This window comes from Novosphingopyxis baekryungensis DSM 16222, assembly GCF_000420305.1.
Taxonomy (GTDB): Bacteria; Pseudomonadota; Alphaproteobacteria; order Sphingomonadales; family Sphingomonadaceae; genus Novosphingopyxis; species Novosphingopyxis baekryungensis.
Window position 1 is genome coordinate 228,650 of record NZ_ATUR01000006.1, and the last position, 41,938, is coordinate 270,587.

Annotated in this window: 32 protein-coding genes (1 of these 32 only partly in view); 7 read left to right on the forward strand and 25 right to left on the reverse strand. The window is 59.8% G+C overall.

What is annotated here, in order from left to right; all coding sequences use genetic code 11:
- The 8 genes from G410_RS0111700 to G410_RS16560 form a co-directional block, all read right to left on the reverse strand.
- Positions 1-1,284 carry the 5' portion of an aldehyde dehydrogenase family protein gene (locus G410_RS0111700; protein WP_022673845.1) on the reverse strand. Its footprint begins 135 nt before the window's first position, so 1,284 of the gene's 1,419 nt are visible here — the first part of the coding sequence; it begins with the start codon at positions 1,282-1,284; its stop codon lies beyond the left edge, outside the window.
- 29 nt (positions 1,285-1,313) lie between these two features.
- Positions 1,314-3,101 (reverse strand): thiamine pyrophosphate-binding protein, encoded by a 1,788-nt coding sequence (locus tag G410_RS0111705; RefSeq protein ID WP_022673846.1) that lies wholly within the window; start codon positions 3,099-3,101, stop codon positions 1,314-1,316.
- Between the two features lie 117 nt (positions 3,102-3,218).
- Positions 3,219-4,631, reverse strand: coding sequence for an aromatic ring-hydroxylating oxygenase subunit alpha (locus G410_RS0111710; RefSeq protein WP_022673847.1), 1,413 nt, complete (start codon positions 4,629-4,631; stop codon positions 3,219-3,221).
- A 21-nt stretch (positions 4,632-4,652) separates the two neighbouring features.
- Positions 4,653-6,497, reverse strand: a complete 1,845-nt coding sequence (locus G410_RS0111715; protein ID WP_022673848.1) for a flavin-containing monooxygenase — start codon at positions 6,495-6,497, stop codon at positions 4,653-4,655.
- Between the two features lie 126 nt (positions 6,498-6,623).
- Positions 6,624-7,079, reverse strand: a complete 456-nt coding sequence (locus G410_RS0111720; protein WP_028971385.1) for a nuclear transport factor 2 family protein — start codon at positions 7,077-7,079, stop codon at positions 6,624-6,626.
- Between the two features lie 16 nt (positions 7,080-7,095).
- Positions 7,096-8,784 carry an FAD-dependent oxidoreductase gene (locus G410_RS0111725; RefSeq protein WP_022673850.1) on the reverse strand — a complete coding sequence of 563 codons (1,689 nt, stop codon included), beginning with the start codon at positions 8,782-8,784 and terminating at the stop codon, positions 7,096-7,098.
- Between the two features lie 12 nt (positions 8,785-8,796).
- Complete coding sequence (locus G410_RS0111730; protein WP_022673851.1) at positions 8,797-9,966, reverse strand: FAS1-like dehydratase domain-containing protein; 1,170 nt, start codon at positions 9,964-9,966, stop codon at positions 8,797-8,799.
- Between the two features lie 71 nt (positions 9,967-10,037).
- Positions 10,038-11,531 carry a class I adenylate-forming enzyme family protein gene (locus G410_RS16560; protein ID WP_156851942.1) on the reverse strand — a complete coding sequence of 498 codons (1,494 nt, stop codon included), beginning with the start codon at positions 11,529-11,531 and terminating at the stop codon, positions 10,038-10,040.
- Positions 11,532-11,719: 188 nt separating this feature from the next.
- Here G410_RS16560 and G410_RS0111740 point away from each other — a divergent pair, with 188 nt between their 5' ends.
- Positions 11,720-12,763 carry an NAD(P)H-dependent amine dehydrogenase family protein gene (locus tag G410_RS0111740; RefSeq protein ID WP_022673853.1) on the forward strand — a complete coding sequence of 348 codons (1,044 nt, stop codon included), beginning with the start codon at positions 11,720-11,722 and terminating at the stop codon, positions 12,761-12,763.
- Positions 12,764-12,768: 5 nt separating this feature from the next.
- On the opposite strand, the gene G410_RS16565 is transcribed toward G410_RS0111740, so the two are convergent.
- The 5 genes from G410_RS16565 to G410_RS17460 all read right to left on the reverse strand — a co-directional run bounded on the left by G410_RS16565 (position 12,769) and on the right by G410_RS17460 (position 22,732).
- The gene (locus G410_RS16565) at positions 12,769-14,925 is read right to left on the reverse strand and encodes a hypothetical protein (RefSeq protein ID WP_022673854.1); all 2,157 of its coding nucleotides are present in this window, start codon (positions 14,923-14,925) and stop codon (positions 12,769-12,771) included.
- 86 nt (positions 14,926-15,011) lie between these two features.
- The gene (locus G410_RS0111750) at positions 15,012-17,870 is read right to left on the reverse strand and encodes a TonB-dependent receptor plug domain-containing protein (RefSeq protein WP_162604093.1); all 2,859 of its coding nucleotides are present in this window, start codon (positions 17,868-17,870) and stop codon (positions 15,012-15,014) included.
- A gap of 569 nt (positions 17,871-18,439) precedes the next feature.
- Positions 18,440-20,047, reverse strand: a complete 1,608-nt coding sequence (locus G410_RS16570) for a glycosyl hydrolase family 79 N-terminal domain-containing protein (RefSeq protein ID WP_022673856.1) — start codon at positions 20,045-20,047, stop codon at positions 18,440-18,442.
- Complete coding sequence (locus tag G410_RS0111760; protein WP_022673857.1) at positions 20,037-21,476, reverse strand: GH39 family glycosyl hydrolase; 1,440 nt, start codon at positions 21,474-21,476, stop codon at positions 20,037-20,039. Before G410_RS0111760 ends, G410_RS16570 begins: the two co-directional genes overlap by 11 nt.
- A gap of 377 nt (positions 21,477-21,853) precedes the next feature.
- Complete coding sequence (locus tag G410_RS17460; protein ID WP_022673858.1) at positions 21,854-22,732, reverse strand: SMP-30/gluconolactonase/LRE family protein; 879 nt, start codon at positions 22,730-22,732, stop codon at positions 21,854-21,856.
- Between the two features lie 211 nt (positions 22,733-22,943).
- Between G410_RS17460 and G410_RS0111775 the strand changes: the two genes are divergently transcribed.
- The 3 genes from G410_RS0111775 (at position 22,944) to G410_RS0111785 (ending at position 27,323) form a co-directional block, all read left to right on the forward strand.
- Complete coding sequence (locus tag G410_RS0111775) at positions 22,944-24,500, forward strand: GH39 family glycosyl hydrolase (protein ID WP_022673860.1); 1,557 nt, start codon at positions 22,944-22,946, stop codon at positions 24,498-24,500.
- A 94-nt stretch (positions 24,501-24,594) separates the two neighbouring features.
- A complete protein-coding gene (locus G410_RS0111780) occupies positions 24,595-26,745 on the forward strand; it encodes a hypothetical protein (protein ID WP_022673861.1) in 2,151 nt (716 codons plus the stop codon).
- Between the two features lie 68 nt (positions 26,746-26,813).
- Positions 26,814-27,323, forward strand: a complete 510-nt coding sequence (locus G410_RS0111785; protein WP_022673862.1) for a MarR family winged helix-turn-helix transcriptional regulator — start codon at positions 26,814-26,816, stop codon at positions 27,321-27,323.
- A gap of 37 nt (positions 27,324-27,360) precedes the next feature.
- On the opposite strand, the gene G410_RS0111790 is transcribed toward G410_RS0111785, so the two are convergent.
- On the reverse strand, positions 27,361-27,657 hold the full coding sequence (locus G410_RS0111790; RefSeq protein WP_022673863.1) for a DUF1330 domain-containing protein: 297 nt from the start codon (positions 27,655-27,657) through the stop codon (positions 27,361-27,363).
- Between the two features lie 147 nt (positions 27,658-27,804).
- Between G410_RS0111790 and G410_RS0111795 the strand changes: the two genes are divergently transcribed.
- Both G410_RS0111795 and G410_RS0111800 read left to right on the forward strand, forming a co-directional pair.
- On the forward strand, positions 27,805-28,920 hold the full coding sequence (locus tag G410_RS0111795; protein WP_022673864.1) for an NADH:flavin oxidoreductase: 1,116 nt from the start codon (positions 27,805-27,807) through the stop codon (positions 28,918-28,920).
- 62 nt (positions 28,921-28,982) lie between these two features.
- Complete coding sequence (locus G410_RS0111800) at positions 28,983-30,149, forward strand: acyl-CoA dehydrogenase family protein (protein WP_022673865.1); 1,167 nt, start codon at positions 28,983-28,985, stop codon at positions 30,147-30,149.
- 116 nt (positions 30,150-30,265) lie between these two features.
- Here G410_RS0111800 and G410_RS16580 read toward each other — a convergent pair whose 3' ends face one another.
- The 6 genes from G410_RS16580 to G410_RS0111830 all read right to left on the reverse strand — a co-directional run bounded on the left by G410_RS16580 (position 30,266) and on the right by G410_RS0111830 (position 35,961).
- Complete coding sequence (locus G410_RS16580; protein ID WP_022673866.1) at positions 30,266-31,066, reverse strand: DUF1206 domain-containing protein; 801 nt, start codon at positions 31,064-31,066, stop codon at positions 30,266-30,268.
- Positions 31,067-31,129: 63 nt separating this feature from the next.
- Positions 31,130-31,864: a sulfotransferase-like domain-containing protein gene (locus tag G410_RS0111810; protein ID WP_022673867.1), complete on the reverse strand. Its 735-nt coding sequence runs from the start codon at positions 31,862-31,864 to the stop codon at positions 31,130-31,132.
- Positions 31,861-32,781, reverse strand: coding sequence for an aminotransferase class IV (locus tag G410_RS0111815; protein WP_022673868.1), 921 nt, complete (start codon positions 32,779-32,781; stop codon positions 31,861-31,863). The genes G410_RS0111810 and G410_RS0111815 overlap by 4 nt, the downstream gene beginning before the upstream one ends.
- A gap of 3 nt (positions 32,782-32,784) precedes the next feature.
- Positions 32,785-34,182, reverse strand: coding sequence for a dihydrolipoyl dehydrogenase (gene lpdA, locus G410_RS0111820; protein ID WP_022673869.1), 1,398 nt, complete (start codon positions 34,180-34,182; stop codon positions 32,785-32,787).
- Positions 34,179-34,526 carry an acyl-CoA thioesterase gene (locus G410_RS0111825; RefSeq protein WP_084489167.1) on the reverse strand — a complete coding sequence of 116 codons (348 nt, stop codon included), beginning with the start codon at positions 34,524-34,526 and terminating at the stop codon, positions 34,179-34,181. Before G410_RS0111825 ends, lpdA begins: the two co-directional genes overlap by 4 nt.
- Positions 34,527-34,572: 46 nt before the next feature.
- A complete protein-coding gene (locus tag G410_RS0111830) occupies positions 34,573-35,961 on the reverse strand; it encodes a pyruvate dehydrogenase complex dihydrolipoamide acetyltransferase (protein ID WP_022673871.1) in 1,389 nt (462 codons plus the stop codon).
- 140 nt (positions 35,962-36,101) lie between these two features.
- Here G410_RS0111830 and G410_RS0111835 point away from each other — a divergent pair, with 140 nt between their 5' ends.
- Positions 36,102-36,557: a universal stress protein gene (locus G410_RS0111835; protein WP_022673872.1), complete on the forward strand. Its 456-nt coding sequence runs from the start codon at positions 36,102-36,104 to the stop codon at positions 36,555-36,557.
- Here G410_RS0111835 and G410_RS0111840 read toward each other — a convergent pair.
- From G410_RS0111840 to G410_RS0111860, 5 genes are all read right to left on the reverse strand, one after another.
- Positions 36,554-37,075, reverse strand: a complete 522-nt coding sequence (locus tag G410_RS0111840) for a peroxiredoxin-like family protein (protein ID WP_022673873.1) — start codon at positions 37,073-37,075, stop codon at positions 36,554-36,556. The two genes, G410_RS0111835 and G410_RS0111840, sit on opposite strands and share 4 nt — an antisense overlap.
- Positions 37,076-37,130: 55 nt before the next feature.
- Entirely contained in the window at positions 37,131-39,470 is a 2,340-nt protein-coding gene (locus G410_RS0111845; RefSeq protein ID WP_022673874.1) for a VacB/RNase II family 3'-5' exoribonuclease, read from the reverse strand.
- A 10-nt stretch (positions 39,471-39,480) separates the two neighbouring features.
- Positions 39,481-40,044: a polyhydroxyalkanoate synthesis repressor PhaR gene (gene phaR, locus G410_RS0111850; protein WP_084489175.1), complete on the reverse strand. Its 564-nt coding sequence runs from the start codon at positions 40,042-40,044 to the stop codon at positions 39,481-39,483.
- Positions 40,045-40,311: 267 nt separating this feature from the next.
- A complete protein-coding gene (locus G410_RS16585) occupies positions 40,312-41,553 on the reverse strand; it encodes a TonB-dependent receptor domain-containing protein (protein WP_245559353.1) in 1,242 nt (413 codons plus the stop codon).
- Positions 41,554-41,690: 137 nt separating this feature from the next.
- Positions 41,691-41,938: integrase core domain-containing protein (locus G410_RS0111860; RefSeq protein ID WP_022673877.1), on the reverse strand; the 248-nt coding region annotated here is incomplete at its 5' end.

Below are 41,938 nucleotides of genomic sequence, written 5' to 3' on the forward strand. Positions count from 1 at the left end.
ACCGGCGCGGATGCGGCGAGCGACCTTGCGCGCCTCCTCCATATCGGAACCGGAGACATAGCCGGCCAAGCCATATTCGGTGTCGTTCGCAATCGCGATCGCATCCTCGAGATCGGCATAGCCATGGATCGTCAGCACCGGCCCGAAGATTTCCTCCCGCGCGATGGTCATGTCACTGGCCACATCGGCAAAAACCGTGGGTTTGACATAGTAGCCTTTGTCCAACCCGTCCGGGCGACCGGGCCCGCCCGCAACGAGCGTCGCACCTTCTGCCATGCCTTTTTCGATCAGGCCCTGGATTTTGGCGAACTGCGCGCCGTTCACCACCGGCCCCATAGCGGCATTGCCGTTGGGATCTCCCACGGTCGTCTCGTCTGCCGCGCTCTTGGCGATCTGCTTGGCTTCTTCCATGCGCGCCTGCGGCACCAGCATACGGCTCGGCGCGCTGCAGGTCTGGCCGGAATTGCCCATCATGGATTGCACGCCGCCGTGAATATTCGCGGCGAACGCATCATCGTCCAGGATGATGTTCGGGCTTTTGCCGCCCAGCTCCTGTGTCACGCGCTTCACCGTGGCGGCAGCATTTTTCGCGATTTCCACGCCGGCACGGGTCGAGCCGGTGAAGCTTATCATGTCGATATCGGGATGCCCCGACATCGCCGTGCCCACACCAGGGCCGTCTCCCTGGATCATGTTGAACACGCCGGCAGGCACCCCCGCCGCATCCAGAATCTCGGCAAAGATCTGCGCCGAAAATGGCGCCACTTCGCTGGGTTTGAGCAGCATGGTGCAGCCGCTGGCGAGCGCCGGAAACACCTTCACGGCAATCTGGTTCATCGGCCAGTTCCACGGCGTAATAAGGCCGCATACGCCGATCGGTTCTTTCACGAACAGCGTATCGCCCTTCTGCGTTTCGAAAGAATAGTCGCGCAGTACCTCGATCGCGGTCGCCAGATGCCCGGCACCAAGACCGACCTGAAACCCGTTGGCGAGCGACGCGGGCGCTCCCATTTCCTCCGTAATGGCGGCAGCCAGGTCTTCCTGACGCTTCTGATACTGGGCCTGGATCGCCTCTAGCAGATCCAGCCGCTCCTGCCGCGACGATTGGCCCCAACTGGCAAATGCCGTACGTGCGGCGGAAACGGCCTTGTCCACATCCGCTGCACTGCCAAGCGAAATGCGCCCCACGGTCGTCTCGGTCGCCGGGTTCTCGACATCCACGGTCTTCGCCGACACAGGATCGACCCACTGGCCGCCGATATAGAATTTCAGATAGTCGCGCATGGCTCTCTCCTTCGACGGGTGGATCCGGCTTATTGCGTGCCTTCCGCATACCAGGTGCGGAATTTCTCATATTTGGGCATTTCTTCGGAATTGGCCTTGGGGTCGATCGGCACGTGGATCACCGTGGTACCGCCGCGCGCATAGGCCCGCTCGATGGCCGGGCCGATCTCGTCCGCAGTGGCCACGAACTCGCCATGCGCGCCCAGGCCTTCGGCGATCTTGTCGAAGCGAACGCTCTCGCTCCAGTGCGTCCCTGTCTCCGAGGTGCCATGGCCGAAGGTGCGCTTGTAAACGCCCACTTCCAGCCCCCACTGGAAATCGACACCCACCACACACACCAATGGCAGGTTGCAGCGCACCGCCACTTCCAGTTCGGCGATGTGGAACAGGAACGATGAGTCCGACGTGACGAGCATGCCGGGACGCTTTTTCCCTGTTTCCGCCTGATCGGCCAGCATGGCGCCAGTGGCATAGGGAAGCCCTGTACCAATATGCCCGTAATTCTGGTTCCAGATCACATCATGCGGCTTGCACTGATTATAGGTCCAACCGAACACCACGGTCGCGCCGCCATCGCGGATCATGATGCCGTCCTTGGGGAACGCCTTGGTCGCCTCGACAATGAACCGCGATGTGTGGATCGGAACGTCGCCTGTCCCATCGCTCTTGGTCATTACCTCCTCGGCAAGTTCGTCGAGTTCGGCCTGGCCGTCATGCATGAACTTTTTCAGATCGTCGGTCGGCTTCAGACCATCGCCAAGCGCGCGGGTAAGCTGCGGCACCACGGCGCGCAAATCACCAACCAGCGGCACGTCGATCGGGCGGTTGACGCCGATCGCGGTCGGGTCCTGCTGCACATAAATCCACTTTCGCTCGGACTCCAGCGCATGCCAGTGTCGCCACCGGCCGAAATGCACCGGCTCGCCCAATTCGGTGCCGAGCGCGAGGACCACATCGCACCGTTCCACCGCTTCGATCGAAGCATCTGAAAAAACATATTGGAACGTGCGATCCTCGATGCCCTCAATATAGCTGGTGCCACCAGAGGTCTGGATGACCGGACAGTTCATCGCCAGCGCCAGATCGCGGACCGCCGCGCCCGATTGGCTGGTATGGACGGCATGGCCGACCAGCAGGATTGGATGCTTGGCGTTCCTGATCAGTTCGGCCGCCTCGGCGATACGATCTCCGTCGGCGCCCTGGTTGGTCAGGCGATAGCGATGCGGCGGGAGGATATCCGGAACGTCCAGCTCTTCCAGAATGACATTGCTGGGATATTCTACATAGGCCGGACCCGGCGTTCCGGACATGGCCACGCGGATGGCTTCGCGGATCACCTCGTCTGTCTGATCGGCATATTCGATGGCACCGGAATATTTTACCGAATCCTCGATCATCGGCTCCTGCCGCACAAACTGGATGCGGCCCCGCCGTACGCGCCGCTCGGTGACCCGCGCGCGCTGGCCGCCAAGGAAAATGACCGGCGAATTTTCCACCTTACAGCATTGAATGGCCGGCATCATATTGGCCAGGCCCGGCCCCAGCGTGCCGAAGGCCACGGCGGGTTTTCCGGTAATACGGCTGGCCGCCTCCGCCATGAATCCTGCCGATGCCTCATGATGCGGCGAGACCACGGTCCAGCCGCGTCGTTCGGCTTCGAGACACAGATGGACGAAGTTGGGATCGGGAATACCGAAGAGCGTCTTGATGCCTTCCGCCTCGAACAGGTCCAGCATGCGTTTGTAGACGGGCGTTCCGCCCTGCTTGGCCTTCAAGTCGGATGTCGCGGTCATCGGCTTGGGGTCGTCGTAGCTCATCCTGGCTCCTTCGTCGCAGCGCGTTGCGGCGCATGCGTTTGCATGATTATCGTAGATGTCTGTGACACAGAGCGGGGGCATGCCAGCCCGCCCGCCGCGAAACCGCTTCGGCGATGCTCAGTCGGTGTCGATAAGCCTGGGGCCGCCGCTGCCCATGAAATCGGCAAGATTGCGGTGCAGGTTGATGACCTTCTGCTCCTGATGCGGATTGGGTAGCGGACCGCGGAAGCCGGAGCTTTTCATGCCTTTGTGGACATATTGCATATTGTCGAAGTCCTGCTGCAGCACGAGGCCCCAGTTCTCACCCGTCGGATCGGCATGAACCCATTCGGTTTCCGGGGCTTCACCCTCGGGAAACCGTTCGAGCGCATAGCTTTCGAAAATGCACTTGTTCGGATCGTCACCATAAGGGCGCACGCGATAGCACAGCGCAAAAGTCGCGCCGTGAAGGATGTTCTGATTGGGGAACAGTCCCCAGGCCAGGCCGGACTCCTTCTGGATATCCGCCGGGATATCCGGCCAGATCACGCCACGCTTGGCATCGTCTGCCTTGGCTGACTTGATCCAGTGCGCGATGACATCGGCAGACGAAGTGCCCTCGGGCAGCTCTTCCTCCAGGCGGCTCGCCGCGGCGACCAGCGTCTCTGTGGAGGCCGAATAATTCACCGTCTCGTAATTGGTCTTGATCAGCTGATAGGTGGAAATACGCGGATCGAGGCCGCTTTTGCCGGACCGCGTGGTGCCACCGCTGGTCTCTCCGGCATCCTGGTCTCGCACATCGTAACCGGATACCGAATGAAGGCCGAATTGCTTGGAATAGGCATAATAATCGCCGAATTCGAGCAACTGCGTGTGCGTGCCGGCAACATGATAGGGCTCCAGAAACGCTTCGATGGCGACCTTCCAGTTGCAATCGTAGATCGCCCATTGGCGCCATTTGTAACGCATCTTGGACAGCTCGTGCGCTTCCAGCACATCGCCGGCAAAGCCCATCCAGTCCTTCAGGGGAACGGCATCCTTATCCATATTGATATAGATGAAGCCGCCCCAGCTATCGACCTGCACCTCGGACAAACAGGTCATCTCCGGTGTCAGCTTGTCGTGCCAGTCCTGCTGGTCGAGAATATAGGTGTTGTTGCCGTCGCTATCGAAGCTCCAGCCGTGGAAGCCGCAGATGAAACTCTTGCGGTTATTCCCGCGCACATCATGGATCTTGCCGGGCATCATGTCCGGAACCGACACCAACTGGCGGCCGCGGTGCGGGCAGACATTGTGGAACGCCTTGAGCGACCCGTCATCCTTGCGCAGGATGATGACGGACTCGTCGGCCACATTATAGGTCATCCAATCACCCGGATCGGGCAAATCCTCTTCCCGTTCGACCATCTGCCAGATGCGGGGCCACAGGCGCTTCTTCTCGTTTTCCAGATAATCACGGCTGAAAAATGGCTCGGTCGGATAGGTAACCAGCTTCTCGTCATCCATGTCGGACGCGCTGATCACGCGCTCGATTTTTTCCGGTTTATTCATCTCAGGTCTCCGATCGCACCTTCAGTTTGCATCTTCCGGAACACGGACATCCATGCCGGGCATGTCACCAGAATCGCGCCACTCTTTCAGCATGTTCAGAAAGTCATGCCAGCCCGCACCCCATGGCCGGAAAAGCCCCCATTTATGGTCTTTGGCGCCTTCATTATTGAAATAGCTTGGCGGGCAGGCATTCAGGAAAGCCGATTGATCGATCGTCGTCTCTTCGAAATGACGGACATAATCATCCATCGCCTGCTTGCTGGGCTCCACCTGTTCGGCACCGCGCTTGAGCGCCTCGGCGATGATCCAGGCGATATGCTCGCCCTGCCGACCGAACTGCTCGGTCACCGAGGCGTTGAGGCCGCCTTGAATATAGCCGATGAAAAACTGGTTCGGAAATCCATGGGTCATCGTGCCGTGCAGGGTGAGCGGCCCGTCGGACCAATGGTCATATAGCGAGAGGCCGCCGCGCCCCTCGACGCGGTCGATCCCCCAGCGCCGGTCGAGATCGCTCGTCACCTCGAAACCGCTGGCGAAGATGATGCTGTCGCAGGCATATTCCTGCCCGTTGGCGACGAAGCCCCGTTCCGTCAGCCGCTCGATCCCGCGCGTTTCGGACACGTCGATCAGATCGACATTATCCCGATTGAAGGCGGGATAAAAGGCGTCGCTGGAAAGCGGGCGCTTGCACATGAAATAATAATAGGGGCGCAGCGCCTCGGCCGTCGCGCCGTCTTCCACCATTTCGTCCACGCGCCGACGCAGCCGCTCCATGACACGGTGATCCATGATGCTGCGGCGTTTGAGAAACTCTTCCTGATCGATCTGCGGCCAGCCCTCTTCGCCAAGCTCGGCCGCCATGTTGCGGCTGATCTCGGTCCAGAAATCCTGCACCATGTCCTCGTCGTCCGGGCCATAGGTTTCCATGGCACCCTTGTGGAAATTGTCCCGCCGCTGGGCCTGCCAGCCGCTCGGCTGGGATCGAAACCAATCCTCGTCCGTCTCCGGGTTCGGGCGTGCGTCCACCGTGGCCGGGGTGCGTTGGATGACGTAGAGATGTTCCGCATGTTCGGCGAGGCGCGGCACCGCCTGAATGGCCGTGGCCCCGGTGCCGACGATCGCCACCTTCTGATCGCCCAATTTGTCCAGCACGGGATTTTCCGCCGTGCCGCCGGTATAGTCATAATCCCAGCGCGCGGTGTGGAAAAGTCGCCCCTTATACGCATCCATGCCCTGCAATGCCGGCAGTTTCGGCATGTTGAGCACACCATTGGCCATTACCACGAAGCGCGCCTTGATCTGGTCGCCGCGATTGGTCGTCACCTGCCAACGGCTTGTGCGATCGTCCCACACAAGATCGGTAACCTGCGTATGGAACAGCCCCTTTTCGGCAAAACCGAACTGCTCCGCTATCTGCCGGATATATCCCTGGATCTCGCGGCCATCGGCGAACTTTTTGGACGGGAGGAAACCGGTTTCCTCCAGCAGCGGCAGATAGCAGTAGGAATCATTGTCACACTGAATGCCGGGATAGCGATTCCAGTACCAGACGCCGCCGAAATCGCCCGCGGTATCGAGCATGCGAAAATCGGTCACACCCGCCTGCATCAGATGATACGCCGCCAGAACGCCGCCGAAGCCGGCCCCCAGCACGACGACATCGATCTCATCGCTTATCGCTTCGCGCGGCGCGACATCCTGATGCGGATCGCGTGAATAATCGGGCAGATTGGCGCCCTGCGGCTTCACATAATCGCGCTGACCCTGTGGTCGCAAACGCCGTTCGCGCTCCTCAGCATAGCGCGCAACCATGGAATCGACGTCTATCTCTTCGATCGGCGGCACATCGCTTTTCTTCAAACGCATTGCTATCCTCGCATCACTTTGAAACGACGATAGACCAATCGATGCGCGCTGTGTGCGATGTGCGGCCATCGCCCCGGATTATCGCGGCGGCGATAGCGGGCCGTGGCTCTTGCGGCCGGCCATGGCTCAGCCCGCTGCGTGAAACCGCCCGAGGCCGTCCTGTTCGCTCAGCGGCCCCGACAGATCAATCGGACCGCGATATTTCAACGTCCAAGACCGCTCCGCGAACGTCCACTCGCCCGCCGCTTCAACATATCGGTCATGATAGGTGCCGACGGTAAAAAATTGCGTGCCATCCGGCATCCATGCAAATTCGGTCATCGTGACACGGCCTGCTATTGCCTCATCCTCGGCGCGCAGGATCGGCTGCCCGGTTATCAGATGGACATGTTCGCATCGCCCCAGCAGCTGCACGCAGGCTTGCTCGATCGCTTCGCGCCCGGAGAAATCATGGCCCGCGATGGACCATCGTCCCTGGCTGGCAAAGCAGGCCGCGAATTCCTCTGCGTCCTGCCGCCAGGCAGCATCCGCAAAACGTGCATGGAGCTGTCGAATAGCAAAATCAGCGGCGATCATGTCCATGGTCGATCCCTGTTCCTTAGGCTGCATTATCCAGACCGGCGGCGTGACGTGCGGCGATATATCCAAAAGTCACCGCCGGTCCGATGCTCGCGCCGGCCCCCGCATAGACATTGCCCATGACCGATGCCGTCGATACGCCGGTGGCATACAATCCTTCGATCACGGATCCGTCCTGGCGCAGCACGCGCCCGCATTCGTCGGTCACCGCGCCGCCGTAGGTGCTGACATCGCCGGGAACGACCGGCACAGCGTAAAAAGGGCCTTTCGCGACGGTGCCCAGAGAAGGCTCTGCCGAGAAAGGATCGCCCACGAAGCCGCAGCCATCATAAGCGCGCGCGCCGCGATGGAATTGCGCATCCTCTCCATTGGCCACGAAACCGTTCCACTGCGTAATCGTGTCTGAGAGACGGGCTGGGTCGACATCGATGCTGTGCGCCAGCCCCCGGATGCTATCCGATTTGTGCAAATAGCGCTCTTCGATCCAGCGCTTGGGCGGCTTCTTGTCGATAAACTGGCCGGCCACCTGATATTTGGCGGTATATTGGGAGTCGAAGATAGCCCAGCTTGGCACCGCGGGCACCTCGCGATGCCGTTTCAGCATGGTTTCGCAATAGAGTTCGTACGAGCCGCCTTCGTTCATATAACGGACGCCGGACTGATCGACCAAAATGGCATGCGGCTTGCCGGTAAGGCCCTGTGCACCAGGCAGCACATAATTCGCTTCGCTGCCGGGCGAGATCGTGGCCTGGTAACCGACCATCTGGTCCATCTGGGCAAGCTGCGCGCCAATCCGCTCCATTTCCTTGTGCAGATCGCCGGTGTCTCCCTCCGGCACCAGGCTCCATTCCGAATTGGTGCCTGGCATGTATCGGTCACGCATGGCCTGGTTTTTGGCAAAGCCACCGGCATTGACAAGCACGCCGCGCGAGGCACGAATGACCTTCTGCCCGCCATCAACGCTCACGGCGACGCCGACCACGGCATCCTGATCGGTGACCAGCTGCGTCACGGCCGCCTCGAACCTGATCGTGGTGCCGGCATCGATCGCAGCCTTGAACAGGCGGCCCTGCAGGGCGGCGCCCGCGGTCGTAAATTTGCGGCCCAGCAATTTGTCCTTGATGGTGCGCAGCGCCATGCGCAGCATCATCTTGCCAGCTTCCGGATTGGTCCGGCGATGCCCCATCTTCATGGCATCGGCCAAGAGCACATTATATTCGGCAAATCCCTTGCGCAGCCGGCTCTGCATCGGGCCCAATTGCTTCAGATCGAACGGTTCGGCCACCACCGTTCGGGTGGTTTTGCAGCCGCCGGGCAACTCGTCATAATAATCGGGCCAGAATTCCGGGCCCCGCCGCAGCGCCACCCCTTGCGCCACCAGAAAGTCCACCGCTCTGGGGCCTGCCTCCAGAAACGCCCGGCGCTTGGCGGGGCTTGTTCCGGAAGCTGGCGCACCATCGAGTTCCTGCAGGGCATCGAGATATCGCTCGGCCTTCGCAAGGTCATCATCCTCCCCCTCTGCCAGCATGAACGGATTGGCCGGCACCCACATGACGCCACCGGATTTGGCCGTCGTCCCGCCTGCAAATCCGGTCTTCTCGAGGATCAGAACGGAATAGCCAGCCTCTCGCATGACCAGTGCGGAAGCGAACGACCCCGCTCCGCTGCCGACGACAATCCAGTCAAACGTCTCATCAAAGGGGGGCATGATCTGTGGCGATCAATCAGGTTTCTTCGGCAAGGCAATTTCGGCCGTGCCCGTCGCCATCACCGTGCCCGCCTGGTTTTCCATCCGGTGCTTGATGTGGATGAGATGGCGGCCATGCTCGTCAACCGACTTGTCGGTCACTTCGGCAGTCTGGATCGTGATATCGCCCGTCAGTGCCGGGCCGCGATAATTGCCGATGGTGTGCACCACCATGCCGAACTCCCCTGCCCAGCCTGCCAGATAGTCGATGATCCATGATCCCATCGAGGCGCCATATCCATAGCCCCGCGGCATGCCGATCCGGCGCGCCCATTTGGGAAACAGATGGCCACGCGATGGACCGATATAGGCGCCGTCCGTGAGCTCTGGATTGATCAACATCATCCCGGGATCATTTTCATATCCGGCCATTTCGCGCGTGAAGCCCATAGCTTCCAGATCCTGTTCGCGAAACTGCATCGCACCCCATGTGTTCATGTAGAATGCGCGCCATTCGGTGGTGAAGCTGGCAATCGAGTGGGGACCGAACACACGCTCCGGCAGCTGATCGCCCACCGCGATATCATCCCACCAGCGCTCGCCATGGCCAAGATCATGCAGCATCTTGATCCAGCCGAACTTGCGCTCTTCCAGCGTCTGCAGCTCTTCGTCGCTCCATTCCGGATCGTCCGCCTGCTCCACATTGGTGCTCTGTCCGCCCGCTTCCGCGCCGTAACGGATCGTGGTGGAGCGCTGGGTGGCGATCGCTTCGCCGTTCTGGTTGGAATAATGATTGTCGCCGCGTTGAAAGCAGGTTTCCCCCGCAAAGCCGGTTTCCTTCACCGCATAGTCGAAGGGAACGCTCTGCACGGAAATATGATCGCCCGGCTTGATCTGCGGGCCGTTGAACCACCACTCATCCCCGCCGAACAACAGATGCGAATCCGGGATTTTGCCGACGCAGGCCGGCACCGCGCCATGCCCCCCATCACAAGCGATCGCGAAGCTCTGCGGTGCGATGATCCCGTTCCACCGACTGGCCTGCGCGTAATCGGGATCATAATGCAGCAGGTTGGGATAATGCATGGCATGTGCCCAGCGCCGGATATCATTGGTGGCGATCGGCTCGCGCAGCGTCGAGACATCCATGGCCTTGCCGAGATACTGGTCGATATCGCTGAAATCGAGTTTTTGGGTCGCCATGTCATTCCATCCTCTTGATACGGCCCCTTTGGTTGGGCCTCAGGGTTGGCAAGACAAGCAGGCGGGCCGCCTTATCGGTGCAGCGATGCAGACGGCCCGGCAAACAGATCGCGTACCGCGCTCCTGTCCGTCTTGAACGACACCGTGCGGGGCAAGTTGGCAACAAAGCGCCATGCGGCAGGCACATGGGTTGCCGGGAGAGTGCGGCGTATATGCGCTTCCAGCTCTGCCGATGAGGGCGGTTCCAGCCCCGGCTTCAGCACGACGGCGGCGGCAGGAAGTTGCAGGAGCCGCCGATCGTCGATCCCGACAACGGAAACATCCGCGACAGCGGGATGCGTGCGCAGCGCTTCTTCCACCGCCTCCGGCATAATTTTGAAACCGCCGCGCATGATCGCTCCATCGGAACGTCCGTGGAGATACAGAAATCCGTCCGCGTCGATCGTCCCCAGATCGGAGGTGACGATCCAGTCTCCGCCCATGCGCGGGCAGAGCACTTCCACCGTTCCCGACGCGCCGGATGGTGCCAGCGTGCCACTATCCTCATCCCGTATGCGCAGCTTGGCGCCTCCGATGGGGCGGCCGACACTGCCGGACTTTCCAGCACCATAGGCTTCACGCAATGGAAGCGTCATCGCTGACACCGGCCCGCCGAATTCGGTGGCGCCATAGGTTTGCAGAACGGGAATGCCGTACCGATCCTCGAATGTCTTCTGCACTTGCGGATTGACCGGCGCGGCTCCTGTCGAGAAATACCGCAGCGAAGAGAGATCCTCTTCCGGCACGTCGTCGGCGAGGATCATCGCCAGGGCAGCCGGCGGGCCACCACTGGCCTGTGGACGGAATTCCACCACATAATCGCGCCAGTCCGCCACCGTGAAACGCTCTAGAAGGATCACCGATCGGCCGCGCAGAAAGGATGTTGCGAGGGTATACAGGCCGGAAATATTGCTCATCGGAAAACACAGGAGGGTCGGTGGGCCTTCCGCCCCAACGCGCTGCTTGGCCTGCCGGATATAATCCAGCACCACATCATATCCGATGGTAAAATGCTTGGGCGGACCGGTCGTCCCGCTGGTGAGTATTTCCAGCGCCGGGATGGCAGATGCACTCGCTGATGCTGTTCGCGCCGGGCAAATGCATGTGCTTCCATCGTCAGCCAGCGCGATGCCGGCGACGCCTTTTGCGTCGAGGATATCAATTAGCTCGGAGGAGAAATCGTCCCGGTCCATAATGATGGCAGAGACCGGCAGCGCCCGGATCGATGCCGCGACTGCCTCGCCGGACTGAAAGGGATAGACCATGGTCACCCTCCGGCGGGTGGCCATCAACGCCAGGAAGGCCGACAGCGCCGTTGGCCTGTTGCGCGGCGCGAAAGCCACCGCCGCATCGGGCGCCACCCCGGCTTGCAGTAGCTTTTCGGTCAATGCCGCCGCGTGGCGCGCAACGTCCGTCCAGTCTATCCAACGGTCACCATCGCGAATGGCGGGCCCCGTTTGGCGCAATGTCCGACGGCAAATATCGGCCAGGGCATGGGAAGGATCGGCATCGTCCTTGAAGGCCACGATCTGGTTCACTCCTACAGCGCGGCTCGGCACATGAAACGCCGCCGAGAGCCAGGATAGGTTTCCGCTGGCTCTGGTCAAAATGAACGATGTTTGCCGGACCAAGCATCGCCACCGCGCTTCTTTATCGGGCCGCTGGACGCGGCGGGCCTGCGATCTCTCAATTGCTGCGTCACGGGAGGTGCAGCATGACGGTTCTGAGAATAGTTCAGTGGACGACGGGCAAAGTGGGTATGCAGGCGCTCCGTGCGATCATGGACGATCCGCGCCTCGAACTGGTTGGTCTGTTTGCGCACAGCGCCGGCAAGGTCGGCCGGGATGCCGGCGAGCTGGTCGGTCGCGGCGCGGCACATGTAATCGCCACCGCAGACATAACGGATATCATCGCGCTGAAGCCGGACGCCGTGATCTACACGCCGTTCAAGAGCGATATGGACAATGTGCTCCTATTGCTGCGATCCGGCATCAATGTGGTCAGCACCAACCTGTTCATCGATTCCGGCGGCATGACCGGCGATAACCGCGCGCGTCTGCTGGCCGCGTGCATTGAGGGCAAAAGCTCTCTCTTCATAACCGGGGTAAATCCGGGCTGGATCAACATGGTCACCGCCGGGCTGACCTCGGTCTGTCGTCGCGTCGATCACATCAGTGTGCGCGAATCTGCTGACGTCTCCAACTATGCCTCGCGCGAAACCTGGGTAGCGCAGGGCATGGGGCAAACGGAGGTGAATGACGATGTGATCGCGGTGGCGAGAGGCGCGCTCATCTCCTTTCGCGATGCCGTGCTGCGTCTGGCAGAGGCCTTGAGCCTGCCGCTTGATGATGTCGATTTCGAGCTTGAGCACGCAGTCACATCGGAAACGGTCGATCTCGGCTTCATGAGTTTGCCAAAGGGCAGTAATGGCGCCCTGCGCGCCGAGTGGGTTGGGAAAGCCGATGGATGTGAACGGATCCGCCTCAGCGTCTCATGGTATCTAACCCGCGCGCTGGACAGCGACTGGACCTTCGACGACGAGCATTATCACATCGATATCGATGGGGAGCCCAGCATCCGGACGATCATCGATTTCGTGGCACCGGAATGGAAGGGCAGCGACTGGAGCATCCTGACAGCGCTGCCCGCCGTGAACGCCATATCCGCCGTCGTCGCAGCACAGCCCGGCATCTTGGGACCAGCAGACGTGCCTTTGATATCTGCCGCGCGCGCCGCGTGGAGTGGTACGCCGGACTAGCGGTTTCAGGGACCGACCACGATCCTGACGCGGCCGATATTTACCAGCTCGGCATAGGGCGTGCCTTTGGCCGCACTGGCCTGCGTTGTCGCGCGTAGCCCAACAAAGTAGGTGCCGGGACGATCGAACGAGACCGTACGCGTCAGCGTGGCACGCGCTTGGCCGATCGGCAAATCGCGCGGCGCCTCGAAGATACCCTTACCATCGATGTCCCAGCCCGCATCGCTGATGGTGCCGCCACCGGGCGGCGTATCGATTATCGCTTCCAACCGTATCTGCTCACCGCTTCTCACATAAGCGATCATGCCGCCATTGGCGGTAAGGGTTACAGTAGGTTGCAGCCCAAGCCGTTCGTGGCCGCTGCCCGGCACGATCACCTGCCCATTGGCAATGCGATATTGCGAACTTTCCGGCGGCACGATGCCATTTTCCACCCAGTCGGCCAGAAGCCGGAGCGATTGCTGCAATGGCCCCTGATAGGAGACGATACGGCTGGGATCTTCATTGTCCATCTGGTCGCCATGCAAGGCTCGCTCGGTATAATAGACCCTAACCTTGTCGACTTGCGGATTTTGCGCCTCGACCCTGCGGCGGTACCAGTCGGCTTGCCATGGCATGGCCTCACGGTCCCAAAGCGATGCGGCCAAAACCACTTTTTCGCTGCCAAGATCGCCCGTCAATTGGGAGCCCGCTGTCGACTGGACGAATAAGGGCCCGACAATCATCGGCCGCTGCGGATAGATCGGTTCGCCTTTCGCGTCGCGAAACTGGTCCCATACCGGAAAGCCGGACTTGGGCACCTGATGCCGATGGTAGGACTCTATCGCCAGGAAATTGCTGTTATCGACATTGACCATGTCACCCAGCTCGATATCCGCACCGCGCGCGGAGTCGGACAGTCCAAGATACAACGTATTTCCATCGATATGTTCAATCAGAAGCGATTGGACGGTTCCGTCCGCTTTGCGAACGGTCAAGTCGCCGCCCATGAAATAATCGATCACCGGCACCGTATCGAGACGCACACCGACCAGCGTGTCGCCGTCGATGCCAGACAGGAGGCGAAACGCATCGTCGACGCCACCCTTGTTGGCCGATCTGCTTTCCTCGCCAAGGCTGGCGCGCGCCATACGCGCCGTTACCAGTTCGACCACCTTGCCATCGAATTGCACGCGATCGGCTGCAAACAGTTCGGGACGGTCATATCCTAGATAACCGGGCTTGGTCCAAAAATCGGTAAAATAGCTGCCATCGACCTGTTTTATTCCACCATAGAGCGCGGCGAAGCCATGAAGCCCCATGGTTTTCCAGCCAAACCAACTGGCCATCGGGAACCCCATATTTTCGGCCTCGTGCAACACCGTCGCTTCATGCGTGGAGAGACCGGCATAGGCATCGCCGCTGCCTCCGGGCTCCAACGCGTCGACGATCTGCGGGAATTTCTTGCGAAGCACCCGCAGGGCCTGCATCCGAACCGTAAACATGTTCGGGATCGCCATGGTGGATCCGTTGACATAGGGAACGCCCCCATCCCACACGCCTTCCGTGTTCTCCAGGCTGCCGATGGTACGATAGGCGCCCCCCGAACCACCGTAGATGTAGCCATAGATCCGGCGATCCTTGCCATAGAATTGCTGCGCAACATGACGGGAAAAAAGGGCGGCGGCTGCATTGGCGCGATATGCCGTAATGCTGGAATCGGGCATGCCCGCATCGGCGTTTGGTGCGTCTGCATCGACGCCGCCATTCGTCTCGACGAAATAGGCACCGCTCGCAGCCGAGAAACCGATCTTGTTGAACTTGCCCACAGGATCGGCCTGCGCCAGATTTTCATTCAGCGGTACCGGCGTTACATGCTGAAAAAACCGGCCTTCGAAACTGTCGGATGGCGGCAGATAATAAGAAAAGCGGGTCTGGGTTCCGCGAAACCCGCCATGCACATAATAGTGACGTACCGGCGAGGAGCGCCATTCCTGCACGTCAATATAGGGCTGGGCGAACAAAGCATCCGCTGCGCCATATCCATCAGCCGCCACGGTCATCACCCGTTCGCTACTGGCGATGGTGGTCGGCCTCGTCGAACTGGTGGCACAGCCCATCAGCCCACAGGTACCGATCATGAGCGAGGCGACGAATACGCCGCGGCTGTGCCTGACTTTCACCGGGGAACTCTCCCTTCATAGGTACCTGAAAGCTTGGCCGGGATGTCACCCTATAGGGCAACACGCCCGGCCATGCTTACGCGCGGTCAGAATTTCGTTGATACGCCGAACTGAAAAACGCGTCCGATGGTGAGATAGGAGAATGGCACACCCTGTTGCCCAGGCACCGCGATATTGCCGCGATATTCCGGGGGATCCTGATCGAAGATGTTCTTCACGTTGAGCGTCAACGCCAATTCCTCCCCAAAACCCTGGCTGGCCAGATCGAACTTCATGAATGCGTCAAAGGTATGGAAATCGCCAACCTCGGCCTGTGGCACGAATCCAACCGGCGGATTGAGCGTATATCCCTGCTTGAAATTCCAGCTGAGCTGCGCGAGCAGCGGCCCCGCTTCCGCACCGAGCGTGGTTCTGGCGCGCAACCGGTTCTGATTGTTCGACAACACATCCTGGAATGGACCGTCCGCCACATTCTGCCGGTTACGGCTCAGTTCATATGTACCGTTCGAATTGAAGAACAGGCTGGCACCGCCCATGTCCCGGCGGTAATTGACCTGAAAATCCAGTCCATCAATCTTGAAGCCGCCAAAGTTGCGCTTGCGTGCGTCCAGAATGGCGTAAACCCTTGTCGGGTTATCGACCGGTGTGCCGTCGAACACGTCCGCAAGGCCAATGAAGGCATCGAGTTCGGCCTGCGTCGGCGTCGTATCGATGATGAAGCCATATTCATTATAGAGCTGCGCCGGATTTTCGAACGGCGCCAGGCCAATGTAATTGGTGTAGCTGATATTATAATAGGTACCGCTCAGGCGCAGGCCCGGAATGAAAGGCGGATCGAGATCGATCCCGGCCGTGTAGGTCGTGGCCTTCTGCGGCTGGATATCTGGTCCATTGCCGCGAAGGGCAACGATGACACCACCGTTATAATCCGGATAAGGACCACCGTTCGCGGCCTGCAAATTGGTCGGCGGCGCAAGGAATGCGGCCCCCTGCCCCGTCAGCGTGAAAAGCCGCCTGATATCGGCATTTTCATTGTCGGCCAGGCTTGGCGCATTGAAACTCTTGCCCCAGGCACCGCGAATGGCAACCCAATCCACCGGCTTGAAGGTCGCGCCGAACCGGGGATTGAAGGTATCGCCGACATCGCTGTAGCTGTCATAACGGCCGGACGCAGACACAGTAAGCTCCACCCCGCCATCGCCCCGCCACAAGGGCGCAACTATCTCGCCAAAGGCCGACTTGACGTCGCGCGAGACGCCGAAACGTGGCACACCCGGTTGAGCGGGAGCGACGAGCGTATTGCCGACAAATTGCGCGCCTGAACCGGAGAATTGGGCACCCGGGACGGTAAGCCCACGGATGGTGTCGAACGTTTCCTCATAATATTCCAGGCCGAATGCGGTCTTGATCCAACCAGAGCCAAGTTTGAACAGATCGCCATCGATCACAGCGCGGAAGTTGGTGAACTGCTGACGCGTTCGCCCGAAATTATTGTAGTTGGTGATGATCCCCAGGGCCGCAGGATCGCTATCGGCCGGGTTGAACGGGTTGAACAAGCCAGCTGCAATCGCGTTGTTCAACGCTGACTGGTTGAGTTCATCGGTCACGACGGTTGTGGTGCTCTGACCATAATTGCCCAGGAAGCGCGCCTGAAAATTGCCGTCGACATCGTAGGTGAATTCCGAAGAAAGACCCCAGGTATCGAGCTCGATATCCGTCTGCGCCCGGTCGTCCGGGCCAATCTGGAAGGATACGTCCTGAATATAATCCACGCCGTTCGGGCTGCCGGGCACGAACGTCGGACGTCCGCCGACGATGCCGCCAAAACTGAACGGATTGAATGGGCTGACAAATGCCGGAATACCCAGGCTGCGGGCCGTTCCAGCGAAAAATGCCGGTACGATGATGCGGGAATCCCGCAGCGGCCCGACGGCAACTTCCGTCTGCCGGTTGGTGTAGAAACCGCGGATGTCCACTGACAGGTCCGCGCTCAAATCCTGGCTTAGGCCAGCAAACACGCTGTGCCGTTCCGACGCCGGAACAACGGCCGCAAAATCGCTGGTGTCGCAATCGTTGACCGGACCTCCATTGACGCCAACCACGGTGCCCTGCGGCGCGCCCAGCGAACCGGCAAGCGCGCGAATATTTCCCGGCGAGCATTCGAGGGAACGAAAGCCGTTATCGCTCGGAAACTGTTGAATGAAATCCCGGTCGCGGCCGAGAATCTCATCATTCTTGGCATAGGCATAAGATGCAAACAGCGAGCCGGTGCCCCAATCGCGACCAGCAGTGACATTGGCCGTCCACTCGTAATAATCGTCTGCAAAGCTGTAGGCGCCATTCACCTTCACGCCGTCGAAGCGATCGATGGTGACGAAATTGAGCACGCCGGCAACGGCATCGGATCCGTAAATGGCCGAACCGCCATCCGGCACGATTTCCAGTCGGCTGATGATGCCCGGCGGAATGATGTCCGGATCCGGTGTCGTCGAGCCGAGGCCCATGCCGACCGTGCGATGTCCATCGACCAGTACCAGCGTCGTCGAGCCACCGGCGGTGTTGAACCCGGGCAGTGCACGCAGATTGGGCCGATTGACGGCAACCTCGGGACTTGCTGCGAGCGGTTGCTGTACGCTGTTGAATGCGCCGAGCTGCGGAATATTCTCGAACAATTGATTGACCGTGTTGGCACCGATGGCCTCGATATCTTCATCGGTTGTCGCCAGAACATTGGCGCCCGCCGGTGCGATACCGCGGATCAACGTGCCCGTGACGACGATCTCCTCATTGGCCGGATTGCGAACCTGCCCTTCCGTTCCGGCAGCGGGATCCTGATTGGTCGCTTCGGTGCCTTCCTGCGCCATCGCCGCGCCAGGTAACACAAGAGCCGCCGCTGTACCGCCAAGCGTGACCGAACAGAGCAATGCTTTACGAAGTGCCTTCATATAGTCCCTCCTAAATCGCGCCTCGGTTGCCTGAGAGGAACCCATAGTCCTGGTCCCGGCCCGAAATCGCCTAGCCTTTGCAGCTTCGTCCGTGATCCTTGCTGAATCTTACGGGCTGCCTTGAAAACAAGATCTTCATCAGGTTGCGCAGATCAGTTGCACCGCCACATCCTACGGGCCGGACAATTGCCCGGCACTTCAGCTTTTAAAAGCGCGTGTTGGTTTATATCGTAGCTGCGATGGTCATTCGAACGGTGCCAGAAAGGGCGGTGACGCCAAGTCTACCGCGACAGCGATTGCCAGAAACCGGCCAACGGAACGCCAAATCAATGCTATAGCATCCGGGACTGCGCGCGGCGGCCAATGCTAATTGAAGGGGCGCCGCTTTTTATATGCGGAGCCGCACTTCAAATCGTTATTTTCCATCGGCCAGCCACCGATTGTCGGGCGGATGCCTGCTGGAGGAAGCGTAGACAAAACCACCGGGAAAACGCTTTTGCACCGGTCCGACCGTTGCAGGGGCATCATTCAGAAAAGGCCGTAAACGGAACAGGCGTTTCAACCTGTGGTCATAGCGTGCAGCTCGGATTGGCTGCCTGCGGCAGAAGAAGAAAATTGATGCTGGTCGGCTCCAGTACAAGCTGGCCGGAAGACTGCACCGCTGGCACCAGTTCCGGAACGCGGTCCTGATCGTCCAGCGTCAGCGGATGACCGTTGAGCAATATCGTGCGGCTCTGCAATTCCGGTGCGGTCATGCTGAAGCGTTCCACCGGTCCCTCGACCGAAAGGGCAGCCGGTTTATCCCGCAGATTGATAGCAAGCAGCGTAACGCCCCCTGCCCTTCCACGCGCGCAATGGGCATAAAGGTGCAATCCATCGTGCAGTTCGCCTGCATCGAGGATCCTGGTGCCAATCAATCGCCGCCACAACAGTGCGGCCCAATAGTCGGCATTCGGCTCAAGCGTTGCTTCATCGATAACGCCGTTGCTGCCACTGATCAGCGCATGGGTCACCAAGGCATCCACGCCTTGTTTGGCGAGCCGCCCCTGCGCATCCAGATAGCGGAACGCCTCCAGAAAAGTCGGTTGCCAGCGCGTGCCGCCGCACGCCGCCGTGCCGGTTTCCGTCAGCCATATCGGGGCCTTGGGGGCATAGCGATCCCGCAATGCCTTCTGCTTCTGAAATTCCGTGTCCGGGCGTGCCAGCCAGGCTTCGGTCAGCGCGTCGTCGGCGCTGACACCTTGCGGCGATTCAGGATCGGCGCAGCGCTCGGCCAACGCACCGTAAAAATGATAGGATAATATATCGACGGCAGGCAGCGGCCTGGCGGTCAGATAATCCTCCGCCGTCACCTGCGTCAGCGATGGAATTGGAAAAGGCAGCCCCAACATCGCGGTACCGGGCCCGGCCAGCTTCAATTCCGGCGCGACCCGGTCGGTCAGATCTTTGAGCCGGGCGAAATCGCGCGCATAATTTGCCGCCGGTTCCGCGCCCTCGGTTCTGCCCGGTTCGCGCGCATTGGGTTCATTGTAGAGTTCGGCCGCATAGATCTCGCCGCCGATGTTTTTGGTGAACGCCAACCAGGCGGCGGCCTGATCCGGTGTCCAGGCCCCGCTGGCATCGCGCACACCATCGCTGACGGTAAAACCGGTTATGATTTTAGCATCCACGCTGTCGGCAAAATCGACGGCGCTCTTCCAGCGTTCGCGCGTGAGCAGCGTCTGGAATCCTTCAGGCGCGTCAGCTGGTGGCGGCGCATCGCTATCGTGGAAATAGACCGAGTTCGACGTGGTGCCGCCATAACGAATATATAGCGGCCCGAGCGCGCGCGTCAGATTACGCAGCCGGCGATTATTTAAATCGGTGGGCGCGCGCGCCTCGCGTATGGCCGCGAAATTCTCGCCAGTTTCTTCGCCCTGTTCGGCATCTTCATCATAGCTTCGCCAGGTTTCGCCACCCGTCAGATGCGACATGCCGATCTGGAAAGACTGAAACCGCTCATCCATTTGGCGCACGAACGGAAGCGCGCTTGCGTCGACCATGATGGCATTGTCGCCAACGCCCGATGCCGTGCCGTCATGCGCCTGGGATAAGGTGGTGCATCCAGGACCGAGCAACAGACACAATAGAGGCAGATGTAGCCAGCCATGCGCGCCTGACAGAACGTCATTCCGCATCGAGCAAGACCAGCTGCAATGCATTGGGCGTCAGATCGAAGGTGACCTGATAATCTTTTCCCGGCGTGACGACGCTTGTGGAAACCTGCTGCAGATTGGCTGTTGCGGGATCAGCCCAGTAATTGCTGGTCTTGTCATCGATCCGATATTGTTTCTGAACCACCCGCTTGCCGCGCAGAGATGAGGGCAAATCCTTCATGTCGATCGTGAGCCGGTACGGCACCTCATCTGTCAGCTGATAATTCCAGACCAGAATTGCCGCCCCTGTTCCGCTCTTGGTCGCGATCGCATAGATGCCTTTACCGGCATTCAGGCTATCGGACTTGGCCACGACGCGCTCGTCCTTGAGCTTGGAAAACATGACCATGGCGTTGCCATAGGGCGTGAAGATGCCGGTCGGCACATCCTTGTCGTCCTGCCCGGCTTTCACGGCCATCCGCGCGCCATCGTTCGCGCGCGTGATCAGCTGATCCTTGCGCTCCTCGGTCTTGTGCCGAAGCACCCAGTTGAATGGAACGCTATTTGGCTGTTCGAGGAACCAATAGATCAGCGACGGCACACCCACGGCGTTGCGCAGATAGTCCGGTCGCGCATCTTCGCGATTGTCAAAGGAAGGGCCGGGATAGATGCCGAGTTCGGTGATGAAGCTGGGCGTGTTCGTATCGATGCCGCGGCTCGCCAGCGCCGCGTTCAGCTTTTCCCGCTGCCCCGCCACTTCGCTCGGATCGCCCTTGTAGAAATGATAGGCACGCGGGCCTTCCTGGGTCGGCCCGCCGGAGGTGAACAATCCGTAAGCGTGGTAGGAAATGAAATCGAGCCGCTTTGCCGGACTGGTATCCGCCGCATAATCGTCGAGAAAAGCGTTCAGCCAGTCTTCCTTGAACGTGGTCAATGCCGGGCCGCCGACTTCCAGTGGCACGGATGGCTGCAACGCGCGATTGACCTCGTTCACCGCCTCATAATAGGGTTTGAAATAATCGTAGAGATGGTCGGCGCTGACGACCTCTACCATGTTATGATCGGGTTCGTTGAAGGCCTCGATATAGCGGATCGCGGGATAGCGTTGTTTGAGATTGCGCAGGATGGTCTTTATGACCGGCTTCAATTGCTCCGGCGACTGCTTCAGGTCCCGGATCTCCACCCGCGTATCCAGCACGACCAGCAGCTGGTCCGAAAGACGGCTCAAATCTCGCAGATAGTCGTCGACGCCGCTATAATCATAGGCGCCGGTCTCCGGGTCGTGAATGAGATGCGTATCGATCCAGACGCGGTAGACCGAACCATGCAGCCCCTGTTCGTTGAAGAACGAAACATCGGTGCTGCGGACATCGGCAAAGCTGGTCGGGCGGCTCACATTGTTGAAGCGCTCGGGATGCGTGAAGACGCCGCGCGATTGTCCAAAATCGACGGCCACATGCGCCTGCGCCATGTAATCCGGGGAATCGATGGTCGAGGGACCCGCATCGCCTGGGCCAGACTGAACCGTCGCGCACCCGGCTAGCGCCAAAGCTGTCGCCGAACAAAGCAGACCCATTCTGGCCACCATCTCTTCTCTCCCTTGATCCGCCTGTTTTACAGGCGCTGTGATGAATAGTGCCGGTTCCGGTTCACCAGGTCACGTCCGTGGCGTGACTTCCAAACTGCCCTGCCAGCACTTCAGGCAGGTTATGCCGCCTACAGCATGATCGAAAGCGTCTGCGGTCTGTGAACGTGGCGGCGATATCTGCGCTGCGGGCAACGCAATTCATCGACCACGACCATGTGCCAGCAATTGGTGATCGCGCTTCATCTCAGCGCCTGCGCCGGTCAATGATCGTCGTCTTCCACCAGACCTAGACTAGCGCCATGCGAAAGCCGGACCGGAGCGATCGACTGCCCGGGAACTGACATGTCCAACCGATAAATTGCGCTGCCGCCATTATCCTCCTTGGTCGATACGAACAGGTCCGTCATCGCATCACCGCCAAAAGCGAGATCGCGCGGCTGTCCGCTCGGAAGCCTTGTCTTCGAAACACATTCTCCCGTCGGCGCATAGCGGGCGATCTCTCCTGCGCCATCCAGCGCGACCCAGAGATGGCCTTCGCTGTCCAGCGCAAGCCCTCGCGGTTCGCCCTCGCCTTTGTTCATATCAATCAATGTTGTGCCATTGGACAAGGCTCCGGCCCGATTGATGTCATGTCGATCGATCCGGCCCTCACTTGCCACTGCCTGGTACAATATGGCCGCATCCGGCGTAACCGCCACACCGCCCGGCCGCACCTGATCGAAGACCATCGGGACCAGGCGCTCGTCATGATAGCGAAAAAGACCGCCGCGCCGATTATTGCCCGCATGATCCTCCATACCGAACCAGAGCCGCCCTTTGCTATCGACGGTGCCGATCGACGCGCTGTTCACGGAATAGGTATCGATGGGCATCTCCCGGCGCCGGTTTCCATCATGGCCAATGCTGAAGATATCGCGCTCGCTGGCTAAGAGCAGGCGCCCGTCCGCCGTAGGAAAGGCAAGGCCGGGCCTGCCACCGACAGCGCTTTGCGTGACCCCCAGATCGGCAAGGCTGATAGCCCCCACCGTGCCGTTCGTCCGATCGCAAAACAGCAAGGCTCTCGCTTCGGGAAGCCAGACAAGCCCGTCGGCAGCGCCCGTTCTGCTTTCATAGATCATCTGCGGTGCGTTTTCTGTCATTCGCCAAATTTCCAAGCTGTTTCCCGGAAGGGAACAATAGCAGCCCCCGTCGGGTCAAGAATTCGCCGGTGCCATCGCCCCTGCGCTCCATCGCGCGCGCCGAGACCAGCGATCAACGTCCCGGCGATATCGGCCCGCGTCTTTGGCTCACCGGTTGATCCATGGAGAGATGCTGCAACAGTTCTGCCCAAACACCGGGAGAGGAACGACCATGCAGGGCATTCGAGATATAGCGGTCGCGAGCGCGATCATCATGGCTTTGGGCAGCGGTCATCCTGCATCCGCCCAGCAGGCAGCAGCGCCCGATCCGGCCCCGGAAAAAGCGACCGTCCATGTCGACTTCAACCAGTCTCGTGGTGATTTTGCCCATCCCGAGCGGTATAATAATTTCACACGCTGGGATCGCTGGATGCCGCAGCGCGATGCCGATATACGCTTTCTGAACGAGCAGAAGCTGCATGGCGAAATCTACAAGGTCTGGGTGGATGCCGAACGCATCCATGATCCGGATACCGACAGCTACGATTATTCTGGCGTGGACGAATATCTTGCCGATGCGAGCCTGATGTCCGACGCGCTTCTGATGGTCATGGACACGCGCGTTTCCGTGCGTGACATGGGCCGCAGCCCTGAACAGATCAGGCCGATCATCCGGCGTATCATGACCGATCTGAAGCAGCGCTATCCGCGTATTCGCTATATCGAGGCGTTCAACGAGCCCGACCATAATCTGGCGCGCAGCATCACGCCGTCCGAGCTCTACGACTATTACAAAGTCTATTATGAAGAAGTGAACGCCATCAATCGCACGCTGCAACCGCAGGTGCCGCTGGAGGTCGGCGGGCCAGCCTTCATGCAGTATAACGAGACGTGGATGAATGCCTTTCTGGATCGCTATGCCGCCGATTCCTCTCCCGACAAGCGTCTCGATTTCATTTCCTGGCATGCCTATGGCGAATTTCCCGAAGGCACTGGCGACAGCAACGGACCGCGGGCCTATCATTTCTACAAAGGCAATCCGAGCGAAGTTGCCGGTCAGCGCACGCTGCTGAACCAGGCGCTGGCCGACAGAGGCCTGACAACCGATATTCCGGCATTTCTCACTGAAACGGGCATCTATCCCGGTCCATCCTATGACCATAAGGACGATGCCCGGCCGGATTATCTGATCGGCGCCGCCGGCGTGCCGGCCTTGCATTACTGGTTTCTGGAAACGCCGAACACCTATCCGTTCAACTGGGTGGTCCGCCATTCCAGCGAGGAGCGAAAGGACCAATTGATCACCCGCGGGCGCAATGGCGAACATGTCGCGGTCAAGGGCAACGAAAATCCGGAAGACCTGCCAACGAACATCTTCACGCCCTATGGCAACGCCATGGCGATGATGGCGCGCCTGAAGCGGGAACGCGTCGTGTCGCAGTCCGACGCGCTGAAAGACGGCATCGGCATCTATTCCATCGCCACGAAGGACCAATATGGCGCCGCTGTGATGGTGTGGAACTATCAGCATGTCGGCCGGCAAGCCTATGATGTGACCATCGACATGGGCGATCTGCCCGCCAATCTCAGCGATACGCCAATATGCCAGCGCATGTACCGCATCGATGATCAGATCAGCAATTACTGGGGCAATCCGGATACCGCCAATCTGCAGCAGGTTTCGGCAACGGCCGTAGCGCCTGGCAACCGGCACCGCACATCTGTTCAGATGACGCCCAACGCGCTGCAACTGGTCGTGCTTGAGCCAGGCACGGATTGCGCCGGCTGAGCAGCGCCGCTTCGACGCCGCTTCGTCCTGCGGGTGGGCACGGCACCGGTGCAAGGCACCCCAGGCCTCCGGAATCAAAAGGAGTATCGCAGCAATGAAGAGGCTGTTCTGTTTTGCCGTCGCATGGATGATGCTGCTGGCCACCACCGCGCCGGTCAGCGCACAGCGCGTCTATATTGTCGGCGAATCCGCGCTCGATATGTCGGCCTATGCATCGCGAAAGCTTGGCGCCGCGCTGGAGGAGCAGGGCTATACGATCGTCACCGCTCCACAGGGCTATGATTATCTGATCAGCATCGCGGTCGACGGATATGATCGCAAAGCCGAAGCCTTTTCCATCAAACCGGAAGGCAAGCGCATCATGGTAAGCGGCGGCGATGCCCGCGGCATGGTATACGGTGCACTCGCGCTGGCGGACGACTTGCGCCGCGGCGTACGCCTGCAAGATATTGCGGCGCGGGCGGAGACGCCGAAGCTGCCATTTCGCGCCATCAAGCATAATCTGCCATGGGACAGCTATCGCTCCAGCGCGGCGCTCGACCAGCACATGAATACGGTACGCGACCTTGGCTATTGGGAAGCATTTCTCGACATGATGGCCGAAAACAGGTTCAATTCGCTGACACTTTGGACGTTGCACCCCTGGCCCTACATGGTTCGGTCCCACAACTTCCCCGAGGCCAGTGCCTTCAGCGATGCGGAGCTGGAAGAATGGCGCACCCTGCATCAGGGCATTTTCCATCTCGCCAAAGAGCGCGGGATCGATACCTATCTGGTCCCATGGAATATTTTCGTCAGCAAGGAATTCGCCGCCGCCCATGATGTGGGGCGTAAAAGCACCTATCCCTATTACAATACCGAGGGAGACACATCGGAGCTGATCAAGCGGTATGTGCGCGAAAATGTCGAGCAGGTACTGGAGGAATATCCGGACCTGACCGGGATCGGGCTGTCCCATTCGGAAGGCATGGGCGGGATGACGTCGCAGGAGCGCGCCGACTGGATGGCGGCAACCTATCTGGAGGCGATCCAGAATGTCGACCGACCGGTCAAGATCATCCAGCGGCTGCCGCAATCGGCCGGCACGGTGATGGACGGATCCACCAGCATCGAGAACGAACGACTGACGCGCGAAACCGTGGAATCGATGGATTATGCCGAAGGGCCGGTCTGGATGGCGGCCAAATTCAACTGGTCCCATGGTCACTCGACACCCACGCTGGTCGGCGTTCATGGCGGCGAACTGGGCGACACATTTTTCAAGCCCGAGCCCAAGAACTACAAAATGGTCTGGACGGTGCGGAACGAAGATTTCTTTGCCTTGCGCTGGGGTGTTCCGTCCTTCGTGCGGGCGCATATCCGGCAGAACGCGTCCGCGCGCTATGTCGGGGGCTATATGATCGGCAGCGAGACCTACATCCCTGCGCTGGATTATTTCACAGCGGCCAAGAAAGGCGTCGACTGGCGTTATGCATTCGAACGGCAATGGCTTTTCTACAAGATCTGGGGCCGCCTGTTGTACGATGACACGACACCGGACGCCCTATTCGCGCAGGAATTCACGCGGCGATACTGCCCGTCCGCTGACCATATGCTGCAAGCCTATGAACTGGCGTCACGCACACCACTGCGGCTTGCATCCCTGTTCAGTTCCACCTGGGATCACACGCTCTACAGCGAGGGGATGATGTGGCTCGACGGGCCCAAGATGACATATATCAGCGCCCAGGACCTCATCGACCATGAGACGCTCGATCCGGCTTATGTTTCGGTGGCGGCCTTCGTGGATGCACAGGTCAGCGGCACCACATTCGGTCCCGAACGGATCACGCCACCGATCCTCGCCAGTCAGCTGGAAGCAGACAGCCTGGAAGCCTTGCGACTGGTCGCGCCGATCGACACCAGTGGCAATACCGCGCTGCTATACGAGGTGGCGGATGTGAAGGCGTGGTCGAACCTGGGTCTTCATCTGGCGGAAAAGATGCGCGGCGCAACCGCGCTGCAAATTTATCGCAAGGCCGGTGACGCGCGTGACCAACAGGCCGCTGTGCAGCATTTGGCCAATGCCCTGCGATATTGGGACGAGGTCGTGGCCATCACGCGTCCACTTTATCGCGACATGCCGTTGACCCACATGATCGGAAAAAGCAGCGATCTGCAACCGGACACCACCTTCCATTGGGACATGCTGCGCGAACAGGTGGCCGCAGACGTGCAAATGGCCAGAGATGCAGGCGCGCCATAAGGCACAGATCGGTCGCAATATGTCAGGTGCCATGGGTGGATAAGACAGGGTCTCGAAAACGCGGGCCAGTGGGCCAAGTGCAGAAAGGCAGCGCTTATTTCGGTGCGCTTGGAATGGAGGTCGGGCATTTTGCGCCCCTGTGGCACCTGCTCAAGGTGGCCCAGTTGCTGGAGACGGAGCTGAACCGGATCAGCGCCCGGAGCAATCTGAGCATCTCCGACTTCCATCTCTTATGTGCCCTGATGATGGAAGACGACGAGCCCGTGCGGGCGACCGATCTTGCCCATATGCTCAACGTTTCGGACGCCGCGCTGTCCATCCGCGTTCGAAAACTGGCCGCCATGGAGATGGTCGAACGGCGCGATCACCCGCAGGATCAGCGCGCGCATTTGCTGCGCATCGCCGCGCGCGGCTTGGCGGCGGTACAAGACGTTGCCAGCGCTATCGAAAAGGACGCCAGTTTCATTTCATGGTTTCGGCAGTTGCCGAACGAGGATCGCCAGAAGCTTGGCGACATGCTTGGCAGCTTTCACATCTTTCTCAACCGGCACTTCTTGCCGATCAGCCGATCGGATTAGTCCGCGGCCAGCGGAACTCCGATGCGCGCAGGGCCTCCTACCCGGCAACGCCTTCCACGATGAACGCCTGATAATTGGCCGCTTTCAGGCGATGCGGCAATGCATCCTGATAGGCCGGGTCCTCATACCAGCGCTTCGCATCCTCCACGCTGTCGAACCGCAGCATCACCACGCCGTCGGGAGCGGTGCCCTCGAGACCGTGGATAGCCCCGTATACGACCAGCGGCTCAAGCGCGACGGAGGGTGGCTTAAGCCTGGTCTTGCGCTGATATTCGGCAAAGGATTGCTCGTCCTCAACAGGGCCGAGACGGGCGACGATAAGATAGGCGGACATGAGGGTCTCCGGTTGCGGACAGGCATTATAGGCATGCCGCTACTGAGGTTGAAAGCCGTTCGGTTAAGGCCTTAAACAGTTGCGTCTTGGGTTTTCCATGACGGACGCCGAAAAGTTTTGCCACGGATAGTGGAGAGGAGACGATTTGTGCCGCAGTCTTGCGAAATATTGTTCAAGCCGTTCACCATCAAATCCATGACATTGCCCAATCGCATCGTCATGGCGCCGATGACGCGCGGCTTTGCCGCCGATGGCGTGGCCGGCAAGCTGCAAGCCGATTATTACAGTCGCCGCGCCCAGGGCGGTGTCGGACTGATCCTGACCGAGGGAACGGTGGTCGATCGTCCCTCCGCGCGCAACGAGCCCGGCATTCCCTTCTTTCACGGCCCGTCGCTGGACGGCTGGAAAGACGTCACCCGGGATGTCCACCAGGCCGGCGGCGCAATCGGGCCCCAGATCTGGCATGTCGGGTCCTGTAAAAGCAGCTCCATGGAATGGGAGCCGGACAGCCCGTTCGAAAGCCCATCCGGCCTGTTCCGATCGGATGTGCCACGCGGAACGGTGATGAGCGAGGAGGATATCGCCGATACGGTGGCCGCCTTCGCGCAAGCCGCCAAAGACGCCAAGCGCTGCGGGTTCGATTGCGTCGAGGTGCATGGCGCGCATGGATATCTGGTCGATCAGTTTTTCTGGGCCGACACCAATCGGCGCGATGACCGCTGGGGCGGCCCAACGCTGGCGGAGCGTTCGCGCTTCGCTGCCGAAGTCATTGCAGCCATTCGTGCAGCAGTGGGCGAGGATTTCCCCATTATCCTGCGCATCAGCCAATGGAAGCAACAGGATTTGACGGCCCGGCTGGCCACCACGCCGGACGAACTCGGCCGGTGGCTGTGTCCATTGGCCGATGCTGGCGTCGATCTGTTTCACTGCTCACAGCGGCGTTTCTGGACACCGGAATTCCCCGAGATAGATGGCGAAGACGGTCTGAATCTGGCGGGTTGGGCAAAAAAGCTCACCGGTGCGGCTACGATCAGCGTCGGCTCCGTCGGCCTGTCCGGCGATTTTGTCCATGCTTTCCATGATGACCATTCCAAGCCCACCGGCATCGACGGTCTGCTGCGCCGGATGGAGCGTGACGAGTTTGACCTCATCGCCGTGGGCCGCGCCCTCATCACCAATCCGGACTGGCCAAAAAGGATCAGGGATGGCGATCTGGAAGGCATGCGCACGTTCTCGACCACAGATCTGGCGCAGTTCGAATAGGCTGATCCGCCAGACCTTCCGCAGAAACAACCCACAGCGCTTGATCGGAGTATCGCCCCGCCATGGATTTCGCCCTTTCCGAAGATCAGCAGGCCATTCGCGAAGCCATCCTTGGCCTTTGCGCACAATTTCCCGAGGATTACTGGCTGCAGAAGGATCGTGACGCCGTATTCCCCGAGGAATTCTATCGTGCGGTTGCGCAGGCCGGCTGGCTTGGCATCGCCACGCCCGAAGAATTCGGCGGATCGGGCCTCGGCATAACCGAAGCGGCCGTGATGATGCAGGCCATCGCGGAATCCGGCGCAGGCATGAGCGGCGCCAGCAGCATCCACATGGCTGTGTTCAGCCTGCAACCGGTCAATCTGTTCGGCACGCCGCATCAACAGCAGGCAATCCTGCCTCCGGTGGCCGATGGCACGGACCGGGTCTGCTTTGCCGTCACCGAACCCAATACCGGCCTCAATACGACAGAGCTGAAAACCCGCGCGGAACGGCACAATGGCGGTTATCTGATCAACGGTGAGAAAATCTGGATTTCGACCGCCCAGACCGCCAACAAGATGCTGCTGTTGGCGCGCACGACACCGCTTGAGGAGGTTGCGCGCAAGACCGATGGCTTATCGCTGTTCTACACCGATCTCGACCGTTCCAAGATCGAGGTGCGTCTCATCCACAAGATGGGGCGGCATGCCGTCGATTCGAACATGCTGTTTATCCAGGACCTCTGGATACCGGAGGATCATCGTATCGGGGTGGAAGGTCAGGGGTTCAAACAGATCATCCACGGACTGAATCCGGAACGCATCCTTATCGGCGCGGAGGCTATCGGCATCGGAAGGGCCGCTCTCCAGCGCGCGGCCAGATATGCGCGCGAACGCATAGTCTTCAACCGGCCGATTGGCCAAAATCAGGGCATCCAGCATCCATTGGCCAAATGCTGGGCGCAGCTGGAAGCGGCCAACCTGATGGTGATGAAAGCCGCTACCCTGTTCGACAAGGGAGAGGATTGCGGGATCGAAGCCAATGCCGGCAAATATCTGGCGGCCGAGTCGGCATTCGAGGCATGCCACACCGCCATGCTGACGCTGGGCGGCATGGGCTATGCGCAGGAATATCATGTCGAGCGTCTCCTGCGCGAGGTGATGATACCCCGCACCGCGCCGGTCAGCCCCCATATGATCCTGAACTACCTTGCCGAAAAGGTTTTCGACCTGCCCAAATCATACTGATCCTGCGCTGCGGCAGTAGCCGCAAGCACAGACGCCGGAGTCCAATAAAAAGTTAGCCCCCGGGCATGAGCCCCGGTGCGCCCTACCGCGCCCGGTTGCCCCCAGGACCGGTCCGATCAACTATGCTTCCTGGCCTCGCTCTTCAGCCGCTCCAGGACGTCTTCATTCCGGATGGTACGGTAGCGCGCCATGGCCAGGCTGAAGAAACCGAACAACAGCAGTCCGATGGCCACCAGCGTGAAGAGCCAGTCCGTGCTTTGCAGGGCCGTAATCGCACCGCCCACGCCGCGGACCTGGCTGCCCTGTTCGGCCATGCTGGCCTGTACCGCGAAATAACCAATCACCACGAAGACGATCGCACGCGCGGCGTACCCAGCGCGTCCAAGATATTCTACAAAGCCGGGCGTGTCTGCATCCAGCAGTTTCATGAACTTGCCGGTATAGGCCTTCACGCCCTGCTCGACGCCCGCACCCAAAAAGCACAGACCGACAAAACCGAGAACATATTCTCCGCCCGGGAAGCCCAGCACCATGGTTGCCGCCTGCTCCTCGCCGCCGCCGCCCGACGAGCTCTCATTTCCAAAGACCAGCTTGGCAGCAACGAAGGAAAGGAACAGATGGCCAAGCCCGCTGGCGACATGCCCCAGGCGTTTGACAATGCCCTTCGCGCCGGTGCCAGCGCCCTCGATATCGATGGCAGCGCCATAAAGACGAAAGATGCCATAGCCCAGCAGGCCAAGCCCAGTCAGACCGAGGATGACCAGACCACCCGGCAATGCCTCGATCCTGTCCAGAATGTCGCTGGCACCCGAACCCTTGCCGGTCGTGAGCGCGATATAGCCGATGAGGAAATACACGATGGCGCGGGCCAGATAGCCGGCGCGCGCAAAATTCTGGACCTGTGTGACCCGGTTCATAACTCTTCCCCTATTGTTACGGTTCGTGAACGAACGACCGCACCAATGGTTCAGACACCCCTGTCAGAGGGTTAGAGCCTGAGCTTTCATGGCATGATAAAAAGGCATGGCGGCCTCGGCTATGGCAGCCTGCGTCGAGGATAGTTGCGGCAGATCGCGCTCGGGCGGCGCAAATCCGCTACTCTCGGCCACCTTGTTATACCAATGGCTGGCCCAAACCCCATCAGTGCTGCGATAGCCCCGTTCCCAGTGCAGCATGGCCGGGTCCCAACGGATGCCCAGCGCCGTGCACAGCTGCCGCAAGGCCGCCTCAGGATCACGCAGGATATCCGCGCTGTCGAGAACGGGCGGGGCTTTGCCCTGGATTTGGGCGATCCGATCGAAATCATCGCGCTGCCGTTCATACCCCAGATCGTCCAGGCTGATGCCAATGCGCTTGGCAGCATAGCTGGCGACAACGCGTGCGGGGTGACGGATCAGAAAGCCATGGGCATGGTCTGGAAAATCGAGGATATCGACTGGACCTACCATATGGTGCGGCATGTGCTTCTGATACCAGATCGCCCGACCGTCCGGCACCGGTCCGCGCATGGCGTACGCGACCGACCTCCAATCGCAGTCCATCGATTCGATCACCGTTTCAGCCATCGGCTGGGGCGCACCCGTCTGTTTCAGATAGGCGCCATAAAATGGCTCATCCGTTACCGCGCAATCCCGGCGTGCGCCGAAGCTGCGCATCATGGCGGTCGAGATATTGCGTGGCCCGGACCACATCGCGATCCTGACCGGATCATTCATGCCGCAACGTCCGCGGCGATCAACTGCTGATAAAGTCCCTGCAACCGTGCAACCATGGGGCCCCTCCCCTCGGTCAATATGCGGCCATCGACCGTGCGAACCGGAACAACGCCCGCAAAGGTGCCGGTAACGAACGCTTCATCCGCACCATAGACATCCGTCAGCGAGAAATTCTTTTCGCGGATCGGAATATCATGATCCTGGCATAGCTTGATGACATTTGCGCGGGTGATGCCGCCGAGGCAGTAATCGCCTGTCGAGGTCCAGACCTCGCCCTTGCGGACGATGAAGAAGTGCGTGCTGTTGCACGTGGCGACGAAGCCGTGCGGATCCAGCATCAGCCCTTCATCTGCCCCTGCCTGCGTGGCCTGAATACAGGCCGTGATACAATTGAGCTTGCTGTGGGAATTCAGCTTCGGGTCCTGCACCGCCGGATCGCCGCGGCGCACATGAACGGTGAACAAGGTGATCCCTTGCTCCACCGTGGACGGCAGCACGGCCTTATATTCGGGTATGATGACGATGGTCGCGGGCGATATCACCACGCGCGGGTCCTGATAGGGCGTGGACCGGATGCCCCGGGTCACCATCAGCCGGATATGCACGCCGCTGCTGTCCGCGCCGATGCCATTGCCCTGAAGGCAGGCGTAGAGCCGATGCACCAGCGCGTCGCGGCTCAGCCCGATATCCATGGCAATGGCCTTGGCGCCTTCGAACAGGCGGTCCAGATGCGCGTTCAGAAAGGCGATGCGCCCCTTGTGAACGCGCAGGCCCTCCCACACGCCATCGCCAAGCATGAAGCCGCTGTCGAACACCGACACGCTGGCCTGCGCGCGCGGAAACAGCGTGCCGTTGACGTCGATCAGGACCGCATCGTTGCGCGGATTGGCCTCATAATCATGCGTTCCCTTGGCCACCGATCAGTAATGGATCGCGCGGTCATAGGCATCGAGCACGCTTTCATGCATCATTTCGCTCAGCGTAGGATGGGCGAAGACGGTATGCATCAGCTGCTCTTCCGTCGTCTCCAGCTGCCGCGCGACGACATAGCCCTGGATCAGCTCGGTCACTTCCGCGCCGATCATGTGCGCGCCCAGCAGTTCGCCGGTCTTGGCGTCGAACACGGTTTTGACGAAACCCTCCGGGTCGCCCAGCGCAATCGCCTTGCCATTGCCGATGAAAGGGAAGTTGCCCACCTTCACATCATGGCCCGCTTCCTTGGCGTTCGCTTCGGTCATGCCGACGCTGGCAACCTGCGGGCGCGAATAGGTGCAGCCCGGAATGTTCGATTTGTCGAACGGATGCACATCCTTGCCCGCCAGTTTCTCCACCGCGATCACGCCTTCATGGCTGGCCTTGTGCGCCAACCATGGCGCGCCGGTCACATCGCCGATCGCCAGAATGCTATCGACATTGGTCTGACCATAGCCGTTGGTCTTTATGTGCCCCTTTTCGGTTTCGACGCCCAGCGCCTCCAGCCCGATATTCTCCGTATTCGGAACGATGCCGATGGCGACGATCACATGGCTGTAATCCTCGGTCGTGCTCTTGCCCTTGGCGTCCTTGATCGTCGCCTTCACGCCGGACTTGGACGTTTCCAGCTTTTCCACGCCTGCGCCGGTGCGGATATCCATGCCCTGCTTCTTGAGCGCCTTGATCATGTGGGCGGAGACATCCTTGTCCTCCACCGGCAGGATGCGATCCAGCATCTCCACGATGGTCACATCCGCGCCCATATCGCTGTAGAAACTGGCAAATTCCACGCCGATCGCGCCCGATCCGATGACGAGCAGTTTCGTCGGCATCTCCTTGGGCACCATGGCATGGCGATAGGTCCAGATACGCTCGCCATCCGCTTTGGCAAAAGGCAGGTCCCGTGCACGCGCACCGGTGGCGATCATGATCGATTTGGCGGCGACATCGGTGGTCTTGCCATCCTCGGCCTTCACGCTGATCTTGCCCTTGGCGGTGATCGTGCCGACGCCGCTGACGACATCGATCTTGTGCTTCTTCATCAGATGCGTGACGCCGCCGTTCAACTGGCCCGCCACCTTGCGGCTACGATCGACCACCTTGGCGAGGTCGAAAGCCGGCTTGCCCGCGCTTAACCCGTAATTTTCGGCATGCGTCATGTAATGATAGATTTCGGACGTGCGCAGGAGCGCCTTGGTGGGAATGCACCCCCAGTTCAGGCAAATTCCGCCCAGCTTTTCGCGCTCGATAATCGCGACCTTCATGCCCAGCTGAGACGCGCGGATGGCCGCGACATAGCCGCCGGGGCCGGAACCGATGATGGCGAGGTCATAGGTTGTGGTCATGGCTGGCGTTCCTTCTCGGTAATCGGTCTCGGCCGTCCATCGTCATCGATGGCGACAAATGTAAAAATGGCTTCGGTAACCTTGGAATCGTCGTCCCGGTGGCGATCCCGTCGCCAGGCTTCGACGTTGATCTTCATGCTGGACGAGCCGACGTGGACAAGATCGGCATAGACCGAGACTTCGTCTCCGATCTTCACCGGGCTATGGAATTGCATGCCGTCCATCGCGATGGTTACGGCCCGGCCATGGGCGTGCCGCGCGGCCACCAGCCCCGCCGCGCTGTCCATCAGGCTCATCAGCCAACCACCGAATATGTCACCATAGGCATTGGCATCGGCGGGCATGGCGGTGACGCGGATCGCCGGGTCACGAGGCAGGGAAGCCACAGGCTTATGCCACCATGCCGAGCGGATTTTCCACAAGATGCTTCAGCGCCTGCATCAGCTCGGCCCCATCCGCGCCGTCGATCGCCCGGTGATCGAAGCTGCCGGTGGCGGACATCACGGTGGCCACGCCCAATGCGCCGTCCACGATATAGGGGCGTTTTTCGCCTGCGCCGACCGCCAGGATCATGCCCTGCGGCGGGTTGATGACGGCATCGAACTGCTTGATGCCGAACATGCCCATGTTGGAAATTGACGCGGTGCCGCCCTGATATTCCTCGGGCTTTAGCTTGCCTTCCTTGGCGCGGCCCGCAAGCTCCTTCACCTCGGTAGAGATCGCGCTCAAAGCCTTGGTATCGGCGCCCACCACGATGGGCGTGATAAGGCCGGCAGGGGTGCTGACGGCCACCGAAATATCCGCACGGCTGTAGCTGATCAGCTGATTGCCCGCGAAGCTGACATTGCATTTGGGCACCTGGATCAACGCCTTGGCCAGCGCCTTGACCAGCAGATCATTGACCGAAAGCTTGATGCCTTGCGGTTCCAGCGCCGCGTTCAGATCACTGCGCAGCTTGAGCAGCTTGTCGAGCTGAATATCCACGGTGAGATAGATATGCGGGATCGTCTGCTTCGCCTCGGTCAGGCGGCGCGCAATAGTCTTGCGCATGTTGGAAAGCTTTTCCGCCTCATGCGGAATATCCGTTTTGAATTCGGCGGGCGCGGCTGGTGCGAGCGCGGCGGACGGCGCTGCGTCGCTGCTTTCCTGCCGGGCCGGTGCATCGGCCGATTTTGCCGTCGGCTCGGCAGCTTCCACGTCTGCCTTGACGATCCGCCCCTTCGGGCCGCTGCCTTCCAGCGCGGTCAGATCGATGCCATTCTGCGCGGCGATGCGGCGTGCCAGCGGACTGGCCCTCACCCGGTCGCCACGATCATTGGTCGGCGCGGCCGGCGCTTTGGCGCCATCGTCCGCTACCGTCTTGGTCGCCGGCTTGCCATGATCCTCGGCCTGTTCGGCATCGCGCTTGGCGGCCTTGGCTTCCTCACCGGTCTTGTTCGGATCGGCGGGATCCTTCGATGGCTCCTGCTTCAGTTTGGCGTCTTCGCTTTTGGCAGCGCCGCCACCGGCCGCCTTGGCCGCTTCTTCCACATCTTCGCCCTCTTCGGCCAGGATGGCGATCACAGCGCCGACCTTCACTTCGTCGGTCCCTTCCGCAATCAGGATCTTCGCGATGGTGCCTTCATCCACCGCTTCGAACTCCATCGTCGCCTTGTCGGTCTCGATTTCGGCCATGATGTCGCCGCTGTTGACCGTGTCGCCTTCCTTCACCAGCCATTTAGCCAGCGTTCCTTCTTCCATGGTGGGAGAAAGGGCGGGCATCTTCAGTTCGATAGGCATGGGAAACGCGGGTCCTCCAGCTGTGGTTGAAACGTCTATGGCAAAGCCTGACGCTACGGCCAATAGGCTTTCCCACGGCCAGCTTGCGTGGCGACGCGATTTGGCGCAGCATTTCGGCACAGCAACAGGGAAATTGGACCATGCGCACCTATCTGGTGGTGATCGACGAGACCGACGAAGCCTTGCTCGCGCTGCGATTCGCGACGCGGCGCGCGGCAAAAACTGGCGGTGCGGTTCACATTCTGGCGCTGGTCGAGCCGCAGGACTTCGTGGCCTGGGCCGGGGTACAGCAAACCATAGAAGAGGAAAGCCGCGCACGGGCGGAAGCCCTGGTGGTCAGCGCCGCCGGGACGATTTTGGAGGAATCCGGCCTGCGCCCTGCCATCACCGTCAAGCAGGGACGCGGCCCGAATGTCGTGCGCGAGATGCTAACCGAGCGCAGCGATATCCATGCCCTGGTGCTCGGTGCATCGGCAGGCGGCGGCCCGGGCCCATTGGTCAGTCACTTCACCGGCGCCAATATGGGCACCCTGCCCTGCCCGGTCATGGTGATTCCCGGATCGCTGACGCATGAGGATATCGACCGCTTGAGCTAGGTCCGGTCGCCGCGCGCCGGATAATCCTTGTCGAGCACGAAATCGATGCCTTTGAGCAGCGCGTCGAAGCTCGGCCGGGCGAAGGGCACACTCTGGCTTTGCATCATGTACAAAGTGCCGTCCGGACGGACGAGAGCGATACCCGGTTCGGAGAATATGTCCGGCTCGTCGGAGCCTTCCCGCTTTTTGCTGATATACAGGCCATATTCGCGGGCTTTTTCCTCGCTGAGCTCATAGACCAGCGGCAGATTGCCGGTTTCCCATTCTTCATCGACCTTCATGGCCCGCTCGTGACTGTCCATCGATATGGCGAAAGGGGATATGCCGCGATCGGTAAAGTCGGATAGTCGCCCGCCCAGCTCTTCCAACTGGCTCTTGCATATCGGACAATGCGCGCCGCGATAGAAAATGAGCATGGTGAAATTGTCGGGCGTCTGGGTCGAAAGCTCGAAGCGCGCCTGAATGGTGAGCGGCAGATCGAGCGAAGGGGCGGGCTGGCCGGGCGTGGGCTGGGTCATGAAGTCTCCTTTCCAGAGAGAACCCTGCGCAGGCACCTATGTTCCCATCTGTCGGTCAGCGCTTCTTCTTGCCGCCCTTGCCGGGGCCTGACTTTCCAGGCTTGTGGTTGCCGCTCGCTTTGCGTCCGCTGGTCGATCGCTTGCTTTTGCGTGGCACGCTGTTGGGTCGTCCGCGCTTGTCACGGCGCACTGGCCTGCCGGGCGCCCTGCCCGGAAGCTCCACGTCCGGAACCTCGAAGCGGAGCCCGCCAGATACCGGGTTGGCCTCGGCCAGAAGCAGCTTCAATTTCATGCCGCTCTTGTACACCGTGCCGCTGTCCCGGCCGGTCAATGTGCGCCCTGCCTCTTCATAGGTGAAATATTCCGCGCCCAATGTGGACACCGGCACCAGCCCGTCACCGCCGAGGCCTTCTACCGTCGCGAAAAAGCCGAAATCCAGCACGCCGGTAATGCGCGCATCCACCAGCTCGCCAACATGGTGCGAGAGATAGGCGGCGACATAGCGATCCATCGTGTCGCGCTCGGCCTCCATGGCGCGGCGTTCGGTCCGGCTGATCACCTCGGCAATATGGCCCAGGTCGCCGGCATCCTTTTCGGTCAGGCCGGTGCCACGCTGGATCGATTTGTTATCCGGCGCCGGCATCTCCAGATCATAGGCATCGACCAGCGCGCGATGGACCAGCAGATCGGCATAGCGTCTGATCGGCGAGGTAAAATGCGCATAGGAATTGAGCGCAAGACCGAAATGCCCGGCTTTGTCCGCGCCATAATAGGCCTGGGTCTGTGATCGCAGGATTTGTTCCATCACCTGCGGCAGGACTTCCTCGTCATCCACGCGTTCTATCAGCCGATTGAACACCGCCGGTGTCACCACCTGGCCGAGCGCGAATTCCATGTCGAAGGTCTTCAGATAGTCTTTCAGCGCGACCAGTTTCTCACGCGAAGGCGGCAGATGCGCGCGGTACATGACCGGAGACTTTTTCGCCTCCAGCGCCTGCGCCGCGGCGACATTGGCTGCGATCATATAGTCTTCCACCAGACGGTGCGCATCGAGCCGTTCGCGGATCGTCACCGCCGAGATCTTGCCCGCCTCGTCCAGATGCACCTGCCGCTCCGGCAGATCGAGATCGAGCGGGGCCCGTTTGTTGCGGGCGGCAAACAGCAGTTTCCAGCATGCCCAGAGCGGCTCCAGCGATGCTTTCAGCGTTTGCTGCTCGCCTTTTACGATAGCGTCAGGGGCATCGCCGTCGATGATCGCCTGCGCATCCTCATAGGCGATATTGGCGGAAAGACGGACGGTCGCGCGGGTGAAGCGATGCTGCTTCACCAGCCCTTCCCGATCGATGGTCAGATGGCAGGCCATGGCGGCCCTGTCCTCACCCGCCTTGAGCGAGCATTTGTCCGAGCTCAGCTCATGCGGCAGCATCGGCACCACGCGGTCCGGGAAGTAGACGCTGTTGCCGCGGCGGCGTGCCTCGCGGTCCAGTTCACCGCCGGGCCGAACGTAAAAACTCACATCGGCAATAGCCACGATGGCGCGATAGCCACCCTTGTTGGCCGGATCGTCATCGGGCGCGGCCCATAGCGCGTCGTCATGATCGCGCGCGTCGCGTGGATCGATCGCGAGAATTGGCAGGTGGCGCAAGTCTTCACGTCCCTGCTCAGCCACCGGCAGTTCCGCCACCCGCTTTGCCTCGTCGACCGCCGCGTCGGGAAACACATTCGGTATACCGAATTTCGCGATCGCGATCAGGCTGAAGCTTTTGGGCGCAAAGGGATCGCCCAGCACTTCGCTGACCCGCGCGGTCACCTTGTGCCCGCGCCCGGCCTTTTCCGCTACCACCAGCTGGCCCGGCTGCGCCTCGCCGACATCGGAAATCGGTGTATCGCGCCGCGCTTTCTTGTCGGTGCTGCGCAAAATGAAACGGTCACTGTCCTTTTCGACCACGCCTAGCAACTGCTCGCTACCGCGCGCCAGTTTCTTCATGACATGGGCAATATGGCCCTGTCCGCGCGTTTCGGTGCGCGCCAGAACACGGTCGCCAACGCCAAGCGCGCCATTGCGGCCACGCTCGATAATGCGCAGTTTCGGGGCGGGAACGCCGTCCGCCTCCCAGCTCTCGGGAACGCCGACCGGCTGATCGCCGTCGACCTCGACCACACGCAGCACGGACACTTTCGGCAAGCCGCCCATCTTATGAAATGCGCGGCCGGGCGCCATGTTGATCAGCCCCTCATCCGTCATATCCTTCAGAAGGGTCTTGAGAGCGATCTTCTCCTGCCCGTTCAGGCCGAATGCCTTGGATATCTCGCGCTTGCCTGTGGGCGTATCGCTGGTCTCGATCAGGTCGAGGATCTGGTTTCGGCTCGGAAGGCCTTTGGATTTACGGGGCAATGTCTGGCAATCAATCCTCTGGAGACATCCGGTCGATCTTGGCCTGAAGATCGGCGACCTGGCGCTTCAACGCATCCATTTCGCCGCGGCCCGGATCCGACTGAGTTGCGCCGCCAAGATCATGAGCAGCGGCTTTCGAAGGCACAAAGGCATCGCGCGCGGCCTTCATCATCTGCAGATTCTGGCGGGCAATCTCGCCAAATGGCCCCTGCGACACGGCACTTTCCAGCGCCTCGTCGATCTGCCGCTGGTTCTCACGAAAACTGCGCATGGAGTCTTCCAGATAGGCCGGCACCATTTTCTGCATCGATCCACCGTAGAAGGAGATGATCTCTTTCAGAAAGTTGGTCGGCAAAAGGCCCTTCCCGCTGCTTTCCTCCTCCATGATGATCTGCGTCAGAACATTATGGGTGATGTCATCGCCGGACTTGGCATCGATCACGACAAATTCGATATCCCGGCGGATCAGATCGGCCAGATGATCGAGCGTGATATATTTGCTGCTCGACGTGTCATACAGACGCCGGTTTGCATATTTCTTGATGGTGATCGGACCATCACTGTCTTTTGCCATCTTGGCCATATGAAACCCTACATTTGTATTCTGTCGCATGTTCTTCCGCGTTCCCTTTCAATGCCCATGATGGACACAAAGCGCAACCCGATGTCCGCATGAGAGCAAAAACCGTATCTACCCAGAATCGTACCTAAACCATCTTAACGCTAAAACACTTCAGTTGGTGCCGCCGGTAATCTACAGCATGTGAACAAATGACGAAGAGAAAGAAAAGGGGCCCCAGTTTCCTGGAGCCCCATAGTGGTTTTTAATTTGAGCAACTTATCAGAAGCTGAAGTTGACATTCGCGAAGTAAGTACGGCCGCGATAGTCATACCCATTGTACAAAGGCGCATTTCCGATGGTTGTAAACCCGATGGCAGTGATCTGCGGAGGAGCAGTGTCAAACAAGTTCCGGACGCCAAAGGTAAACTGGTAGTCTTCGATATCGACTTGAACAGAGGCATTGTGCAAAAAGTAATCGTCAACCTCGAGCAAATAAGCATCCTTGTACGCTTGTACAAGATCAGGATCACTTATACCCGTCTGTTCATCAAACGCGAAAAACTCATACGTTCGGTTACGATCACCATCGATCCAATCTACACCGTAACGGAAAGTTACATTGTCGTACCGGTAGGTGGCGTCGAAGTTACCGACCCAATCCGGCTGCGTGACAATACCATTCGCATCAGTCAAAAACTCCTCAGGAAAAAGACGCGATGATTGCTCGGTATATTTAGTAACGTTCGCATTCAGAACAAACCGGCCGCCAAATAGATCTCTGCTATAACGTCCGTTGAACTCATAACCCTTTACGATGTCTTCAGACAGGTTGACGAAGCTACTAACTACGCTGAGCGCGTTGTCGCTATCGCGCGTTACAAAACGGCAGAATCCCGCTGCCGGGTCAAAGTTGGGATCCGAGTAGCACCGATTTAGAATGGTGGCGCCGGCCAGATCCTGAACACCGTTTTCGACCTTGATGTCAAAGTAATCAAGCGAAAGTGAGATATTACCAAATGCGGACGGTAGAACAGGACGCACGACCGCACCTACACTCCAGTTAGTGGACGTCTCGGCCTCGAGCCCTGCATCACGCCCCCCTACTCGAAAGACCGAAATACCGGATGTCTGCTGGAAGTTTGCAGGCAACCCGATCGCAGCGCAGTTTCGAGCAATAATTTGCTGGTTTGGCGACTGGTCCACAGCACCGGGCAGATCATCGCAGGGATCGGAGCCTGAACCAAGGAAGCCACTCGTTGCTCCTAGGAACTGCTCAGCCAAGGCTGGCGCACGGTAGGATGTGCCATAGCTACCCCGGAAACCGATACCGCGAAATGGCTCCCATTCGCCAGCTATCTTATAGGTCGTGTCGGACCCGTAGGATGCATAGTCAGTGTAACGGACTGATCCGTTCAAATTAAGGCGATAGAAAAAAGGCTTATCAGCAAGAATTGGAACATAAATTTCGGCAAAGACTTCCTTAACGTTATCATCGCCAACTGTTGGCGTACCAGAAGTCAAATTATACAGATTGTTATTAATCGACTCTTGAGATGGTTGATCGTTAATGCTTTGCTTTCGATATGTCCGTCGTCAGAACATTTGGCACAACTCGCGGCGTAGTCTTGCGGAGTGTGGGCTTCGACTGATGGTTGGTTTTAGGCGGCGAGCCTGCGGTGTTGCAAGCGCCGATATTCGAGGGTCTGTCGCTTGATCCTTTCTCTTCTTTTGATGATCGTCGGTGCCCTGCCGAAGTAGGCATCGGCGGGTGTCACATTGTCGAGGCTTTCGTGGTAGCGCTGGTGGTTATAGTGCTCCACAAAGGCCTCGATCTGGTTTTCGAGATCGCCGGGCAGGAAGTAGTTTTCCAATAGCACGCGGTTCTTCAGGGTCTGGTGCCAGCGTT

Coding starts and splice junctions, on each gene's coding strand:
- G410_RS0111790 (WP_022673863.1), bottom strand. CDS start 27,657: ATGTCCGCCTATCTTATCGTCGCCCGTCTCGGCCCTGTTGAGGACGAG.
- G410_RS0111835 (WP_022673872.1), top strand. CDS start 36,102: ATGCGCACCTATCTGGTGGTGATCGACGAGACCGACGAAGCCTTGCTC.
- G410_RS17460 (WP_022673858.1), bottom strand. CDS start 22,732: ATGACAGAAAACGCACCGCAGATGATCTATGAAAGCAGAACGGGCGCT.
- phaR (WP_084489175.1), bottom strand. CDS start 40,044: ATGGCAAAAGACAGTGATGGTCCGATCACCATCAAGAAATATGCAAAC.
- G410_RS0111800 (WP_022673865.1), top strand. CDS start 28,983: ATGGATTTCGCCCTTTCCGAAGATCAGCAGGCCATTCGCGAAGCCATC.
- G410_RS0111760 (WP_022673857.1), bottom strand. CDS start 21,476: ATGGCGCAGGCGCATGTGGCCGTCGATTTTGGACAATCGCGCGGCGTC.
- G410_RS0111740 (WP_022673853.1), top strand. CDS start 11,720: ATGACGGTTCTGAGAATAGTTCAGTGGACGACGGGCAAAGTGGGTATG.
- G410_RS0111725 (WP_022673850.1), bottom strand. CDS start 8,784: ATGCCCCCCTTTGATGAGACGTTTGACTGGATTGTCGTCGGCAGCGGA.
- G410_RS0111705 (WP_022673846.1), bottom strand. CDS start 3,101: ATGAGCTACGACGACCCCAAGCCGATGACCGCGACATCCGACTTGAAG.
- G410_RS16580 (WP_022673866.1), bottom strand. CDS start 31,066: ATGAACCGGGTCACACAGGTCCAGAATTTTGCGCGCGCCGGCTATCTG.
- G410_RS0111775 (WP_022673860.1), top strand. CDS start 22,944: ATGCAGGGCATTCGAGATATAGCGGTCGCGAGCGCGATCATCATGGCT.
- G410_RS0111750 (WP_162604093.1), bottom strand. CDS start 17,870: ATGAAGGCACTTCGTAAAGCATTGCTCTGTTCGGTCACGCTTGGCGGT.
- G410_RS0111715 (WP_022673848.1), bottom strand. CDS start 6,497: ATGCGTTTGAAGAAAAGCGATGTGCCGCCGATCGAAGAGATAGACGTC.
- G410_RS0111710 (WP_022673847.1), bottom strand. CDS start 4,631: ATGAATAAACCGGAAAAAATCGAGCGCGTGATCAGCGCGTCCGACATG.
- G410_RS16570 (WP_022673856.1), bottom strand. CDS start 20,047: ATGCGGAATGACGTTCTGTCAGGCGCGCATGGCTGGCTACATCTGCCT.
- G410_RS0111730 (WP_022673851.1), bottom strand. CDS start 9,966: ATGGCGACCCAAAAACTCGATTTCAGCGATATCGACCAGTATCTCGGC.
- G410_RS0111840 (WP_022673873.1), bottom strand. CDS start 37,075: ATGACCCAGCCCACGCCCGGCCAGCCCGCCCCTTCGCTCGATCTGCCG.
- G410_RS0111780 (WP_022673861.1), top strand. CDS start 24,595: ATGAAGAGGCTGTTCTGTTTTGCCGTCGCATGGATGATGCTGCTGGCC.
- G410_RS0111825 (WP_084489167.1), bottom strand. CDS start 34,526: ATGCCCGCCGATGCCAATGCCTATGGTGACATATTCGGTGGTTGGCTG.
- lpdA (WP_022673869.1), bottom strand. CDS start 34,182: ATGACCACAACCTATGACCTCGCCATCATCGGTTCCGGCCCCGGCGGC.
- G410_RS0111830 (WP_022673871.1), bottom strand. CDS start 35,961: ATGCCTATCGAACTGAAGATGCCCGCCCTTTCTCCCACCATGGAAGAA.
- G410_RS0111810 (WP_022673867.1), bottom strand. CDS start 31,864: ATGAATGATCCGGTCAGGATCGCGATGTGGTCCGGGCCACGCAATATC.
- G410_RS0111720 (WP_028971385.1), bottom strand. CDS start 7,079: ATGGACATGATCGCCGCTGATTTTGCTATTCGACAGCTCCATGCACGT.